Source organism: Billgrantia montanilacus (assembly GCF_003336675.1).
Classification (GTDB): domain Bacteria; phylum Pseudomonadota; class Gammaproteobacteria; order Pseudomonadales; family Halomonadaceae; genus Halomonas; species Halomonas montanilacus.
This window is the reverse complement of sequence record NZ_QPII01000003.1, coordinates 1-56,727: the sequence shown is the minus strand read 5'-3', so window position 1 is coordinate 56,727 and position 56,727 is coordinate 1. Positions and strand designations below refer to the sequence as shown.

The window sequence follows — 56,727 nt, the reverse complement described above, 5'->3', positions numbered from 1 at the left end:
AAGTCACTGCTGGATGCCGGAGAAGACGTGGGCCTGGCCACCGTCTATCGAGTGCTGACCCAGTTCGAGTCAGCCGGCCTGGTGATTCGCCACAATTTCGACGGCGGCCACGCCGTGTTCGAGATTTCCCAGGAAGAGCATCATGACCACATGGTGTGCCTGGACAGCGGCGAGATCATAGAATTCTTCGACGAGACCATCGAGCGGCGTCAGAAAGAGATCGCCGAAGAGCATGGCTTCGAGCTCGTTGACCATGCCCTGGTGCTCTACGTGCGCCCCCGCGGTTCCGCCTGATACGCCGGCAAGGCTAGCCGATTCCAGGCCCGCTGATTCCAGGTTCGCCGATTCCACAGACAACAGCGACCCCGCTCCGAAAGGTGCGGGGTCGCTGTCGTCTGTTGCGGAGGGTGGCGCATGAAGGGCACTCAGTGGTGCGCGCTCTGCTGGCTGGCGTCGAGCATCTCCCGGGCGTGAGCCAGGGTGCGGTCGGAGAGGTTCACCCCGCCCAGCATGCGAGCCAGCTCGCTGACGCGGCCGGCTTCGTCGAGTAGCGCCATGCGAGTCTGCGTGGTGTTGCGCCGTGCCTGCTTCTCGATATGCAGGTGGTGGTGGGCCTGGGCGGCCACCTGGGGCAGGTGGGTCACGGTCATGACCTGTCCGTCGGTGCCGAGCCGCCGCAGCAGCTGGCCGACGATCTCGGCGGTGGCGCCCGAGACGCCGACATCCACCTCGTCGAATATCAGGCTGGGAATGGTCGAGTGGCGTGCCGCCACCACCTGGATCGCCAGGCTGATGCGCGACAGCTCGCCGCCGGAGGCCACCTTGGAGAGCGGGCGAGGCGGCTGGCCGGGGTTGGCGCTGATCAGGAAGCGGATGCCCTCCAGGCCATCGGCGGCCGGCATCTCGCGGGCTTCCACTTCAACCTCGAAGCGCGCCTTGCCCATGGCCAGGAAGGCCAGCTGCTCCTGGACCGCCTTGCCGAACCGGGTGGCCGCTCGCTGTCTCGCCTCGCTGACGCTGCGGGCCTGCTGGCGCCAGGAATCGCGCAGGGCCTCCACCTCGGCGCGCAGCGCCTCCAGGTCGTGTTCCCCTCCCTCCAGGCCTTCCAGCTCTGCCTGCAGCCGCAGCTGCAGGCTGGGCAGCTCTTCCGGCATGACGTGATGCTTGCGGGCGATGCGGTGGACTTCGCTCAGCCGCGACTCGACCCAGGCCAGCTGCTCCGGGTCCAGCTCGGTGGTATCGACGAAGCGGTGCAGCTCCCGTGCCGCCTCCTCGATCTGGATACGTGCCTCGCCCAGCATGCTCAGCGCCTCGGCCAGCCCGCCCTGGGCGTGGCCCGGCAGCACGCCGAGGCGGCTGCTCGCCTGGTGCAACAGCGATAGCGCGCCGCCCTCGTCGCTGTCACAGCAGTCGGCGGCGAACTGGGCCTCGCGAATGGTTTCCTCGGCATGGGCGAGCAGCTCCTGCTCGCGCTCCAGGGTCGCCAGCTCGTCGTCCCCCAGGGCCAGGGCGTCCAGCTCCTCGACCTGATAGCGCAACAGCTGCCGCCGTGCCTGCACTTCGTCGCCGCTCTCGGCCAGCCGCTTGAGCCGGCGGCGGGCGGCCTGCCAGCTGCGGAAGGTCTCGGCCAGCTCGGTCACTGCCGTGCGCTGGCCGGCGAAATCGTCGAGCAGGCGCAGGTGGGTCTCCTCACGCAACAGCGCCTGATGGGCGTGCTGGCCGTGAATCTCCACCAGGTGCTCGCCCAGGGCCTTGAGGTCGGCGATGGTCGCCGGCTGGCCGTTGATCCACGCCTTGGAGCGGCCGGCCGCGGTCACCACGCGGCGCAGCAGGCAATCGTCGGCGGGCAGTTCGCGTTCTGTGAGCCAGGCGCGGGCGGCTGGCAGTGCGGCGATATCGAAGCGGGCGCTGAGGTCGGCACGCTCGCAGCCGTGGCGAATGCTGCCGGCATCGGCGCGTTCGCCCAGGCACAGCCCCAGGGCGCCGAGCAGGATCGACTTGCCGGCCCCGGTCTCGCCGGTAATGGCGGTCATGCCGCCGGCAAGCTCCAGGTCGAGGCGTTCGACGATGGCATAGTCTCGAATGGCAAGCTGAGTCAGCATCTTTCCTCCCGGCGCCTTGGCTCTCGACGGCTCGTTGTGACAGTTCGTTGAGACAATTCATTGCAGACGGCTCGTCACAACAGCTGGCCTGAGCAGCAGGCTGGATATCCATACACCTTTAATGAGTTTTTATACAGTAGACGACCGTCTCTCTCAATGCACATGTCAATTCCTTGGGTGTTTTTTCTTGAGATTTTCGTCGTGGCCCCCATATAGGCGGCAGATTGCGATGCTATCGCCAACCCGAATCCTGTTCGGCCCGCGGGGCCGATTCACCGTTTCAGGAGATGTTCATGGCTAAAGAACCCCAGACCCCGCTGGACGACGAGCTGGCAAGGCGCGAAGAAGAGGCCGAACCGCAGCCCGTGGAGGGTGAGCTCGAAGGCGAGGCCATCGAGGCGGCCGACGAGGCCGAGGCGCTGGCCGAGCAGGCCGAAGTGGGCGACAACCCCGAGGCCGAGATGCTGGCCGCCCAGGTCGCCGAGCTCGAGGAGAGCCTGGCCGAGGCCAAGGATCAGGTGCTGCGCACGGCAGCCGAGGCGCAGAATGTGCGCCGGCGCGCCGAGCAGGAGGCCGAGAAGGCGCGCAAGTTCGCCCTCGAGCGCTTCGTCAAGGAGCTGCTGCCGGTGGTCGACAGCTTGGAGAAGGCGCTGGAGGCCATGGGCGAGGACGCCAGCGAGGCTCACCGGGAGGGGGTCTCGATGACCCTCAAGATGCAGCACGATGTGCTGGGCAAGTTCGGCGTCGAGGCGGTTGACCCACAGGGCGAGCCCTTCGACCCCCAGTACCACGAGGCCATGGCCATGGTGCCCAATCCCGAGCTCGAGCCCAACAGCGTGATGGAAGTGATGCAGAAGGGCTACCTGCTCAACGGTCGCCTGGTGCGCCCGGCCATGGTGGTGGTCAGCAAGGCTGCCAGCTAGTCGGTCATCGCAACGGGTAGATCATCTGAAATAGGGGCAGGACTTGAAAAAGCAGACACTGCCCCCCAGATAGACGACAACCCCGCGGCAAGCGCCGCAGAGACGAATTCAAGCAACGACTTTTCGAGGATTTCCTATGGGACGCATCATCGGTATTGACCTGGGGACCACCAACTCCTGTGTAGCCGTGCTCGACGGCGACAGCGCCAAGGTGATCGAGAACGCCGAAGGTACTCGCACCACGCCTTCCATCATCGCCTACACCGATGATGGCGAGATCCTGGTGGGGCAGTCGGCCAAGCGCCAGGCGGTCACCAACCCCGAGAATACCCTGTACGCCATCAAGCGCCTGATCGGCCGTCGCTTCAAGGACGACGTCGTCCAGAAGGACATCAAGATGGTGCCCTACGGCATCGTCGAGGCCGACAACGGCGACGCCTGGGTGGAAGTGAAGGGCAAGAAGCTGGCACCGCCGCAGGTTAGCGCCGAAGTGCTGAAGAAGATGAAGAAGACCGCGGAAGACTACCTGGGTGAGGAAGTCACCGAGGCGGTCATCACCGTGCCGGCCTACTTCAACGACAGTCAGCGCCAGGCCACCAAGGATGCCGGTCGCATCGCCGGCCTCGAGGTCAAGCGCATCATCAACGAGCCCACGGCGGCGGCGCTGGCCTACGGCATGGACAAGTCGCGTGGCGACAAGACCATCGCGGTCTACGACCTGGGTGGCGGCACCTTCGATATCTCCATCATCGAAGTGGCCGACGTCGACGGCGAGACCCAGTTCGAGGTGCTGGCCACCAACGGCGACACCTTCCTGGGTGGCGAAGACTTCGACATGCACCTGATCAACTACCTGGTCGATCAGTTCAAGTCCGACAGCGGCATTGACCTGTCTGGCGACAACCTGGCCATGCAGCGCCTCAAGGAAGCCGCCGAGAAGGCCAAGATCGAGTTGTCCAGCGCCCAGCAGACAGACGTCAATCTGCCCTACATCACCGCCGACAACACCGGTCCCAAGCACCTCAACGTGAAGGTGACCCGGGCCAAGCTCGAGTCGCTGGTGGAAGACTTGGTGCAGCGCTCCATGGGGCCGTGCAAGACTGCCCTGGCCGATGCCGGCCTGTCCGCTTCCGAGATCGACGACGTGATCCTGGTCGGTGGCCAGACCCGCATGCCGATGGTGCAGAAGAAGGTCGCCGACTTCTTCGGCAAGGAAGCCCGCAAGGACGTCAACCCGGACGAGGCCGTGGCCGTGGGTGCGGCAATCCAGGGCGGCGTGCTCGGCGGCGACGTCAAGGACGTGCTGCTGCTCGACGTCACCCCGCTGACGCTCGGCATCGAGACGCTGGGCGGCGTGATGACTCCGCTGATCGAGAAGAACACCACCATCCCGACCAAGAAGACCCAGACCTTTTCGACCGCGGATGACAACCAGACCGCCGTGACCATCCACGTGCTGCAGGGTGAGCGCAAGCAGGCGGGCGGCAACAAGTCGCTGGGCCGCTTCGACCTGGCCGACATTCCGCCGGCGCCGCGTGGCGTGCCACAGATCGAGGTCGCCTTCGACCTGGACGCCAACGGCATCCTCAACGTGTCCGCCAAGGACAAGGCCACCGGCAAGGAGCAGTCGATCGTGATCAAGGCCTCCAGCGGCCTGAGCGATGACGAGATCGAGCAGATGGTCCGCGATGCCGAGGCCCACGCCGACGAGGACAAGAAGTTCGAGGAGCTGGTGGCGCTGCGCAACCAGGCCGACGGCATGGTCCACGCCTCGCGCAAGACCCTGGAAGAGGCCGGCGACAAGGCCAGCGACGAAGAGAAGCAGGCCATCGAGACCGCCATCGGCGACCTGGAAGAGGCGCTGAAGGGCGACGACAAGGACGACATCCAGGCCAAGCTGGACAAGCTGACCGAAGCCTCCGGCAACCTGGCCCAGAAGATGTACGCCGAGCAGGCCGAGGCAGCCCAGCAGGGCGGTGGTGACGGCGGCGAAGATGCCGGCAAGCCGGACGAGGACGTGGTCGACGCCGAGTACGAAGAAGTCAACGACGACCAGAAGAAGCCGTAATCGTCGAAGGTATGCCACGGCCGACGGCAGCGCGGGGGGATGACTCCCGCGTTGCCGTTTCCGCGGATCAGGCGATAACTGCCTAGACCAGGAGGCGCATGGACCCATGTCCAAACGCGATTATTACGAAGTGCTCGGCGTCGAGCGCGGGGCCGACACGAAAGACATAAAGAAGGCCTACCGACGCCTGGCACAGAAATACCATCCGGACCGCAATCCGGATGACGAAAGCTCGGCCGAGCGGTTTCGGGAAGTCTCCGAAGCCTACGAGATCCTGAGCGACGGCGAGAAGCGTGCTGCCTACGACCAGTTCGGCCATGCCGGCGTCGACGGCCAGGCCGGCGGCTTCGGTGCCGGTGGTTTCGGCGGCGGCGCGGGAGCCGGCGGCTTCAGCGATATCTTCGGCGACGTGTTCGGCGACATCTTCGGCGGTGGCGGCGGCCGGCGCAGCCCCCACGCGCCGCAGCGGGGCAGCGACCTGCGCTACAACCTGGAGCTGGACCTGGAGAGCGCAGTTTCCGGCACCACCGTCGACATCCGCGTGCCCCGCCACGTGGAGTGCGAGCGCTGCGACGGCCAGGGTGCTGAGCCGGGCTCCAGCAAGGAGACCTGTCCCACCTGTAACGGCCACGGCCAGGTGCGCATGCAGCAGGGCTTCTTCGCCGTGCAGCAGACCTGCCCCACCTGCCACGGCAGCGGCGTGCACATCAAGGTGCCCTGCCACAAGTGCCACGGCGAAGGCCGCGTGCGCGAGACCCGCACCCTGTCGGTGAAGATCCCGGCCGGCGTGGATACCGGCGATCGCATCCGGCTCAACGGCGAGGGCGAGTCCGGCGTGAACGGCGGGCCCCCCGGCGATCTCTACGTGCAGGTGGCGATCAAGCCGCACCACATCTTCCAGCGCGACGGCAAGCACCTGCACTGCGACGTGCCGATCAACTTCATCGACGCCGCCCTGGGCGGCGAGCTGGAAGTGCCGACGCTGGACGGCCGGGTCAAGCTCAAGATTCCGCCCGAGACCCAGACCGGCCGGCTGTTCCGCCTGCGCGGCAAGGGCGTCAAGCCGGTGCGCGGTGGCCCTCCCGGCGACCTGCTGTGCAAGGTGGTGGTCGAGACGCCGGTCAACCTCAACGACGAGCAGAAGGACCTGCTGCGCCAGCTCCAGGAAAGCCTGGGGGGCACCAACAGCGCCCACCACTCGCCCAAGAAGAGCGGCTTCTTCGACGGCGTGAAGAAGTTCTTCGAGGATATGAAGCCGTAGGGCTTCCGGCTACAGCTCGGCAGACAAGACCCCGGCCACCGCAAGGAGCCGGGGTCTTGTTTTTCCAGCAGGCTCATCGAGTGGGGCGTCGAGTCGATGAGCCATTTTGTCGAACACTGCGTTCGCCAGGCTCGGGACTGGTATTGCCTACCCGGATCGTCCTAGTCTATGCGTTCAATCGAAAACGAATGGAGGTCGTCATGCCGATGTCGCGAACGGAGATCGCTACCGAGTCAGCTGCGAAGCTGATGAACCGGCTGTGCAAGCACTGGGCGCACAAGCTGGAGGTGGAGCAGGGCGAGACCGAGAGCCGGGTGGTCTTCGAGGAGGGCTCCTGCCTGATGCAGGTCGAGCCGGGCAAGCTGGTGGTGGCCCTCGAGGCGCTGGAGGAGGAGAGCCTCGATCGCCTGGAGGGCGTGCTGGATGCCCACCTTCAGCGCATGGCGGGTGACGAGGATCTGGATATCGTCTGGGAAAATTGAACGTCCCGGTGTCGCCCCGCGCCGCCCACCTGGGCATGCTGCTGTGGGCGGCGCTGGTGGGGCTGTCGTTTCCCGCCGTCGAGCTGATGAGCCAGCTGCCGCCGCTGTCGCTGACCGCGCTGCGCTTCGCCATCGCCTGCGCGGGGCTCTGGTGGCTGGCGCGCCGCTCGGCTGATTTCCTGCCCTCCTGGCGGCTACTGCCCCTCTATAGCCTGATGGGCCTCTGCCTGGCCGGTTTCTTCGGCGCCATGTTCTGGGCGGCGCATCACGCCACGGCGCTTTCCATGTCGACGCTCTACGTCACCGTGCCGCTGCTGGCCTTCCTGCTGGGGCTGGGCTTTCGCGTCGAACGGCTGACCTGGCAGCTGCCGGCGATTCTTGCGCTGGGCGCCATGGGGGCGCTGGGGCTGGCCGTTGCCGAGTCGATGGGGCATGGCGAAGGACTCCAGTTCGGCATCGGCGAGGCGGTGTTCTTCCTCGGCTGTGTCTCCTCGGCACTCTACCCGGTGCTGAGCAAGTGGGGGCTCGGCCATGGCTGGCTGCCGGAAGCGGCCTCGGTGCGCACCTTCTGGAGCCTGGGAATGGGCGGGGTATGGATCGGCCTGCTGGGGTTGGCCATCGAGCCCGCCGCCGAGCTCATGTCGATGCCCTGGCAGGACCTGCTGCTGGTGACCTACCTGGGGCTGTTCTCCAGTGCCCTGACCTTCTGGCTGATGCAGCGGGCCACCTCGGCGTTGACCCCCGGGGCCGTCACCGCCTACGGCTATCTGGTGCCCTTCGTCTCCATGCTGCTGCTGTTCGTCACCGCACCCGAGCAGATCGGCTGGCACTGGCTGCCGGGCAGTGCCCTGGTGCTTGCCGCCATCGGCATGCTGTTGTGCCAGAATGGCCGGCGCGACACTGGCTAGTCGCCGACTTCCTCGCCTTCGTCCCACGGCCCAGGCTCGCTGCCGGGAGTGGCGGCCAGGCGCGGGAAGTGCCGGCGAATCTCTTTGTAGAGCTCGCCCACGTCGTCGACGTGACGGCGCGAAAAGTGAAACGGCACCAGCTGGCCAACCTCGGCTGCGGCGGCGATCTCGCCGCAGGCGCGGGCGGTCAGGTGGCCGGTGCGTTGGGCCTGTTCTAGCTGCTCCTCACGGAACGAGGCCTCGCAGAACAGTACCCCGGCGCCGCGGGCAAGGCGCAACAGGCGCTCGCGATTATCGGGCGTGTCGCCGAAGTCGGTGGCATAGACCAGGCGCCGGCCCGGCTGCGAGAACAATAGCTGTGCGGCAAGCTCGGCGGCCGGGCGGCGGCTACCATCGGGCAGGACGATTTCGCTCTCATCGTCGCTGGTCAGTACGCGCTGCTTGAGTTCGCCGAGCCACGGGCCGGGCGACCAGCCGTGCGCTTCCAGGCGCTCCTTGCGTACCTTGACCTGCACGTCCGGCTCGTAAGCGAAGGCCAGCACCGGCGTGCCGTGATCCAGCGTGACGGCGCGCACGCGAAACCCTGGCTCCGCGTGGAGTACGCCATCTTCGACGTCCCTGGGGGAGAGCGCCTTCATCGACTGGCCGGCTGCCAGGCGATAGTGGGCCAGGCGCTCGCCGTGCAGCTCGTAGACCTCGAAGCGGGGCGCCTTTGCCTCGACCCGATCCCATAGTATGCCTCGTATCAACCCGTCCAGATGTCCGGCGAGCCCGGGTGGCCCATACATCCGGCACGGTGGATAGTCGCCAATGCGCGAGCGCAGCAGCCACAGGAAGCCGCCGATGTGGTCGAAGTGGGCGTGGCTGATGAAGACATCGCTGACCTGGTGGGCCAGCCGTGCCGGCAGCCGGCCGGGGTCGCCCAAGTCGAACAGCAGACTGCGCTTGCGATGACGCAGGCGCAGATGCAGCAGCGGGTCGCCGAACACACCGTTGACCAGTGTCGCGCGTACCCCATCGAGGCGCAGAGTCGGCCGCGGGCCGTCGACGGCTTCCTGTAAAGCCAGCCTCAAGGATGGCTCGTCGGGTGTCGCTGGGTGAGGGGCACGATAGGGGCGCGCCGTGCCGAGATGGCCTTCGGGATGGCGCATGGCGTCACGTATCACCAGGGTGCGCGGGGTGTCGCCCAGTGGCGGAGTCAGCAACTTGAGCCGTTCACCTTCCAGCGCAAGCAATTCCCCCATGGCCAGGGTGCGGCCGTTAGCGTCGAGCAGGCCGACCTGGCGCCTGTGCCAGGCGGCGGCGACGTCGTGCGGTGGCGGTGTGCCGATGATGGCCAGGCCGACAAGATCGATTTCCTGAGCGGTGGCAGCGGCCAAATAGGTGTCCCACGCCTCGGTACGCCGCTGGGTGCGAAGCTGGCGCCCCGGATAGCGCGCGAGCGGGGCGGCAGACAACCCCAGCGTTTCCAGGCCCAGCGCCAAGCGTTCCTGCGCGTAAGGATCGGGCTCGTTTCCCGGCGCCAGCCGCACCAAGGCACTGGCGTGGCTGGCGCTGACGAGTGCAGCAAGCAACTCGGCGCCGCCGATGCCGCGTTCCACACCCGGCGTATCGACGATCAGCGGTCCGGTCTCGACGCGCCCGGCAAGCCGGCGTACCGCCTCGGCCAGCGGCAGGCGGAAGCGCACGCTGTCCAGGGAGGCCAGTGCCTCGATGGCCTCCAGGTGCCAGTCGCCGCCTACGCCAAGCTGCGGGTCCCAGCGCCCAAGGCACACGGCGCCGGGTGGGCCGAAACCGGGTAGTCCGGGGTCGGCGCTTAGGCAATGACACACCTCGCCGCGCTCGACCAGGCGGGCGGCCACTGACCGGGCAAGGGTCGTCTTGCCGCTGCCGGGCGGGCCGGTCAGCAGTATGCAGGGGTGGCGGCGCAGCAGGTCGAGCAGGGCGGTTTCATTGGCGGAGCCGGGCGGTATCGGGGTCGGCATGGTGTTCCTTGCATCGTATCGTCATGTCCAGTGTGGGCGATCCTGCCGCCGCTACCCAAGCATCGGTCCAGGCGGGGTATGCTCTGGTATACTCCCTGTCATCTTCAACTTACCGATTTCGCAGGAGTCCGCATGACCCGTATCGCCATCGTCGGCGTCGCCGGCCGCATGGGCCGCACCCTGGTCAACGCCGTGCAGCAGGATGCCGGAGCCACCCTGGCCGGCGGTATCGTCGAGCCGGGCAGTTCGCTGGCCGGTGCCGATATCGGCGAGCTGGCGGGCGTCGGCAAGCTGGGGGTGACGGCGGTGGACTCCCTCGAGGCCATCGTCGATGACTTCGACGTGCTGATCGACTTCACCAGCCCGCAGGTGACGCTGGCCAATCTGGCGTTCTGCGCCAAGCATGGCAAGCGGATCGTCATCGGCACCACCGGGCTCTCCGACGAGGAGCTGGCCGCGCTCGACGCCTACCGTGACAGGCTCCCGCTGGTCTTCGCGCCCAACATGAGCGTCGGAGTCAACCTGACGCTGAAGCTGATGGAAACCGCGGCCCGGGCGCTGGGCGACGAGGGCTACGACATCGAGGTGATCGAGGCGCACCATCGCCACAAGGTGGATTCCCCCTCGGGCACCGCGCTGAAGATGGGCGAGGTGGTGGCCGAGAGCCTCGGCCGCACGCTCAAGGAGCACGGCGTCTTCGCCCGCGAGGGCCAGTGCGGGCCGCGCACGGACAAGGAAATCGGCTTCGCCACGGTGCGTGCCGGGGATATCGTCGGCGAACACACGGTGATGTTCGCCACCGAGGGCGAGCGCATCGAGATCACCCACAAGGCATCGAGCCGCATGACCTTTGCCAAGGGTGCGGTACGCGCGGCGCGCTGGGTGGCCGACCGGCCCAATGGGCGATATGACATGCAGGATGTATTGGGTTTGTGAGCCATCGCGGTAGCCAAATGAGATCGAATCCTGTAATATCCCCAAAATTTTGGCCGGGCGCCTGAAAATAGCAGTCATCACTGCGCGCTTGTTGCGTTTGCCAGCCCCCGAAGAATATGACAACAAGCGGGATGAAACCGGTTCTTTTATCGGCTTCGTCCCGCTTTTTTACGAGCCGAATCTGTCGCAGCGACGATAGCCGCGGAGCCTGCGCCCCTCAGGCTCCCACAGCATGGGAGGACCTTGTCTTGAACAGCCCCGCATTGAACAAACCCGCGATACTGGCCCTGGAAGATGGCAGTCTCTTTCACGGCACGGCCATCGGTGCCGATGGACAGACCAGCGGTGAGGTGGTGTTCAATACGGCCATGACCGGCTATCAGGAAATCCTCACCGATCCCTCCTATACCCGGCAGATCGTCACCCTCACCTACCCCCACATCGGCAATACCGGCGTCAACGCCGAGGATGTGGAGTCCGGCGCCATCGCCGCCGCGGGCCTGGTGATCCGCGACCTGCCGCTGATCGCCAGCAATTTCCGCTCCGAACAATCGCTCTCCGACTACCTGAAGAGCCAGAACGTGCTCGGCATCGCCGATATCGATACCCGGCGGCTGACCCGCATCCTGCGCGACAAGGGCGCCCAGAACGGGGCGATCCTGGCCGGCGACCTGGCCTCCGGCGACGACGCTGTCGAGCGCGCCCTGGCGGCGGCCCGGGAGTTTCCGGGGCTCAAGGGCATGGACCTGGCCAAGGTGGTTTCCTGTCAGGCTCCCTACGAGTGGACCGAGGGCGAATGGACCCTGGGTGAGGGCTACGCCGACACCAGCCAGAGCGAGCGCCCCTTCCACGTGGTCGCCTACGACTACGGGGTGAAGCGCAACATCCTGCGCATGCTGGCCAGCCGCGGCTGCCGCCTGACGGTGGTGCCGGCCCAGACCCCGGCCGCCGAGGTGCTGGCCATGAACCCGGACGGTGTCTTCCTTGCCAACGGCCCCGGTGACCCCGAGCCCTGCGACTACGCCATCAAGGCCATCGGCGAGATCCTCGAGACCGATATCCCGGTATTCGGCATCTGCCTGGGCCATCAGCTGCTGGCGCTGGCCAGCGGAGCGAAGACGGTGAAGATGGGGCTCGGCCACCACGGCGCCAACCATCCGGTGCAGGACCTCGACACCGGCCACGTGATGATCACCAGCCAGAACCACGGCTTCGCCGCCGAGGAGTCGACCCTGCCGGCCAACCTGCGTGCCACCCACCGTTCGCTGTTCGACGGTTCGCTGCAGGGCATCGAGCGCACCGACCGCCCGGCCTTCAGCTTCCAGGGTCACCCCGAGGCGAGCCCCGGCCCAAAGGACGTGTCGCCGCTGTTCGACCGTTTCGTCGCCATGATGAAGGAGCGCCTCGCCACGCGCTGAATGAATCTGCCCGGTCAGCCCCCAGGGCCCCGCCGGGCATCGAACGCTTCAGCGGACTCTGCGAGAGCCGCCTCACTCGTTAGCCATCACTTTTCGCGGGAACCGTCATGCCCAAACGTACCGACATAAAGAGCATCCTCATCATCGGCGCCGGCCCCATCGTCATCGGCCAGGCGTGCGAGTTCGACTATTCCGGCGCCCAGGCCTGCAAGGCGCTGCGTGAGGAGGGCTACCGGGTCATCCTGGTCAACTCCAACCCGGCCACCATCATGACCGACCCGGCCATGGCCGATGCCACCTATATCGAGCCGATCACCTGGCAGACAGTGGAGAAGATCATCGCCGCCGAGCGCCCCGATGCCCTGCTGCCGACCATGGGTGGCCAGACCGCGCTCAACTGTGCGCTGCAGCTCGACGAGCACGGCGTGCTCGAGAAGTATGGCGTGGAGATGATCGGTGCCAACGCCGACGCCATCAACAAGGCCGAGGACCGCGACCTTTTCGACAAGGCGATGAAGAACATCGGCCTGGCGTGCCCTAAGGCCAAGGTGGCGCACTCCATGGAAGAGGCCTGGGAGATCCAGGCCGAGCTGGGCTTTCCCACCATCATCCGCCCCTCCTACACCATGGGCGGCTCCGGCGGCGGCGTGGCCTACAACAAGGAGGAGTTCGAGGAGATCTGCACCCGCGGCTTCGAGCTCTCCAACAACCATGAGCTGCTCATCGACGAGTCGCTGCTGGGGTGGAAGGAGTACGAGATGGAGGTCGTTCGGGACAAGAACGACAACTGCATCATCGTCTGCGCCATCGAGAACTTCGACCCCATGGGCGTGCACACCGGCGACTCCATCACCGTGGCCCCGGCCCAGACGCTGACCGACAAGGAATACCAGATCATGCGCGACGCATCGCTTGCGGTGCTGCGCGAGATCGGCGTCGAGACCGGCGGCTCCAACGTGCAGTTCGGCGTCGACCCCAGGACGGGGCGCATGGTGATCATCGAGATGAACCCGCGGGTCTCTCGCTCCTCGGCGCTGGCCTCCAAGGCCACCGGCTTCCCGATCGCCAAGATCGCCGCCAAGCTGGCCGTCGGCTATACCCTGGATGAGCTGCAGAACGACATCACCGGCGGGCGCACCCCGGCCTCCTTCGAGCCGGCCATCGACTATGTCGTCACCAAGATTCCGCGCTTCACCTTCGAAAAGTTCCCCCAGGCCAACGACCGGCTCACCACGCAGATGAAGTCGGTGGGCGAGGTCATGGCCATCGGCCGCACCTTCCAGGAGTCGCTGCAGAAGGCGCTGCGTGGCCTTGAGACCGGCAACGACGGGCTCGACCCCAAGTTTCCTGAGTTCAAGGACGGCGAGTTCAGTGACGATGCCATGGCGCACATCAAGGGCGAGCTGCAGGCCGCCGGTGCCGAGCGCATCTTCTTCATCGCCGACGCCATGCGCGCCGGCATGAGCGTCGACGAGATATTCACCCTGACCAATATCGATCCCTGGTTCCTGGTGCAGATCGAGGAGCTGGTCCGCATCGAGCAGGAAGTGAGCAAGCGTTCACTGTCCGACTTCACCCCCCGGGAGCTGTTCGGCCTCAAGCGCAAGGGCTTCAGTGATGCCCGCCTGGCGAGCCTGCTGGGCGTCGCCGAGAAGGAGTTCCGCAAGACCCGCCAGAAGGCCGGCATCCGCCCGGTCTACAAGCGGGTGGACACCTGTTCGGCGGAGTTCGTCTCTGACACCGCCTACATGTACTCCACCTACGAGGAGGAGTGCGAGGCCGAGGTCTCGGATCGCCAGAAGATCATGGTGCTGGGCGGCGGGCCCAACCGTATCGGCCAGGGCATCGAGTTCGACTACTGTTGCGTCCATGCCGCCTTCGCCATGCACGACGACGGCTATGAGACCATCATGGTCAACTGCAACCCGGAGACCGTCTCCACCGACTACGACACCTCCGACCGCCTCTACTTCGAGCCGGTGACCCTGGAGGACGTGCTGGAGATCGCAGACAAGGAGAAGCCGGTCGGGGTGATCGTGCAGTTCGGCGGCCAGACACCGCTTAAGCTGGCCCGTGAGCTCGAGGCCGCCGGCGTGCCGATCATCGGCACCACGCCGGACGCCATCGACCGTGCCGAGGACCGCGAGCGCTTCCAGCAGATGATCGAGAAGCTGGGCCTCAAGCAGCCGCCCAACGCCACCGCGCGCAGCTTCGACGAGGCCTTCGCCAAGGCCGAGGCGATCGGCTACCCGCTGGTGGTGCGCCCCAGCTACGTGCTCGGCGGCCGGGCCATGGAGATCGTCTACGACGCCTCCGAGCTCGAGAACTACATGACCCACGCGGTGAAGGTCTCCAACGACTCGCCGGTGCTGCTCGACCACTTCCTCAATGCCGCCATCGAGATCGATATCGACGCCGTCTCCGACGGCCATCAGGTGGTGATCGGCGGCATCATGCAGCACATCGAGCAGGCCGGTGTGCACTCCGGCGACTCCGCCTGTGCGCTGCCCCCCTACTCGCTGCCCGCCGAGGTGCAGGACGAGATGCGCGAGCAGGTCAAGAAGATGGCCGTGGAGCTCGGCGTGGTGGGCCTGATGAACGTGCAGCTGGCCTGGCAGGATGGCGAGATCTATGTCATTGAGGTCAACCCCCGCGCCTCGCGTACCGTGCCCTTCGTCTCCAAGTGCATCGGCATCTCCCTGGCGCAGATCGCCGCCCGCTGCATGGCCGGCAAGACCCTGGCCGAACAGGGCTTCGAGCGTGAGATCGTGCCGCACTTCTATAGCGTCAAGGAAGCGGTCTTCCCGTTCAACAAGTTCCCCGGGGTCGATCCCATCCTGTCGCCGGAGATGAAGTCCACCGGCGAGGTGATGGGCAGTGGCGACACCTTCGCCGAGGCCTTCTACAAGGCGCAGCTGGGCGCCGGCGAGGCGATCCCGGCGCTCACGGGGGAGCGCAAGGCGTTCCTCTCGGTGCGTGATCCGGACAAGCCGGGAGTTATCGAGGTGGCCCGTTCTCTGCTAGCATTAGGGTTCGGCCTGGTCGCCACGCGTGGCACCGCTGCCGCACTCGAAGCGGCAGGCCTTCCGTTCGACATCGTCAACAAGGTCTATGAAGGCCGGCCGCATATCGTCGATCTGCTCAAGAACGACGACATCGCCTATATCGTCAATACCACCGAGGGTCGTCAGGCAATCAATGACTCCTCGGTGATCCGTCGTACCGCGCTCGCTCGCAAGGTGCCCTATGCCACGACCCTGGCAGGGGCCAGTGCCGTTTGCATGGCGCTCGAATATGGCGATGGCATTACGGTACGTCGGTTACAGGAACTGCATGCAGGAGCTACGCAATGAACAAGGTCCCCATGACCGTTGCCGGCGAGGCACGCCTGCGCAAGGAGCTGGAGTACCTGAAGGGCGAGGCGCGCCCCAAGGTGATCGCCGATATCGCCGATGCCCGCGAGCATGGCGATCTCAAGGAGAATGCCGAATACCACGCCGCCCGCGAGCAGCAGGGCTTCATCGAGGGGCGCATCAAGGAGATCGAGAGCAAGCTCTCGGCGGCCCAGGTGATCGATGTCATGAAGCTGCCGCAGACCGGCAAGGTGATCTTCGGCGTCACCGTCGAGCTGATCAACCTCAACAATGACGAGACGGTGACCTACCAGATCGTTGGCGAGGACGAGGCCGAGATCAAGGCCGGCAAGATCTCGGTGACGTCACCCATTGCCCGTGCCCTGATCGGCAAGGAGGAGGGCGACGTGGTGGTGGTCAACACACCCGGTGGCGAAGTGGAGTATGAGATCGCCGGCGTCGAGCATCGCTGAGCCGGCGAAAAGCGAACAACCCCCGGCGACGCGGGTCGCGGGGGTTGTCGAGGGCTGCTGGTTGCAGCCCTGTATGCGGCTAGGCTTCAGTGACGGCCGTGGTGGTCCTCGAAGCGCTTGACGTTGGAGAGCTTGGGGTTGCCCTTGGGGTTGGCTCGATAGAGCAGTGCCATCTTTCCGATGGTCTGTACCCGCTCGGCACGGCTGGCTGCGAGCAGCGCCTCCAGCGCGGCGGCGCGATCGTCGCGTTCGGCCAGGGCCAGCTTGACCTTGATCAGCTCGTGGTCGCTGAGCGCGCGATCGAGCTCGGCCAGCAGCCCCTCGGATACGCCGTTCTCGGATACCGTTACCACCGGGGTGAGGTGGTGGCCGATACTGCGAAATGCTTTCTTTTGTGCCTGTGACAAGCTCATGGTATGTTGCGTCTTCCCGGTTGCGCTCAGCGCACCATGGTACGGTGAAATGCGCCTCGACGAAAGCAATCAAGTGCTTCTCGGCGGCAACCGTCTCGCTACGTTCCTTGCCGTTTCAGGCATCGGCCTGCTGGCTTTATCGACCCTTATTTCAAACGATGCTTCAAGGTGATGCCGTGGCTCGCTCCACTTCCTCCTCGCGTAGCAATGCGTCCAGCGCCAATGCCGGCGACAAGCGTGCGGCTGGCGGTGCCAGCAAGACCAGCAAAGGCTGGCTGAAGGAGCACTTCGACGACCGTTTCGTGCAGCAGAGCTGGCAGGACGGCTACCGCAGCCGGGCCAGCTACAAGCTGCTGGCGCTGGACGAGAAGGACCGGCTGTTCAAGCCGGGGATGGCTGTGATCGACCTGGGGGCGGCGCCGGGTGGCTGGAGTCAGGTGGCCGCCGATAAGGTGGGGCCCGAAGGCGTGGTGATCGCCTCGGACATCCTGGAGATGGACGCCCTTGCCGGCGTCGACTTCATTCAGGGTGATTTCACCGAGGAATCGGTGCTCGAGGCGATACTCGCGACCCTGGGGAATCGGCCGGTGGACCTTGTGATGTCCGACATGGCCCCCAATATGAGTGGTATGGCGGCCATCGACCAGCCACAGGCCATGTACCTGGTCGAGCTGGCGCTCGATCTGGCTCGCCAGACGCTGAAACCGCAAGGACGTTTCCTGGCCAAGGTGTTCCAGGGCGAAGGCTTCGACGCCTATCTCAAGGAGCTGCGCAGCAGCTTTGGCCGGGTGGTGACCCGCAAGCCGGAAGCCTCGCGCGCTCGTTCGCGTGAAGTGTACCTGCTGGCGGAAGGATTTCGCGGCTGAGCCCCGGCTCGGCCACAATGATAGTCAAAGACTAACGGCGCAATGGCCGGACAGGGCTGCTCAACTATGTCACAGTATGGGCAGACATAGCCCCCGCGGCTGGGCGGAACACGCCCCGCCGCGCGTGGTCTTACAAACAGGCGTTTCGGCCGACAGATGCTTGCAACGAGGGTAGGCCCTTGAACGATATGGCAAAGAACCTGATTCTGTGGTTGGTTATCGCCGCAGTATTGCTGACGGTATTCAACAACTTTACCGTCGATACCGCACCACAGAAGATGAACTACTCTCAGTTCGTCCAGCAGGTGCAGAACCAGCAGATCCGCAGCGTGACCATTGATGGTTACACGATCACCGGTGAGCGACAGGATGGTTCGGAATTCCAGACCATTCGGCCTTCGGCGGAAGATCCGCGTCTGATGGACGACCTGTTGAGCAACAATGTCACCGTGGTCGGCACGGAGCCGCAGCAGCAGAGCCTGTGGACGCGGCTGCTGATCGCTAGCTTCCCGATTCTGCTGATCCTGGCCATCTTCATGTTCTTCATGCGCCAGATGCAGGGTGGTGGCGGTGGCAAGGGCGGGCCGATGAGCTTCGGCAAGTCCAAGGCCAAGCTGCTCTCCCAGGATCAGATCAAGACCACCTTCGCCGACGTGGCCGGCTGCGACGAGGCCAAGGAGGAGGTCGAGGAACTGGTCGACTTCCTGCGCGACCCCACCAAGTTCCAGCGTCTGGGCGGTACCATTCCCCGTGGCGTGCTGATGGTGGGCCCGCCGGGTACCGGCAAGACGCTGCTCGCCAAGTCCATTGCCGGTGAGGCCAAGGTACCGTTCTTCTCCATCTCCGGCTCCGATTTCGTCGAGATGTTTGTCGGTGTGGGTGCGTCCCGCGTGCGCGACATGTTCGAGCAGGCCAAGAAGCAGGCACCCTGCATCATCTTCATTGACGAGATCGATGCCGTGGGCCGTTCGCGCGGTGCCGGCATGGGCGGTGGCAACGACGAACGCGAGCAGACCTTGAACCAGCTGCTGGTGGAAATGGACGGCTTCGAGGCCAATGAGGGCGTCATCGTCATCGCCGCCACCAACCGTCCCGACGTGCTCGACCCGGCGCTGCTGCGTCCGGGGCGCTTCGACCGCCAGGTGGTGGTGCCTCTGCCCGACATTCGTGGCCGCGAGCATATCCTCAATGTGCACCTGCGCAAGGTGCCGCTGGGTGACGACGTCAAGCCATCCTTGATCGCTCGTGGCACGCCCGGCTTCTCCGGCGCCGACCTGGCCAACCTGGTCAACGAGGCGGCGCTGTTCGCCGCGCGGCGCAACAAGCGCTTGGTGGGCATGGAAGAGCTCGAGCTGGCCAAGGACAAGATCATGATGGGCGCCGAGCGCAAGTCCATGGTCATGACCGACAAGGAGAAGCTCAACACTGCCTATCACGAGTCGGGCCACGCCATCATCGGCCTGGTGATGCCGGAGCACGATCCTGTCTACAAGGTCACGATCATTCCGCGCGGTCGCGCTTTGGGCGTGACCATGTTCCTGCCGGAGGAGGATCGCTACAGCCTGTCGCGCCAGCAGATCATCAGCCAGATATGCTCGCTGTTCGGCGGCCGTATCGCCGAGCAGATGACGCTGGGGCCAAACGGAGTGACCACGGGGGCGTCGAACGACATCAAGCGTGCCACCGAACTGGCCCACAACATGGTAGCCAAGTGGGGCCTCTCAGAGGAGATGGGGCCGATCATGTACGACGAGGACGAGTCCCACCAGTTCCTCGGCGGCCCCGGCCAGGGCGGCAAGCTCAAGTCCGGCGAGACCAACACGCGCATCGACAAGGAGGTGCGCAAGATCATCGACGAGTGCTATGCCAAGGCGCAGCAGATCCTCGAGGAGAACCGCGACAAGCTCGACGCCATGGCCGATGCGCTGATGCTCTACGAGACCATCGATGCCGACCAGCTCCGCGATATCATGGAAGGGCGTTCGCCGCGGCCACCCAAGGACTGGGAAGACGGCGACTCCAGCAGCGGTGCGCCGGTGACTGGTGAGGAGCCGCCCCGCAGCGAAGAGCCCGAGGTGGCCGAGCCCACCGATAGCGGTGGTGGCGAGGGTGGTGACAGCGGCGATGAGGACGAAGACGACGAACCACGCCGCCGTCCCTCCGACCCGCTGGGTGGCCCCGCCGGGTCCTGATTTCGCCCCATCGCAGGCAGGCGCCCCATTGGGGCGCCTTTGCCGTGCGGGTAACCGTTTCGTCAGCATGCCGCCACAGGACCGACTGCATGATGGATACCGCTTCACCGACCTGGCTGCCGTGTGGGCGTCATCGTCTCGACCTCTCCTACCCCCGCATTATGGGGATCCTCAACGTCACTCCCGACTCCTTCTCCGATGGAGGCAGACATGTCGTCATCGACGATGCCGTGCGGCATGCCGAACGTATGCTCGCCGAAGGGGCGGCAATCGTCGATGTGGGCGGTGAGTCCACCCGCCCGGGCTCCCAGGCAGTTTCCACACAGCAGGAGCTGGACCGGGTGATGCCGGTGGTCGAACGGCTGGTCCGCGAGCTCGACGCTCTGGTGTCGGTGGATACCAGCAACCCCCGGGTGATGCGCGAGACCGCCGCCCTGGGTGCTGGCATGATCAACGATGTGCGCGCCCTGCAGCGTGAAGGGGCGATTGAGGCGGCCCTGGGCACCGGCCTGCCGGTCTGTCTCATGCACATGCAGGGCGAGCCGCGGGACATGCAGCAATCGCCTCGCTATGATGTGGCGGTGGAGGCGTCTGTCAGCGATTTCCTTGCGTCGCGTATCGCCGCCTGCGAGGCGATAGGGCTGCGCAGCGAGCGCCTGCTACTCGACCCGGGCTTCGGCTTCGGCAAGAGCGTCGAGCACAACCTGCGCCTGCTCAACCGTATGGAGTCGCTGGCGAAGCTGGGTCACCCGCTGATGGTCGGGCTATCGCGCAAGAGCATGATCGGCAAGGTGCTTGGCCGGCCGGTGGAGGAGCGCCTGCCGGGCGGCCTGGCGTTGGCATCGCTGGCCGTCGAGCGCGGTGCAAGAATTCTGCGTGTCCACGATGTCGGCCCAGTCCTGGATGCGGTGAACATGACATGGGCCGTGCTTAGGGAAGGCTGCGAGAATGACTAAACGCTATTTCGGAACCGATGGAATTCGAGGCACGGTGGGTGAGCCTCCGATAACCGCCGACTTCATGCTGAAGTTGGGCTGGGCCATGGGGCGGGTGCTGGCCCGGGACAACGGGCGCGCTCGTGTGCTGATCGGCAAGGATACCCGGATCTCGGGCTACATGTTCGAATCGGCGCTGGAGGCCGGGCTTTCGGCGGCGGGTGTCGATGTGGCTCTGCTCGGTCCGATGCCCACGCCGGGGATCGCCTATCTGACTCGGACCTTCCGGGCCGATGCCGGTATCGTCATTTCGGCGTCGCACAACCCCTTTGCCGACAACGGCATCAAGTTCTTCTCCACCGAAGGCACCAAGCTGGCCGACGAGATCGAGGGGCGCATCGAGGCGATGCTCGACGAGCCGCTGACCACCGTGGCGGCCGATCGCCTGGGGAAGGCCGTGCGCATCGACGATGCCGCCGGCCGCTACATCGAGTTCTGCAAGTCCACGATTCCCCACCGGGTCAACCTGCAGGGGTTGAAGATCGTCCTGGACTGCGCCCACGGGGCGACCTATCACATCGCTCCCAGCGTCTTCCGCGAGCTGGGTGCCGAGATCAGCCTGGTGGGGGCTAGCCCCGACGGGTTGAACATCAACCGCGAGGTGGGGTCCACGTTTCCGGCCACGCTGCGCGCCGCGGTGATTCAGCAGGGTGCCGACCTGGGCGTCGCCTTCGATGGTGATGGTGACCGGGTATTGATGGTCGATGCCGACGGTCGCGAGATCGACGGCGACGATATCCTTTACCTGATCGCCAAGGACCGTCACCAGCGGGGGCAGCTCAACGGCGGCGTGGTGGGCACCCTGATGACCAACTTCGGGCTGGCCATGGCGCTGGAGGCCATGGGCGTTCCCTTCGAGCGCGCCAAGGTCGGTGACCGCTACGTGGTGGAGCGCCTGGTTGCCAACGGCTGGCAGCTGGGTGGCGAGTCGTCCGGCCACATCGTCTGTGCCGATGTGCAGAGTACCGGCGATGGCATCGTCTCGGCGCTGCAGGTGCTGGCGATAATGGTTTGCGAGGGCAAGTCGCTGCAGGCACTTCTCGCCGGGCTGGAGAGGGTGCCCCAGGTGCTGGTCAATGTACGCTTGCCGCCGGGTAGCGATGCCAAGGCGCTGATGGCGAGCTCGGCGGTCAAGGATGCGGTGGCCGCCATGGAGTCGGAGCTGGGCGACGAGGGTCGCGTATTGCTGCGCCCATCGGGCACCGAGCCGCTGATTCGCGTGATGGTCGAGGGGCGGGCGCATCTCGATGTGGAGGGCATGGCCCGGCGCCTGGCAGCCGAAGTGGAGCAGCAGTTGGGTTGACGACCGCGCCGGATGGTTGTCTTGGCCCGACGCCTCCTATACCATTTCGCACCACTTTGAAAGAGGACGCAGCATGCGAACGCCGCTGATCGCCGGGAACTGGAAGATGAACGGTTCGGCCGCTCTGGTCGAGGATTTCGGTCGTGCCTTTCCTCGTACCGTGCTTCCGGCGTCGCTGGATGTGGTCGTACTGCCGCCCTTTCCCTATCTGGACATGGCGCAGCGGGCCTTTGCCGATAGCCCTCTCGAACTGGGCGCCCAGACGCTGAACCCGCTGCATTCCGGCGCCCGCACGGGCGAGGTCAGCGGTCAGATGCTCCGGGAGTTCGGGGTCAAGTATGCGCTGGTGGGACACTCCGAGCGTCGCCAGCTCTATCGCGAGAACGACGAAGCCGTGCACGATCGACTGCTGGCGGCGCTGAGCGTCGACATCACGCCGATTCTCTGCGTGGGCGAGAGCCTCGAAGAGCGGGATGCGGGCCGTACCATGGAGGTGGTGCTGGGTCAGGTGGGCTACGTGATGGCGCGCCTCGAGCCGGTACAGCGCCCACGGGTGGTCATCGCCTATGAGCCCGTCTGGGCGATCGGCACCGGCCGCACGGCGACGCCCGGTCAGGCCCAGGAGGTCATGGCCGGGATCCGCAAGTATCAAGCCAGTTTCGATCGCGAGCTGGCGGCAGGGATGCGATTGCTTTACGGCGGCAGCATGAACGCGAACAACGCGGCTGAGCTGCTGGCCCAGCCGGACATCGACGGCGGCCTTGTGGGCGGTGCTTCGCTCAAGGTCGACGATTTTCTAGCCATTTGTCAGTCAGCAGGTTGAATCCATGCAAGTTGCCATTCTCATGATCCATGTGGTGATCGCTATCGCCCTGGTCGTCCTCATCCTGCTGCAGCAGGGCAAGGGCGCCGAAGCCGGTGCCGCCTTCGGTGGCGGCGCCTCCCAGACCGTATTCGGCTCGCGGGGCAGCGGCGGCTTCCTGGCCCGCGCCACGGCAGTGCTGGCGTTCACCTTCTTCGCCACATCGCTGGCCCTGGCCTGGTATGCCACTCAGGCCCAGTCGCCGGAAGTCGGTATTCCCGATTCTCGCCTGATCGAACAGCAGAACGGCGTGCCGACCCTTGACGACGACGCCCGTGACATGGATAATGCCGCGCCAGTGCTGGAAGAAAGCAACGACTAAGGTTGTCGCTCCAGTCATCAAGAAAGCCGAAGTGGTGGAATTGGTAGACACGCTATCTTGAGGGGGTAGTGACCGTAAGGTCGTGCGGGTTCAAGTCCCGCCTTCGGCACCATCTGAAACGCCGTGATCCGAGTACATGACAGGGGATCGCGAGACGACAGAAGCAGGATTGGCACCAGGAAGGTTGTAACAGCAAGGTTGTAAGCGCCATCGCCGCTTGACTCAAGCGCATCAGGCACCTACAATCGCCGACCTGGAATGTTGCGGGGTGGAGCAGTCTGGTAGCTCGTCGGGCTCATAACCCGAAGGTCATCGGTTCAAATCCGGTCCCCGCTACCATCTTCCGGTCAGCTGTCTTGCGAGACAGTCATGAGTGAGGAAGTGGTACTACAGGTTTCTTGTGAAAGGCCCCTTCCTGTGAAGGGGCTTTTTGTTAGCAGCTTACTGTCGGCTCGGGCCGGCAGCGCTTATCTGGGCAACGCCAATCAGCCACCTAGCTTTCCTGTTTACTCCCGGCCAGGTGCCTGATGCAACGGCTGTAGGAGCTTTCTCTGTGGCACTCAAGGACGCTGCGCTGTATGCGCTGATCGAGCCGGTGGTCACCGCCATGGGATTCGAACTCTGGGGTATCGACTATCGTCCCCAGGGCAAGCATTCCCGTCTTGTGATCTACATTGATCATGCCGAGGGTGTGAGCGTGGATCACTGCGCTGATATCAGTCGCCAGGTCAGTGCCGTACTCGACGTGGAAGACCCCATACCGGGTGAATATCGCCTGGAGGTCTCGTCGCCGGGTATGGACCGCCCGCTCTTCACCCTGGACCACTTCGCCCGCTATGCGGGTCATGAGGTGGCGCTGAAGCTGCGGGTACCCTTCGATGGGCGACGCAAGTTTCAGGGGCTGCTGGCCGGCATCGAGGAGGATGAGGTGCTGTTGCAGCAGGACGGCGAAGAGTATTGCTTTCCCATCGAAAGCATCGATCAGGCACGTGTGGTGCCCCGGTTCGAAGACTGAGGTCGAGGGCTGAGGTCGGTGCATATGGACAGGTTTTCTGGCGAGGCAAAGGCATGAGTAAAGAAATTCTGACGGTCGTCGATGCGATCTCCAATGAAAAAGGCGTGCCCCGCGACGTGATCTTCGAGGCCGTCGAGGCGGCGCTGGCCAGCGCGTCACGCAAGCGCTTCGAGGGTCGGGAAGTCAGCGTGCGCGTTCATATCGATCGCTATACGGGCGAGTACGAGACGTTCCGTCGCTGGGAAGTGGTGGAGGACGACGAGTTCGAGAATCCCGACGCCGAGATCAAGGAGTCCTTCGCCGAGCGTCGCGATCCGCCGCTGAAGTTGGGCGACGTGGTTGAGGAGCAGATCGAGAATGCCGCCTTCGGCCGCATTGCTGCCCAGACCGCCAAGCAGGTCATCGTGCAGAAAGTGCGCGAGGCAGAACGGGCCGAGGTCGTTCGCCAGTATGCCGAGCGCGAGGGCGAGCTGGTTGCCGGTATCGTCAAGAAGACTACCCGCGACGGCCTGATCATCGACCTGGGCGACAACGCCGAGGCATTCCTGCCCCGCAGCGAGATGATCCCGGGCGAGCGCTATCGCATGAACGATCGGGTGCGGGCACTGCTGACCAAGGTCGATGCCGACGCGCGTGGCGCCCAGCTGATCCTGTCGCGAACCTGCCCCGAACTGATCATCGAACTGTTCAAGATCGAGGTGCCGGAGATTGCCGAGCAGCTCATCGAGATCAAGGGTGCTGCCCGCGATCCCGGCTCCCGGGCCAAGATCGCGGTCAAGACCAACGATCGGCGCATCGACCCGGTGGGTGCCTGTGTCGGCATGCGCGGTTCCCGCGTGCAGGCGGTATCCAGTGAGCTGCAGAATGAGCGCGTCGATATCATTCTATGGGACGACAACCCCGCCCAATTGGTGATCAACGCCATGGCGCCGGCGGATGTCGGCTCGATCCTCGTCGATGAGGATGCCCACGCCATGGACGTGGCGGTCGCCGAGGACAACCTGGCCCAGGCCATTGGCCGCAGCGGCCAGAACGTGCGGCTGGCCTCGGAGCTCACCGGCTGGCGAATCAACGTCATGACCGAGGGCGAGGCCGAAGACAAGCGCGAGCAGGAGATCGATAGCCTGGTCGAGCATTTCATTCAGCATCTGGAGATCGAGGATGATCTTGCCCGGCTGCTGGTGGAGGAGGGTTTCACCACCCTGGAAGAGATCGCCTACGTGCCCCTCGAGGAAATTCTCGAAATCGAGGAGCTCGATGAGGAACTGGTGGAAGAGCTGCGTGCGCGTGCCAAGGATGAACTGCTGAACCTGGCCATCGCCTCCGAGGAGGAGCTGGACGGTGCTCAGCCGGCCGACGACCTGCTGGAGATGGAGGGCATGGAGCGTCATCTGGCCTTCATTCTGGCTAGCCGCGGCATTGTCACCATGGAGGACCTCGCCGAGCAGTCCGTCGACGATCTGATGGACATCGAGGGCATGGACGAGGAGCGCGCTGCATCACTGATCATGACTGCCCGTGCGCCCTGGTTCGCGGACGAACAGTAAACGGGTCACGGGCTGAGGAGGGTCAACATGTCAGAAATGACCGTTAAAGATTTTGCAGCGAAGGTGGGGCGCGACGTCCCTCGCCTGCTGGAACAGATGAAAGAAGCTGGGCTTGAGCACAAGGTCGAGACTGATGCGGTGTCAGAAGAGGACAAGCGTCAGCTGCTCGACTATCTCACCAAGAGCCATGGTGGTAGCGGCGGTGCAGGGGCCAAGAATCGCATTACCCTGACCCGCAAGACCAGGAGCCGCATCAAGACCGGTGAGCGGGGCAAGACCATCGAGGTGCAGGTGCGCAAGAAGCGTACCTATGTCAAGCGTGCCGAGGATGAGGCGCCGGCTCCCGAGCCGGTGGAGGATGCCGGTCCTCGCCAGCTGGTAGGTGACATGGCGGATTCACGGGCCAAGCGCGAAGCGCAGGACGCCGAGGATGCCAAGGAGCGTGCCGCCGAGCGGCAGGCCCGGGAGGAGGCAGCCAAGGCCGAGGCCGAAGCACCCGTCCCCGCCGAGCAGCCAGCCCCAGCCAAGGTGGCCGAGGTGCCGCAGATTCCCGTCCCCGAGCTGGATCAGTCGGAGCCTTCGGCAGAGCCGCCGGCCCCGCCCAAGGAGGGTCGCAGCGATCGCCGCACGGCACCGCCGAAGAAGGCGGCTGCCAAGAAGGGGCGTGGTCGTGACGATGAGGATCGTGGCGATCGCGAAGAGCGTCGTCGCGGCGGTGCCGCCAAGAAGGCCAAGCGCTCCGAGCGTCGTGGCAGCCGCCGCGGTGGCTCCCAGGGCGGCGGCCAGCACGGCTTCCAGAAGCCGACGCAGCCGATCGTGCGCGAAGTCTCCATCCCTGAGTCGATCAGCGTCGCTGAGCTAGCCGACAAGATGTCGATCAAGGCCAACGAGGTCATCAAGGCGATGTTCACCATGGGTGCGGCGGTGACCATCAACCAGACCATCGACCAGGACACCGCGGCCATCGTGGTCGAGGAGATGGGCCACAAGCCCAAGCTGGTCAAGGATGATGCGCTGGAAACCGAAGTGCTGTCCGGCATCTCCTACGAGGGCGACGAGATCACCCGTTCGCCGGTGGTCACGGTCATGGGTCACGTCGACCACGGCAAGACCTCGCTGCTCGACTATATTCGCAAGGCCAAGGTGGCCACCGGTGAGGCTGGCGGTATCACCCAGCACATCGGCGCCTACCACGTGGAAGACAAGCACGGCGGCGTTACCTTCCTCGATACCCCGGGCCACGCGGCGTTCACCGCCATGCGTGCTCGTGGTGCCAAGGCCACCGACGTGGTCATCCTGGTGGTGGCCGCCGACGACGGCGTCATGCCCCAGACGATCGAGGCGATCGAGCACTCCAAGGCAGCGGAAGTGCCGATGGTGGTGGCGGTCAACAAGATCGACAAGGAAGGCGCGGACTTCGACCGTATCCGCAACGAACTTTCCCAGCACGGCGTCATTTCCGAGGAGTGGGGCGGCGATACGCAGTTCGTCCACGTCTCGGCCAAGACCGGTGAAGGCATCGATGCGCTGCTCGAGGCGATACTGCTCGTCTCCGAAGTGCTCGAGCTCAAGGCGGTACCCGAGGCACCCGGCAAGGGTGTGGTGGTCGAGTCGCGCCTCGACAAGGGACGCGGCCCGGTGGCCACCGTTCTGGTCCAGAACGGCACCCTGCGCAAGGGCGACATCGTCCTGGCCGGCCTGCACTACGGCCGCGTACGTGCGCTGACCAACGAGCTCGGCCAGCAGGTCGACGCCGTGGGCCCGGCGATGCCGGTGGAGATCCAGGGCCTCGACGGTACCCCGGATGCCGGTGACGACTTCATGGTGGTGGCCGACGAGAAGAAGGCACGCGAAGTCGCCAACTTCCGCCAGGGCAAGTACCGCGAGGTGCGTCTGGCGCGTCAGCAGAAGGCCAAGCTGGAGAACATGTTCAGCCAGATGGGCCAGGACGAAGTGGCCAAGGTCAACATCGTGCTGAAGGCCGATGTGCAGGGCTCGCTGGAAGCGATCAAGGGCGCCCTGGAAGAGCTCTCCACCGGCGAAGTCGAAGTGGCTGTGGTCTCCTCCGGCGTGGGCGGCATCACCGGTACCGATGCCAACCTGGCGCTGGCCTCCGAGGCCATCGTGGTCGGCTTCAACGTCCGTGCCGATGCGGCCGCCCGTGAGATCATCGAGCGCGAAGGCCTGGATCTGCGCTACTACAGCGTGATCTATCAACTGATCGACGAGGTCAAGCAGGCCATGAGCGGCATGCTGGCACCGGAGTGGAAGGAAGAGATCGTCGGCGTGGCCGAGGTTCGTGACGTCTTCCGCGCACCGAAGATCGGCGCCGTGGCGGGCTGCATGGTGGTCGAGGGCAACGTGCATCGCAACAAGAAGATCCGCGTGCTGCGCGACAACGTGGTCATCTACGAAGGCGAGCTCGAGTCCCTGCGTCGCTTCAAGGACGATGTCAACGAAGTGCGTAATGGCATGGAGTGCGGCATCGGCGTGAAGAACTACAACGACGTCCAGGTTGGCGACAAGATCGAAGTCTTCGATCAGGTCAAGGTCGAGCGGACGCTCTAACCGGCCGAGGAGTCGAGCATGCGCGAATTCAAGCGTACCGACCGTGTCGGCGATCAGCTGCAGAAGGAGCTGGCGGTACTGATCCAGCGCGAGGTCAAGGACCCGCGCCTGGGGATGGTCACCGTCAGCGGCGTCGAGGTCAGTCGTGACCTCGGCTATGCCGACGTCCACGTGACCCTGCTGGGCGAGGAGGACCCCGAACGTATCCGGGAGAATCTCAAGGTGCTCAAGCAGGCCGCGGGTTTCCTGCGCAGCCAGGTCGCCCGGCGCATCAAGCTGCGCCACGTGCCGGAGCTGCGCTTTCATTACGATGAGAGCGTGGTGCGTGGTCAGCGGCTGTCGTCGCTGATCGACGAGGCCGTCTCACGCGATCGTGCCCGTAACGAGGCGGAGGACGGCGAGGCTTCTGGCAATCGAGACGGCGACGTCGCTGACGGCCAGGCGCCCAGCGGCAACGAGGACGAGAGGGACTGATGGCGCGTCGACGTCGCGGTCTGCCAGTGAACGGGGTGCTGCTGCTCGACAAGCCCCAGGGTGCGTCGAGCAACCATGCCCTGCAGCGTGCCCGGCGCCTGTTCCAGGCGCAGAAGGCGGGCCACACCGGCACGCTCGACCCCATGGCGACCGGGCTGTTGCCGGTCTGCTTCGGCGAGGCGACCAAGTTCTCCTCGTTCCTGCTGGAGGCCGACAAGGTCTATCGTACCCGCATTCAACTGGGTGTGGTGACCGATACCGGTGACGCCGAGGGCGAGGTGATCGAGCGCCATGCGGTACCGGAACTGGGCGAGACGGACCTGGAGAGGGTGCTTGCGCGGTTTCGCGGCGAGATCGAACAGGTGCCACCGATGTACTCGGCGCTCAAGCATCAGGGGCGCAAACTCTACGAGCTGGCCCGCGAGGGCAAGACGGTGGAGCGTGCAGCCCGTCGCGTGACGGTGTATGATGCGCGCCTTCTGGCCCATGATGGCGATGCCTTCACGCTGGAAGTGCGCTGCAGCAAGGGCACCTACATCCGCACCCTGGCCGAGGACATCGGCCGGGCGCTGGGATGCGGCGCCCATATCACGGCGCTGAGGCGGCTCAAGACCGGCCCCTTCGACGCCAGCGACATGGTCGCCTTCGAGGGGCTGGAGGCCCAGCCAGGCCAGGCCGACCTCGAGGCAAGGCTGCTGCCGGTCGATGTGCTGGTTGCGCACCTGCCCTCGCTCGACCTCGATGCCGAGGCTGCGGCGCGGTTGCAGCATGGGCAGTCGGCGGTCGTCGCGCCCAAGGCCCTGGCGCCGGAAGCGACGACAAGACTCTATCACGACGGGATCTTTATCGGTCTCGGCGTGGTCAGGGTGGCAGGGGAAATCGTTCCCCGCCGCCTGCTGAGTACCGCCACGGCGGACTCGGCGTAAGACCAGCGCCTTCGGGCGCAGGCGTGGAGACTGCAAATATGCGTGGTCTCCGACATTCATTACTCAGGCATATTGCTTACTGGAGAGAAAGATGGCACTTACCGCCGAAAAGAAGGCTGAAATCGTTAGTGAATTCAGTCGTGGTGACAACGACACCGGTTCCCCCGAAGTGCAGGTAGCCCTGCTCAGCGCCAACATCGACGGCCTGCAGGATCACTTCAAGACCAACAAGCAGGATCACCACTCACGTCGTGGCCTGATCCGCATGGTCAACCAGCGCCGCAAGCTGCTTGACTACCTGAAGCGCAAGGATTTCGAGCGTTATCAGGCACTGATCCAGCGTCTGGGCCTGCGTCGTTAATCGACGTTTTCCAGCGCCATAATGAACGGGCAGCCCATCGGGCTGCCCGTTTCGTGTTTGTGGGGCGGAAATGTCGCTAACCGGTGGCCCTGACGCGCGTCAACCCCTAAAATAGTCGCCGAGTCAAAACGACCCAAACACAGAAAAGTAACGTTGAAGGAAGTCGCCGTGAATCCGGTCAAGAAAACATTTCAGTACGGTCGCAGCACCGTCACCCTGGAAACCGGGCGCATCGCCCGCCAGGCCAGCGGTGCCGTGTTGGTCACCATGGACGACACCGTGGTGCTGTGCACCGTCGTTGCCAAGAAAGAGCTCAAGCCAGGGCAGGACTTCTTCCCCCTGGCGGTGTTCTATCAAGAGAAAACCTACGCGGTCGGCAAGATCCCCGGCGGCTTCTTCAAGCGCGAGGGGCGTCCCACCGAGAAGGAGACCCTCACTTCTCGCCTGATCGATCGCCCGATCCGCCCGCTGTTCCCCAAGGGCTTCATGAACGAGGTACAGGTGATCTGTACCGTGCTCTCCACCGACCGCAACCATGATCCGGACATTGCCGCCATGCTCGGCACCTCCGCGGCGCTGTGCATCGCCGGCGTACCGTTCAACGGCCCCCTGGGTGCCGCGCGGGTGGGCTTCGACGAGGAGAAAGGGTATTTTCTCAATCCCACCGTGGAAGAGCTTGCCAACTCCGAGCTGAACATGGTCGTCGCCGGTACCGAGAAAGCGGTGCTGATGGTCGAGTCCGAGGCCAAGGAGCTGCTCGAGGACGAAATGCTGGGCGCCGTGCTGTATGGCCACCAGGAGATGCAGGTCGCCATCGAGGCCATCAAGGAGCTGACCGTCGAGGCCGGCAAGCCGAAGTGGGACTGGCAGCCCCCCGCCGAGAACACGCCCCTCAAGGAGGCCATTGCACAGGGCTTCGAAGCCAAGGTGGGCGAGGCCTATCGTGTCACCGACAAGATGGCCCGGCAGGACGCCTTGTCGGCACTCAAGGCCGCGGCCGTCGAGCAGCTGGCCGGTGAAGAGGAAGGCAAGTTCGACGCAGACGAAGTCAAGGGTGCCTTCGCCGCGCTGGAGAAGCGTGTGGTGCGCTCTCGTGTGGTCAAGGGCGAGCCACGCATCGACGGCCGCGACCAGAAGACCGTGCGTCCGTTGAATATCGAAGTGGGTAGCCTGCCCAAGACCCACGGTTCGTCGATCTTCACCCGCGGTGAGACCCAGGCGATCGTCATCGCCACCCTGGGCACCCTGCGCGATGCCCAGCTGATCGAGTCGCTGGAAGGGGAGCGCAAGGATCGCTTCATGCTGCACTACAACTTCCCTCCCTATTGCGTCGGTGAGGCCGGCTTCATGGGCGGGCCCAAGCGTCGCGAAATCGGCCACGGACGCCTGGCGCGTCGCAGTATCGAGGCGATGCTGCCCACGTCCGAGGACTTCCCCTATACCATCCGGGTGGTCTCCGAGATCACCGAGTCCAACGGCTCCAGCTCAATGGCGTCCGTGTGCGGCTCCTCGCTGGCGCTGATGGACGCCGGCGTACCGATGAAGGCACCGGTGGCGGGTATCGCCATGGGCCTGGTCAAGGATGCCGACGGTTTCGCCGTGCTGACCGATATCCTGGGTGATGAGGATCACCTCGGCGACATGGACTTCAAGGTGGCCGGTAGCGCCGAGGGTGTGACCGCCCTGCAGATGGACATCAAGATCGAGGGCATCAATGAGGAGATCATGGAGGTGGCCCTGCAGCAGGCCAACCAGGCTCGCCTGCATATCCTCCAGCAGATGAATGATGTGATCGCTCAGAGCCGTGCCGAGGTGTCCGAAAACGCCCCCTCCATGGCGACCATCAAGATCGATCCGGACAAGATCCGTGACGTCATCGGCAAGGGCGGTGCCACCATTCGCAAGATCTGCGAAGACACCGGCGCCTCCATCGATCTCGACGACGACGGTACCGTGCGTATCTACGCCGAGGACAAGGCCGCGGCCAAGAAGGCCATCGATACCGTGCTGGCGATTACCGCCGAGGCGGAAATCGGCAAACTCTACCGCGGCAAGGTGGTGCGTATCGCCGACTTCGGTGCCTTCATCAACATCATGCCGGGAACCGACGGCCTGGTGCACATCTCGCAGATCGTGCCCGAGCGTGTCAACGACGTGCGAGACTTCCTCAACGAGGGCGACGAAGTCATCGTCAAGGTGCTCGACATCGACAACCGCAACCGGGTGAAGCTCTCCATCAAGGAGATCACCCCGGAAGAGAAGGCCGCCTTCGAAGCGGCGGAAGCCGAACCTGTCGCCTGAGACAGCCAGGGCTTCAACGAAAACCGCCCCCATGGCCTGGCCATGGGGGCGGTTTCGTTTAGTTGCTGCGGCTTGCCAGGTGACAGACTATCGCGGAGGCGCTGTGAACCTTTCCCTGGGCGCTACCGATGCCCTGCTTTGCTTGCAGTCCGGTGCTGGCCATCCATGGCCAGCCCGTTCGGAGCAGTGCTCCTCACCCATGGCATCAGACCTCCGCCAAGGCCTGCCCCCGGGCCGTGCCCTTATCGTTCAATCGCAAGTGCCACGCCTTGCCCGCCGCCGATACACAGGGTCGCCAGGCCCTTCTTGGCGTCGCGGGCGATCATCTCGTGCAGCAGGGTCACAAACACGCGGCAGCCGGACGCACCAATCGGGTGACCAAGGGCAATGGCCCCGCCGTTGACGTTGACCTTTGAGACATCCCAGCCCAGCTCCTTGTTGACCGAGAGGGCCTGGGCGGCGAAGGCTTCGTTGGCCTCGACCAGGTCGAGGTCATCCAGCGACCAGCCTGCCTTCTCCAGGCAGCGGCGAGTGGCCGGCGCCGGACCGATGCCCATGATGGCCGGATCGACGCCGGCGTTGGCGTAGGCGGCGATACGGGCGAGCGGCTCCAGGCCCAGCTGCTTGGCTTTCTCGGCGGAGCAGATCATCACCACGGCGGCGCCGTCGTTGAGCGAGGAGGCGTTACCGGCGGTGATGGTGCCGTCCTTCTTGAAGGCCGGACGCATGCCGCCGAGCTTGTCGGCGCTCACTTCACGCGGATTCTCATCGGTGTCGAAGACCACCGGGTCGCCCTTGCGCTGGGGAATCTCCACCGGCACGATCTGGCTCTTGAACTTGCCCTCACGAATGGCGGCCGCGGCCTTCTGCTGGGAAGCCGCAGCGAATTCGTCCATCTGCTCGCGGGTGATCTCGTACTTCTCCGCCAGGTTCTCGGCGGTAATACCCATGTGATAGTTATTGAAGGCGTCCCACAGACCGTCGTGGACCATGGTGTCGATGGCCTTCCAGTCGCCCATGCGCTGGCCGTTGCGCGAATTCGGCAGCACGTGCGGGGATGCCGACATGTTTTCCTGGCCGCCGGCGAGAATCAGCTCCGCGTCGCCACAGCGGATGGCCTGGGTGGCCAGATGCAGGGCCTTGAGGCCCGAGCCGCAGACCTTGTTGATGGTCATGGCGGGTACGGTGTCGGGCAGGCCGGCCTTGATGGCGGCCTGGCGAGCGGGGTTCTGGCCCACGCCGGCGGTCAGGACTTGACCCAGGAGCACTTCATCGACCTGGTCGCCGGAAACGCCGGTGCTGGCGAGAATGTCCTTGATCACCAGGGCGCCCAGATCACTGGCGGGAATGCCGGCCAGAGAGCCACCGAAGGCCCCCACGGCGGTACGGCGGGCGGCAACGATCACCACATCTTGCATAGGAAACTCTCCTGAAGTCAGTCGCGGACGATAGCTCTGTCAGCATAGGCGACGCTTGTGCGCTGCGGCAATGCTTCAATGGGGTGAAATTCGTCAGCGATCCCCCCTGTCCCGTGCCGATCCCCATGGACGCGTAGCCGAGGAACAGGCCGCGGAGGGTACGGGGGTTCCTCAGGCGAGCTGAACGGGTATGGCGTTGCTGGTGTGGCTGACGTCGTTGCCTTCCTTCAGATAGACCAGCGCAGGCTGGTGATTGTCCAGCTCGGCATCGCTGTAGTGGGCGTAGCTGCAGATGATCACCCGGTCGCCGGGGCCGGCCAGGTGGGCGGCGGCGCCGTTGATGGAGATCACCTGGGAGCCTTCCTCGGCGCGGATGGCGTAGGTGGTGAAGCGCTGACCGTTCTCCACGTTGTAGATCTGGATCTGCTCGTTCTCGCGGATGCCGGACAGGTCCAGCAGCTCGCCGTCGATGGCACAGGAGCCCTCATAGTTGAGCACGGCATGGGTGACGCGGGCCATGTGGAGCTTGGCCTTGAGCATGATGGTGTACATGGAAGCAGCTTCCTCCGGGATACGGTGCACGGGGTGCAGGTCGAGCGCCGCGTCAGCGCGGCAGGGTCAGGGTCAGGTTGTCGATCAGACGCGTCGGGCCCAGCCGGGCGGCGGCCAGCAGCACGGCGTCGCGGGTGGTGGCGGTCACCGCTGCCAGGTCGGCGTCGCGCAGCTCCAGGTAGTCAGGCTCGAAGCCGCTCTCCCGCAGCCGGGCCAGGCCCGTTTCCAGGCTGGTGGCAATTGGCTCACCGGCCTCCAGCGCGTTGCGCAGCTCGCAGAGCGTCCGGTAGAGCGACGGCGCGGTGGCGCGCTGGTCGGGGTCGAGGTAGCCGTTGCGTGAGGAGAGCGCCAGGCCATCGTCGGCGCGGACGATGGGTACGCCGACGATCTCGATGGGGAAATGCAGGTCTTCCACCAGCTTGCGAATCACCGCCAGCTGCTGGTAGTCCTTTTCACCGAAGCAGGCCGTGTCGGGCTGCACCAGGTTGAACAGGATGCTCACCACGGTGGAGACGCCGTCGAAGTGACCGGGCCTTGCGCCGCCACAGAGCCCTTCGCTGACGGCTGGCACGCAGACCCGGGTCTGGCCGTCCAGGCCGCGTGGGTAGAGCATTGCCGTATCGGGGGTAAACAGCAGGTCGCAGCCGGCCTGCGCGAGCTTGTCCTGATCGTCGGCCAGCGTGCGAGGGTAGGCATCGAGGTCCTCGCTGGGGCCGAACTGGAGCGGGTTGACGAAGATCGTCGCCACCACCACGTCACCGTGGCGGCGTGCGGCTTCCACCAGGGCAAGATGCCCGGCGTGCAGGTTGCCCATGGTCGGTACCAGGGCGATACGCTGGCCGCGTTGGCGGTACTCGCCGAGGGTCTCGCGCAGCGCAGGAATGTCTCTCAGGGTACGCATCAGGGGCTCCAGGAGGTCACGAGCGTCACTAGAAGCAGTGTTCCTCGGCCGGGAACCGCCGCGCCTTGACGTCCTCGTGATAACGACGGAAGGCGCCCGGGATATCATCGGCCTCCGTCATGAAGTTCTTGACGAAGCGCGGCACGCGGCCGTGGGTCACGCCCAGCACGTCATGCATCACCAGTATCTGGCCGTCGGTGTCGGGGCCGGCACCGATGCCGATGACCGGCACGTCCAGCGCCTCGGTGATGGCGCGGCCGAGGCTGGCCGGTACGCATTCCAGCAAGATCACCGAGGCGCCGGCTGCCACGAGGGTGCGGGCATCCTCGAGGATCTGCGTGGCGCGTTCGGCGTCGCGGCCCTGCACCTTGTAGCCACCGAGCTGATAGACGGTCTGGGGCGTCAGTCCCAGGTGGGCGCAGATGGGCACCCCTCGCCGCGTCAGCTCACGAATGCCGTCGGCCATCCAGGCTTCACCTTCCACCTTGACCAGCTCGGCACCGGCTCGCATCAGCGCACCGGCGTCTTCCAGCAGCCGCTCCTGACTGGAGTTGCTCATGAAAGGCAGGTCGACCATCAGCAGGCTCTGACCCTTACCGCGTGCCACGCAGCGGGTGTGGTAGCAGATATCGTCCAGGGTGACTGGAAGTGTGCTGGCATGTCCCTGCAGGACCATGCCCAGGGAATCACCGACCAGCAGCACCTCGATGCCGGCCTCGGAGGCGCTCCTGGCGAAGGAGGCATCATAGGCCGTCAGGCAGCTGAAGGTTTCGCCTGCGCGCTTGTGAGCCTGCAGCGAGCTCAGGGTGACGGTTTTCATGGCGTGCTCTCGTGTTGTCTTCGGGCCGGCAGGCGTTCACCGCGCCGCCTTACACTGCGCGTGATTGTTACCAGAATGCGGCCGTGGTGTCGATAGGTAACACCTACCCCGAGGATTCTGGTAACACTCGGATCAGGTCGGGTGACGCCAGCGACGCGGCCAGTGCGGTGACGCCTCGGCCATCCGGCAGGCTCAGAGCCGGCGCCAGCTCGGCGAGGGGGACCATGACGAAGGCGCGCGCACTCATCTCGGGGTGGGGCACGCGTAGCCGCGGTGTCACGATGACCTGTCTTCCGAACAATAGCAGGTCCAGGTCGAGGGTGCGGGGCCCCCAGTGACGTCGGCGGACGCGGCGATGGCGCTGCTCCAGCGCCTGTAGCTGATCGAGCAGCGCCAGCGGCGAGAGCCGGGTTGCCAAGTGGGCCACGGCATTGACGAAATCGGGCTGGTCCTGAGGGCCGAGGGGGCGGCTGACATACAGGCTCGATGCAGCGAGTCGATGGGTCAACGGCAGTTCGTCGAGCGCCTCAAGGGCCTGGGCGATTTGCGCTTCGGGCTCGTCAAGGTTGCTGCCGAGTCCCACGTAGACGTCGACCAGCGGTGTCACGGTGTATCGGGAGGTGAGCTGCGCCGGCGGCGCTTGCGTGGACGGCGGCGCTTGGGACGATCGCCCGGCGTGGCGTTGCCGCCGGCCTTTTCCAGCAGGCGCTGTTGCTCGTGCTCGTCGGCTTCCTGGTAGGCGGTCCACCAGGCGCCGAGTCCGGGTTCGAGTTCTCCGGCTTCTTCCCGCAACAGCAGGAAGTCGTAGGCGGCGCGAAAGCGCGGGTGTTCGCGGGTCTGCAGTGCGCGCTTGCCGCGACGCTGGGGTAGGCGTTGCTGCAGGTCCCAGATGTCTCGCATTGGCATGCTGAAGCGCTTGGGGATCGAGATGTGCTGCAGCTGGCGCGACAGCACCTGCTGAGAGCCCAACTGCAGGGCGGGGATGGGTGGCATGCCCTCTTCCTCCAGCGCCGCCTGACGCAGCTGTACAGGCCCCCACAGCAATGCCGCAAACAGGAAGGCCGGCGTTACCGGACGCTCTTCGCGGATACGCTTGTCGGTGCTGGCCAGGGCCGCCTCGATCAGACCTTCTGTCCAGGGGAGCTGGGCCATGGCTTCGTCTGTCTCGGGAAACAGCATGGGGAACAGGCCGTAGTGGCGCAGCATGCGGAAGGTTTCGACCCCATGGCCGGCCATGAACAGCTTGAGTATCTCGTCGAATAGCCGGGCGGGGGGGATCTGCAGCAGCAGGTGGGCCTGCTCGTGGATCGGTGCTTCGGAGCCAGGGGCGATATGGAAGTCGAGCTTGGCGGCAAAGCGGATGGCGCGCAGCATGCGCACCGGATCCTCGCGGTAGCGTGTCGTCGGGTCGCCGATCAAGCGCAGGGTGCGGGACTCGATGTCGCGCGCCCCGTTGGCGAAGTCGTGAATCGAGAAGTCGGCGATGCTGTAGTAGAGCGCATTGACGGTGAAGTCGCGGCGCAGGGCATCCTCCTGGATATTGCCCCAGACATTGTCCCGCAGCAGCAGGCCGTGTTCCGACTGCTGGGCGAGGTGGTCGCCATGGTCGTCGTTGGGTCTGCCCCGGAAGGTGGTGACCTCGATCACTTCGCGGCCGAAGCGCACGTGCACGATGCGAAAACGGCGGCCGATGATCCGCGAGTTGCGGAACAGCTCGCGGACCTGCTCCGGCGTGGCATCGGTGGCGACATCGAAGTCCTTGGGCATCCTGCCCAGGAGCGAATCACGAATGCAGCCACCGACCAGATAGGCCTCATAGCCGGCATTGTGCAGGCGGTAGAGTACCTTGAGCGCCGACTCGTTGAAGTGCTGGCGCGACACGGGGTGCTCGCTACGGGGAATGATCCGCGGGCCGGCCTGTTCGCCGGCGGCGGCATCGTCGGGGCCGAAGAGTGACCTGAGATGCTCGCCAGGGCTCTGCAGAAAGCGGGTAAATCCTTTGAACATGCGGCGATTTCGACTCGCAGTTTGCGAAAGTTGTTGAGTGTAGTCGACCAGCGACACCTTGCAAAGCGGTGAGCCGAATCGCTTTGCCGTCCAAACAGCAAAAGAGGAGGCCGATTGGCCTCCTCTGACAAGCTGAAAATGCTGCGTCCGTGCGGCTGTTTCTTCTTCGTGATGGCACATCGCCTTGAATACGCACCACAGTCACCAAGAGTTCACAGGCAAGCAATGTTGTTGTGATTGTTGATGTTCCTGGTTGCGACCGCCTCGTATTCAAAACAATAATCCAACCACGACGGCATCATGAAGATGCCTACCTTCGGCTTGTTGATGTTGTTGCCGAAGGTGCGCTTCTCAGGCCGTTGTTCTTGTTGGCAGCCGTGTGAGCGCGTCGCGTCCTGGGATCCGGTGCTTCGAGCACATATTGTTGCTGTTGTTGAAGGCATCGAAGGGCGGAGCATGTCGGGATGAGGTTATTCTTGTTGCTCCCGCTTCCGCATCGTTTCACAACCCGCATTATTGTTGTTGGTGCGGGCTCTGTCTCGCCTGGCCGCCTTGGTTTTGTTGTTGGCGCGGGTGACAGCCGGATGTTGTTTTTCTTACCCGAGGATATTGCACGCGACATGCCATGCTGTTTATTACCATTGAAAAACAGTCATCTACGTTGATCCGTGGAGTGAGGGGCTCGGAGTCGCCTCGCAGGTGTTACCCATCCTGGGCCATATCGGGGCAGGTTTTGGGTGGGAAGGTAACACATGGTGCAAAACGCCCCGGAAATCATGAAAAAAGCGCCAATGGCGTGTGCCATCGGCGCTTGGACAATAGTCGTAGACGACCCGCGGGGGTCTACCATCGGTGATGGACAGCATGATCCTGGAGCGCCGGCCCAGGCGGATCAGGCACTGCTGCGCCTGGCCTGCTTCTTGCGCGGAATTCCCAGGCGCTGGCGGCGCTCCCACAGGCACTTGCGACTGATCCCCAGCTTCTGGGCGAGCTCTGTCTCGCTCATCTGATCCTGATGCTCGAGCACGAAGTGCTGGAAGTAATCCTCAAGGGAAAGGTCATCGCCATTCTCGTCCTGTTCACTCTCGACCGGCTCGATGGCTCGCGGCATCGGTTCGGGGGGGTGGCGGGGTGAGGCTGGCAGCCCAGGCTTGAGTCCCAGGTCGTCGGGATGGATCAGATGGCCCTCGGCAAGGATCACGCCGCGCTCCAGGGCGTTCTCCAGCTCGCGAACGTTCCCTGGCCATGGGTAGTCGCTGATTTCCCGCCGTGCCGCACGGGAAAGGCGCAGGCCGCCACGCTCATGCCGGCGACACGCCTTCTCCAGCAGCACATCGGCGATGGTCAGAACATCGTCGTCCCTATCGCGCAGCGGTGGCAGGTCGATCTGCATCACGTTGAGGCGATAGTAGAGGTCGAGGCGAAACTCGCCGGTCTTCGACAGGGCCCGCAGGTCTCGATGGGTGGCGGCGATCAGGCGCACATCGACATGGCGGGTCTCCACCGAGCCGATACGGCGGATCTCACCTTCCTGCAGCACCCGCAGCAGGCGCGCCTGGGCATCCAGGGGCAGCTCGCCGATCTCGTCGAGAAACAGGGTGCCGCCGTCCGCGGCCTCCACCAATCCGGTGCGGGCGGCGCTGGCGCCGGTGAAGGCGCCTTTTTCATGCCCGAAAAGCTCCGATTCGATCAGCGTTTCGGGAATGGCGGCACAGTTGACGCAGATCAGCGCCGCCGAGACGCGTTTGCTCTGCTGGTGGATGGCCCGCGCCACCAGCTCCTTGCCGGTTCCCGACTCGCCCTGGATCAGCACCGTGACATCCGCGGGAGCGGTCTTGCGAATCCGGGTGTAGACGGCCTGCATGGCCTGACACTCGCCGATCATCTGCTGGCGAGAGCCGCCCGCATCGGTGATGTCGGGTGGCGGGGAGCGGTGCGAGGACTGCTGGTGCAGCACCCGGGAAACGGTCTCGAGCAGTTCGTCATGGTCGAAGGGCTTGGCCACGTAGTCGACGGCGCCTTCCTTGAGGGCCTCGACCGCCGAGCGCATGCTGGCATAGCTGGTCATGATCAGCACGGGCACCGGTGCGGCGCTGGCGATGAGGGTGGTTCCCGGCTCGCCGGGCAGCCGGAGGTCGCTGATCACCAGGTCGAAGTGCCGAGGCTCCAGGGCGAGCGCCTCATCGACCGAGCCGGCCTCACTGACGCGATAGTCATGGCGCTCAAGCAGCCGGCGCAGTGCGGTGCGAATGATGGCCTCGTCTTCAACGATCAGAATCCTGCTCATCCGTCTCTTCACCCTCCTGTCGTTGGGTGGGCAGCCACAGGCAGATGCGGGTGCCGCGTTCATGCCCGGGGGGCGGTGACTCGATTTCGATTCTGCCATGATGCTCGGCAATGATGCTGTAGACCAGTGGCAGGCCCAGGCCGGTACCTTCACCGGGCGGTTTGGTGGTCGTGAATGGCTCGAACAGGTGATCTCGGACTCTGGCATCGAGCCCTTCGCCCTCGTCGGTGACGGTCACCTTCAACTGACTGCCCTCCGGCTCCGCGGCAATGACGATATTGCCGCCTGGCTCGCTGGCGTCGCGGGCATTGCTCAGCAGGTTGATCATCACCTGCTGTAGCCGCTGGGCATCGCCGAACGTCTCCAGTTCGGCGGGACAGAGGTTATGGTACCTGACATCCTCGCCCGAGCGTGCCAGCTGTAGCAAGTGCAATGCCTCGTCGGTGACGGCAGCGATGGAGACTGGCGTGAACCCGGTGCCGCCGATATGGCGGCCGCCGTGGGCAAAGCCCACCAGCGAGCCGACGATACGCGAGACGCGATCGGTCAGCTGCTGTATCTGGGCGGCAGTTTCCAGTACGTCGGGGTCGCTGGTGTCATAGCGCAGGTTCTGGGCCAGCGACGAGATGCCGGTGATGGGGTTGCCGATTTCATGGGCCACCCCGGCGGCAAGCTGGCCGATGGAGGCGAGGCGTGCCGCATGGACCAGCTCGTCCTCCAGCCACTTCATCTCGCTGTGGTCCTCGATCAGGATCACGGTGCCGCCGCGGACGTCGTCGTCTGCCTTGAGTTCGGCACGGTGCAGGGTCAGGTAGCGGGTGCCGCCCTCCAGTTCAACCGTCTGCTTGTAGAGATGATCCTCCTGCTCGGCCCGGCTCAACAGGGCTCCCCAGGGCGCGGGGAGACCATCACGGCGGGCGCCTATCACGCTATTGCCGTCGATGCCGGAGAGCTCGGTCAGGGCGTCGTTCCACATCAGGAGTTCGTCGTCGACGCCGAAGGCGCACAGCCCCACCGGTAGCCGGGTCAGGATGCGGCGATGGTAGCGACGAAGTCCATCCAGCTCCCGGGCCAGCCCGGTAAGCCGCGAGCGATAGGCCTCCAGGCGACTCTCGACAAAGTGGATGTCGTCGGTGGGCTCCTGGCCGCCGTGTCGGTAGGGCAGGTAGCGGTCGACGATGTCCTGGGCCACCGAGGGTCCCATGAGGCCGGAGAGGTTGGCCTGGATCCGGTCACGCAGTCGGCGCAGCGCGTAGGGCCGGCCATCCAGGGGGGAGAGCCCCAGGTCTGTCAGGGCGCGCTCCACCTCCCGTTCGGCGACGTCGTCGCCGAGCGCCCGGGCGAGGGGCTGCTTGAACTCCTCGCCGCTGGAGGCCAGCAGAGGAAGGCGCTTGGGGCGGATCACGGCATCCACCGAGCAGGCCTCGGCGGCGGCACGCTCGCCCGGAGAGGTGGGGGTGGCCAGTGAGACGATGATCAGGATCAGGATATTGGCGGCCAGCGAGACCAGGGTCACGACGTACCATTCAGGCTCGCCGGCGAGCATTTCCAGCCCTGGCGGTATCAGGACCAGGGCGGGCAGGTCGGTGAGCAGCGGCAGCCACAGCCCGACCAGCCAGATCAGCGTGCCGATGCTCAGCCCCGACACCATGCCCTTGCGGTTGGCTCCCGGCCAGTAGAGCAGGGCGAGCAGCCCCGGCAGGCACTGTGCCATGCCGACAAAGGCGGCGAGCCCCAGGGTGGTCAAGTCGTGATTCACCCCGACGGTACGGTAGAAGAGCCACCCGCTGAGGATCACCGCGGCAATCAGTCCGCGGCGCAGCCAGCGTAGCCAGCGATAGAGGTTGGGTTGGGCTTCGGGGGGATGGGCGACCAGCAGGACATGGTTGAGGATCATCCCCGACAGCGCCAGGGCGATGATCACCATGGTTGCGCTGGTGGCAGCGAGGCCGGCAATGAAGGCCAGCGCCTGCACCCAGAACGCGTCCGATAACCCGAAGGCCAGGTAGGCGGAGCCGATCAGCTGGTCGCTTCCCAGTCGCTGGCCGGCCCACAGGATCAGCGGCACCGGTATCGCCATCAGCAGCAGAAACAGCGGCAGGGACCAGCTGGCCTGGAGCAGGGTATGGCGCGAGAGCGTCTCGGCAAAGGTGATATGAAAGATATGCGGCATCAACAGTGCCGCGGCGAAGAACAGCAGCAGCAGCGTGCGCCAATGGGCCGGGTCGGGCTGCGCGACGCCTGCCTGATACGCCTGCCCGGGGCCGTCCAGCCAGAGCTGAAGGTCGGCGGGGCCATCGAAGACGACGAACAGCGCAAAGCCACCCAGGGCCAACATGGCGCCGAGCTTGATGATCGAGGTAAAGGCGATGACGGCCAGTAGCGTGTCGTGACGTGCATGCTGGTGCCGATGGCGTGTACCGAAGAGCATCGCGAACAGGGCGATCAGTGAACTGAAGGCCAGCGCCAGCAAGGCGGGCGAGGCGGCGCCTGTCATCAGGTAGATGGCATCGCCCAGGGTCTGTACCTGCAGTGCCAGTAGGGGCAGCACCGCCAGCAGGCTGATGATCGTTATCAGGGTGCCCACCCAGCGCGAGCGAAAGCGGAAGGCAAAGAGGTCAGCCAGGGAGGAGAGCTGGTAAGTGTGGGTCATGCGCTGGATGGGGACCAGCAGGACCGGCGCCAACAGGAAGGCCCCGGCCACGCCCAGGTAGTAGGCGAGATAGCCGTAGCCTTCGCTGGCGGCGAGCTCCAGGCTGCCATAGATCGCCCAGGCGCTGGCATACACTCCCAGTGCCAGGGTATAGACGGCGGGGTGGCGGGTAATGTGTCGCCCGATCCAGCCGCGTTCCACGGCCAGGGCACACAGGAACATCAGCAGTAGATAGCCGGTGCCAAGGGCGAAGACGCTGGCCAGGCTATTGTTCATCCAGCTTCCTCTTCTGCTCCAGCCATAGCGTCAGCGCGATCAGTATTCCCCAGATGACGAAGGGGCGGTACCAGGCCACCCCCGGGCTGGACCAGCCACTCATCAGCAGCGGCGACAGCAGGTAGCCCCCGAATACCAGCAGCAGCATGATGCGATAGACGTACACGGCATGCTCCTCGATCAGGGTGGGTAGGTGGCTGCCATGTCGGCAGCAGCGGCCGGCCGGGCGGCCTCGGGTCGGATGCGATCCACGTCCCAGTGGGCAATGGCCCAGTCGAGCTGTTCGGCGGCTGGCGCCAGGGCCAGTGTCTCGGGCGGTGCCTGGTCCAGCATTGCCAGGGCACGATGCAGCAGCGGGCGTACCGCCCTCTCCTCCTCGGGGAGCGCCGGGGCCAGGTTCTGCTTGGAGAGCTTCTGGCCATCGCGGTTCATGACCAGCGGCAGATGCAGGTAGCGTGGTTCGGTCAGGCCCAGGGCATGCTGCAGCTGGCGTTGCCAGGGCGTATTGTCGAGCAGGTCGAAGCCACGGACCACGTCGGTGATGCCCTGGTCGGCGTCATCGATCACCACGGCGAGCTGGTAGGCCCAAAGCTCATCCTTGCGCTTGAGTACCACGTCACCCAGCTCGACCGGATCGAAGCGCTGGGTACCGAACAGCCTATCCTGCCACGTGACCGGACGCAGCCCCTTGTCACTACGCAGCCGCCATGCCAGCGGCTTGCCGGGTTCCCGCACGCCATGGCGACACCAGCCGGGGTAGATCGGTAAGTCGCGCCACTGCTTGCGGGAACAGCTGCAGGGGTAGGCGAGGCCCTGCGACCTCAGGCGTTCGAGGGCGGCCTCGTAGGCCTCGTCTCGGCCGTGTTGCCAGCGGACCGGGCCATCCCAGTGCAGGCCGAAGGCCTCGAGCTGGCGCAGGATGGTGTCGGCGGCCCCGGGGGGGCAGCGTGGCGGGTCGATGTCCTCGATGCGAAGCAGCCAATGACCGCCCGCCCGGCGAGCATCGAGAAAACTGGCCAGAGCGGCTATCAGCGAGCCGAAGTGCAGCGCGCCGGATGGTGTAGGGGCGAAGCGGCCGCGGTAGCCGGTCATGGCTGGCTCCAGGCAGCGGTGGCCGACATGCAAACGGGCACCCAGCGGTGCCCGTCGCGAAGCGAAATGACGCTCACTGAAGGGGCATCAGCCGCCGAGCTGTTTTTCCTTGAGCTCGGCCAGGGTCTTGCAGTCCACGCACAGTGTCGCGGTCGGCCGAGCTTCAAGGCGGCGGATACCGATCTCGACGCCGCAGGCCTCACAGAAGCCATAGTCGTCCTCGTCGATCTTGTCGAGGGTCTCATTGATCTTCTTGAGCAGCTTGCGCTCCCGGTCCCGCGTGCGCAGTTCGAGACTGAAGCCCTCTTCCTGAGTGGCGCGATCGGCCGGATCGGCGTAATTGTTCGCCTCTTCCTGTAGATGGCGCACGGTGCGGTCCACCTCTTCCATGAGCTCCTGTTTCCAGCCCAGCAGGATCTGTCGGAAGTGCTCCAGCTGTTGCTCGTTCATGTACTCTTCACCCGATGCCGGCTCGTACGGGGTGAATTTCTTGGGCGCTTCCGTTCTCTTGTCTGCTACTGGCATGGGATTGCCTCTTTAACTTTAGTGACTGCTGATCAATACCCGCTCCGATGCATTGCAAGGTATCTCACGCCAAAGGCATGCTTGTTTAGCGGAAAATCGCCGCCTTTGCAATAGCGACCTTCGCAACGTTGGCGAGGAAGCGGCCTGCGCGACGGTCATGAAAAAAGATAGAATCTACCTTGGAAAGCCTGGCGGCGAAAGGTTCCTCGCACAGGCCCGTAAATGTCATTGGGAGTCTGCCATGCCGTGGAATGCGCGGGTCGATCGTGTTGCCCCTTTTCGTGTGATGAGCCTACTGGAAATCGCTCAGGCCCGAGAGGCAGCCGGGCACGATGTCATTCACCTGGAGGTGGGGGAGCCCGACTTTGCCACGCCGGAACCGGTGCTCGCCGCCGGACAGCAGGCGCTGGTGGCGGGGCATACCCGCTATACCCCGGCAGCGGGGCTGCCGGCGCTGCGCGAAGCGATCGCCGGGCACTACGCCCAGCACTTCGGGGCCTCGGTCGACCCGTCGCGGATTCTGGTCACACCGGGCGCGTCGGGAGCACTTCTGCTGGCCAGTCAGCTGCTGGCAGGTCCGGGCGACCGGGTGCTGATGGCCGACCCCAATTATCCCTGCAATCGCCACTTCATGGCCCTGGCAGGCGCCGAGGTGGACGCCGTGCCGGTGGGCCCCGAAAGCGTCTGGCAGCTGGATGCGGCGCTGGTCGAGCGGCACTGGCGCGACGACACCCGCCTGGCGATGCTGGCCACCCCCTCCAACCCGACCGGGCATATGCTCGATGGGGCACAGCTTTCTTCGGTTGCCGATAGCGTGGCGGCCCGCGGTGGCGAGCTGCTGGTGGACGAGATCTACCAGGGGCTCTGCTACGACATCGCGCCGCTGTCGGTGGCCGCGATCACCCCCGATGCCTTCGTGGTCAACAGCTTCTCCAAGTACTTCGGCATGACCGGCTGGCGCCTGGGCTGGCTGCTGGCACCCGAAGCAGCAGTGGAGCCGCTCACCCGGCTGGCCCAGAACGTGTTCCTGGCGGCTTCCACCCCGGCCCAGCACGCGGCGCTGGCCGCCTTCACCCCCGAGTGCCGCGATATCCTCGAGACGCGCCGTGCCGAGCTGGGACAGCGCCGCGATGCGCTGCTGGCAGGCCTTGCCCGGCTGGGGCTGGCACCCTCGCTGCCGCCCCAGGGTGCCTTCTATCTGTGGCTGGATATTTCCCGCTATAGTCGCGACAGTCAGGCCTTTTGCCGACAGCTGCTCGAGGAGGAGAACGTGGCGATCACGCCGGGCATCGATTTCGCGTTGACGGGGGGCGAGTATCACGTGCGCATCGCCTTCACCACCGGCATCGCACGCCTCGAGGAGGCCGTGGCCCGGCTCGAGCGCTTCCTGGCGCGCCAAGCGTAGCGGGCGCAGCAATGAATCGGAGGTTGTTCCATGGAGTATCCTCGGCTGGTGCCCGGCACCCTGCTGCGCCGCTATAAACGTTTCCTGGCCGATGTGCGCCTCGCCGACGGGCGCGACGTGGTCGCGCACTGTCCCAATACCGGCTCCATGCGGGCGGTGAACGTGCCGGGCTGCCGCGTCTGGCTGGCACCCAGCGACAACCCGGCGCGCAAGCTGGACTGGACCTGGGAACTGATCGAGTTGCCCCAGCCTGACGGCAGCCTGGCGTTAGCGTCGGTGCATACCGGGCGGGCCAACCGTATCGTCGAAGAGGCGTTGCTCGGAGGGCAGGTGGCTGCCCTGGCGGGCTATGCCTCGCTGAAGCGCGAGGCGAAGATATTGGCCGAGCCAGGGCAAGGGGCGAGCCGGCTCGATTTTCGCCTTGACGATCCGAAGCGGGAAACCGCCTTCGTCGAGGTCAAGCAGGTCACCCTCAGGGAGAGCGATGGCCATGGCTATTTTCCCGATGCGGTGAGCGAGCGGGGGCGACGCCATCTGGAAGTGCTGGGCGACCTCGCGGCGCAGGGGCATCGGGCGGTGCTGCTGTTCTGTGTGGCCCATAGCGGCATCGTTGACGTGGCCGCGGCCGCACACCTCGATCCTGCCTATGCGCTGGCACTGGGGGAGGCGGCACAACGCGGCGTCGAGATAATGGCCCACGGCTGCCGAATCGACAGCCTCGACGGGGTGCCACGCACGATCCGGCTGGCCGAAGCGTTACCCGTGTCACTCACCCGCCAGTTGGATATTGCCCTCGGCGTCGACTGATACCCCCACCGGCTCCAGGTGGCGCCCCTGGCAGGGGCCGAAGACGCACTCGCCGGTTTCAGGCAGGAACAGGGCGCCGTGCATGGCGCACTGGATCAGCTCCCCACCCGCTTCGAGAAAGACGTTCGGCTCCGCGTGCAGGGTGACTCCCTGATGGGGGCAGCGGTTGACGAAGGCACTGATGCGCCCGTGGACCTTTACCAGCAGCGCCTCGCGGCCATCAGGCAGGCGTATACCCAGCGCCGAGGTGGTGTCGAGCTCGGACTGGTGGGCCAGCCGGAGACGGCTCATCGGTCTATGGTGAAGCGCTGGATGAAGCCGATGTCGGCTGGCGCCTCGTTGCGGTCGTGGCGGACCTCGAGGTCGAAGCGCATGGGCTCGTCCTCGATGATTCGAAAGACCGCAATCTGCGATACGCTGTCACCGGTGCGTAGCGAACGAAAGGAGAGCGACGCGGGTGAGCTGTCGCCAACCGAGCCGACCGTTCCGCTGACGGGGGCGTTCACCGTTCGGGTGGTGCCATCCTCGCGCTCCTCCAGCACGCTGACATTGACCAGCGCCATGGCCGGGCTGCGCTGGATGCCATGCTCGGCGGCCACGTCCGCGCTGAGGAAGCTGGTGCTGACGGCGCTGTAGTGGATCTGGTAGTTGCCGACCCGCTCGAACTGTTGCGCCTGAAGTGGCAGGGCCAGACAGAACAGGAGCAGGGTGGCGAACAGGCGGCACAGCTTGGCACGATGCATCATCGATAGCTCCCTCGTCTTGCATTGCGTCTCTCGACTTTTGACTCGACTGTCATCTCTCGTTGCTACGTCTTGACCGTCGTCCTGGTGGTGGCCTCGGCCTGCTGTCGGCTGATTCGGAAGATGGCGATCTCACCGAACAGATTGGGCCAGAGACGCGAGGTCCAGTGCCCTTCATGGTCGCCTATTCCCACCGCCCTGTCGGTGATCGCGAGCCCCTTTTCGCGACACAGGTGCTCGAAGTCGTTAAAGGTCGACAGGTGGATGTTGGGGGTGTCGTACCAGGCATGGGGCAGCGACTTGGAGACCGGCATGTAGCCACGTATGCCGAGATGCACCCGATGGCGCCAGTAGGCGAAATTAGGGAAAGTGATGATGCACTCGTCGGCGACCCGCAGCATCTCGTCGAGCATACGGTCCGGGCGACGCAATGCCTGTAGCGCCTGGGTCATGACCACCAGGTCGTAGGTGTCGTCCTCGAAATTCATCAAGCCCTCGTCGAGGTTCTGCTCGATGACGCTGACGCCCTTGTCGATGCAGGCGGTGATGCCCGCCGGGTCGATCTCCAGGCCATAGCCGGTGACCGCCTTGTCGCGCGCCAGGGCCTCGAGCAGAGTGCCGTCGCCGCAGGCCAGGTCGAGGATGTGCGCCCCCTGGGGGATCCAGCGGTGAATCAGTTCCAGGTCGGCTCGCATCATGAGCGCTCCTCCAGGCCCAGCTCCCGGGCCGCGCGTGACATGAAGGCGGCGAAAACGGCCTGATAGCGGGGCTCCGGCAGGAGAAAAGCATCATGGCCGTGGGGGGAGGCGATGTTCACGTAGCTCACCGACTTGCCGGCCCGGATCAGGGCGTTGGCCAGCTCACGGGAGCGGGAGGGGGGGAAGCGCCAGTCGCTGGTAAAGCTGACGACCAGGAAGGGGCACCGCGCCGGCTTCACCGCCTTGGCCAGGACACCGCCGTGTACCGCGGCCGGGTCGAAATAGTCCAGGGCCTTGGTCATCAGCAGATAGGTGTTGGCATCGAAGGAGCTCGAGAAGGTATCGCCCTGATGTCGCAGATAGGACTCTACCTGGAACTCCACGCCATAGCCGAAGTTGAGATCCTCGCTGCGCAGGTCGCGGCCGAACTTGCTACCCATGGCATCTTCCGACAGGTAGGTGATGTGTCCCACCATGCGCGCCAGCTTGAGGCCGCGACGGGGGACCTTGCCGTGCTCGTTGTACCAGCCGTCGTGGAAGTCGGGGTCGGAGCGAATGGCTTGTCGGGCCACTTCATTGAAGGCGATGTTCTGGGCCGACAGCTTGGGGGTGGCGGCAATGACCGCGGCATTGGCGATACGCTCGGGGTAGGACAGGGCCCATTGCAGTACCTGCATGCCGCCCAGGCTGCCGCCGATCACGGCGGCGAAGCGTTCGATGCCCAGGCGGTCGGCCAGGCGTGCCTGGCTGTGGACCCAATCACCCACCGTCATCATCGGAAAGTCGGGACCCCACTGGCGCCCGGTGGCCGGATTTTCGCTGACTGGCCCGGTACTGCCGTGGCAGCCTCCCAGGTTGTTCAGCGACACTACGAAGAAATGGTTGGTGTCGATGGACTTGCCCGGGCCGATATGGGCATCCCACCAGCCCGGCTTGCGATCATCGGCTTCGTGGAACCCCGCGGCATGGTGGTGGCCCGAAAGCGCATGGCAGATCAGCACCGCATTGGTTCGCTCGGCGTTGAGCGTGCCGTAGGTTTCGTAGACGAGGTCGTAGGCCGGCAGCGTCTTGCCGCAGGCCAGGTCCAGGGGGTCGTCGAAGTGCGCCGTCTGTGGCGTCACCAGTCCGACCGAGTCGGCGGGAAACTCGGGCATCTGTTGTTCTGTGTCCAGTCGTTGAGTTCCTGTACGAGTCGGCATGGGCTTACAGGCCGACCAGGGCTCCGGCGATGCCGGCGGCACGGGTCAGGGCGCCAACCACGATACCATCGATGAGGCTGATGGCGATGAAGACCACAATTGGCGACAGGTCGATCATGCCCAGCGGCGGGATAACCTTGCGCACCGGCGCCATGATCGGCTCTACCAGCTGCATGACCAGCAGCGCGCCGGGATGACTGGCGTTGGGGGCTACCCAGCTGAGGATGATCATCACGATCAGGGCGAAGAAGTAGATCTTGAGGATCGCATTGGCAATGGCGGCAACCGCACCGATGGCGACGTTGGCTATCGGTGGCATGCCGAAGCCGGCGATCTGCAGGATCACCACGATGCTGATTGCCTTGAGTACGAAGGCAGCGGCCAGGGTCGCCAGGTCGAAGCGTCCCATTACCGGGCCCAGAAAACTCTGGAAGGGGCGCACCACCGGCTGGGTGATCTTCACGACCGACTGGCTGATGGGGTTGTAGTAGTCGGCCTGTGATGCCTGCAGCAGAAAGCGCAGCATCATCAGAAACAAGTAGATATTGATCAGGGTGTTGACCAGCAACAGGCCAGCATTTCCCATGTTCGGCTCCTTTCTCTCGTGTCGGGGGAGGCCGCCGCGTGTTGAGGCGGCCTCTAAGCGCTAGCGCTGTGCGAATTCGTCGCCCATCTCGCGGGCGCGGCTGGCGCAGGCGTCCATGGCGGCGACCATCATGCCGCGCAGGCCCGCTTGCTCGAGGTGTTCTACCGCACGCTCGGTGGTGCCGCCAGGTGACATCACGTTGCGCTTGAGCCGCGCCGGGGTGAGTTCGCTCTCCTGGGCCATGCGGGCCGCACCCAGTGCGGTCTGAATCGCCAGGCGGCGAGCGGTCTCGGCGGGTAACCCCAGTTTCACCCCGGCCTCTTCCATGGCCTCGAACATCAGGAAGAAATAGGCGGGCCCACTGCCGGATACGGCCGTGACCGCATCCAGCAGGGCCTCTTCCTCGACCCATTCTACCAGCCCCACGGCTTCGAGCAGCTCGCCGGCCTGCGTGCGCTGCTCGGCACTGACTTCTGGGGTGGCAAACAGCCCGGCGGCGCCGGCGCCGACCAAAGAAGGCGTATTGGGCATGCAGCGGATCACCGGCAGCCCCTCTCCTAGCCAGGTTTGCAGGGTGGCGGCGTCAATGCCGGCGGCCACAGAGACGATCAGCGGGCGCTGCCGCTGCAGGGTGTCGCGCAACCCCTCGCAGACTTCCCTCATGACCTGGGGTTTGACGGCCAGCACCACCACGTCAGCGTCGCGTACCGCAGCGGCATTATCGGTATTGGTACGGATGCCGTAGCGCTCATGGATTGGCGCCAGGAAGGCATCGCTGGGTGAGGTGGCGGTAATGCCGGTGGCCGGGTGCCCACTATCGATCATCCCGCCAATGATAGCGCTGGCCATGTTGCCGGCGCCGATGAAGGTGACTCTGCTGGCCATTGCGATCTGTCCTTTTTCGTCATGAAGCGACCGGCTCAAGGCCGGTACGCACTAGTCTCGTGTTCAGGATGTGCGGTCCCGCTCGCCAAAGATGGCGGTACCCAATCGTACCAGGGTGGCGCCTTCCGCTACGGCGGCTTCCAGGTCGGCGCTCATGCCCATCGACAGGGTATCCAGCGGTGCATCGGGGAAGCGTTCCCGGAGCCTGTCCAGTGCCTGACGCAGCCGGGCGAAGGGCTCACGCTGGGCCGACGGCTCCTCTTCCGGGGCGGGAATGGCCATCAGCCCACGCAGGCGCAGGCGTGGTAATGAGAGCACCGCTTCCGCCAATCCTTCCAGTTCGTCGAAGGCGACACCCGACTTGCTGCCTTCGTCACTGACGTTGACCTGCAAGCAGACCTCGAGCGGAGCCAATCCCTCGGGCCGTTGATCGTTCAGGCGCCGGGCAATCTTCTCACGGTCGACGCTGTGTACCCAGGCAAAGTGCTCGGCCACTTCCCGGGTCTTGTTGGATTGCAGGGGGCCGATGAAATGCCAAACGATACCTTCCAGGTCGCCGAGCTCGATCTGCTTGGCGAGCGCTTCCTGAACGTAGTTTTCACCGAAGTCCCGCTGCCCCTGCTCCCAGGCTTCGCGGATCATGGCGGCCGGTTTGGTCTTGCTGACCGCCAGCAGGCGCGCGTCATCGGCCTGGCGTCCGGCTGCCGCCAGGGCATCGGCCAGCCGCGCTCGGGCTGCAGCCAGGGAGTCACCGAGAATGAAATTCGTGGTATTACTCACCTGAAGTCCTTCATGTCAAAAGGTCTGGCATACTGAAGCGAACCTTACCTGGGAGCAGGGGAACCGCATGGATATTACCGAACTGCTGGCGTTCTCGGCAAAGCAGAACGCTTCCGACCTGCATCTGTCGGCCGGTCTGCCGCCCATGATCCGTGTCGATGGCGACATTCGCCGGCTCAATGTGCCGGCGATGGAGGACCGGGAAGTCCGCAAGCTGATCTACGACATCATGGGCGACCGCCAGCGCCGCGACTACGAGGAATTCTTCGAGACCGACTTCTCCTTCGAAGTGCCGGGCGTGGCTCGCTTTCGTGTCAACGCCTTCAACCAGGCGCGGGGCGCCGGTGCGGTCTTTCGCACCATTCCCAGTGAAGTGCTGACCATGGACGACCTGGGGCTGGGGGACGTCTTCCGCCGCCTGGCGCTGCTTCCCCGTGGCCTGGTACTGGTGACCGGCCCCACCGGCTCGGGCAAGAGCACGACGCTTGCTGCGATGATCGACTATATCAACGATCACCGTTACGACCACATTCTCACGATCGAAGACCCGGTGGAATTCGTGCACCGGAGCAAGCGCTGCCTGATCAATCAGCGTGAGGTGCACCGTGATACCCACGGTTTCACCCAGGCCTTGCGCAGCGCCCTGCGCGAGGATCCCGACGTGATCCTGGTAGGCGAGCTGCGCGACCTGGAAACCATCCGGCTGGCGCTGACCGCCGCCGAGACCGGTCACCTGGTATTCGGCACCCTGCACACCACCTCCGCCGCCAAGACCATCGACCGTATCATCGACGTCTTTCCCGGCGAGGAAAAATCGATGGTGCGCTCGATGCTCTCGGAGTCGCTGCAGGCGGTGATATCCCAGACCCTGCTCAAGCGGCAGAGCGGCGGGCGCGTGGCTGCCCACGAGATCCTCATCGCCAACGCGGCGGTACGCAACCTGATTCGCGAGGACAAGGTGGCGCAGATCTACTCGGCGATCCAGACCAGTGGCAACCTGGGCATGCAGACCCTGGATGCGGCCCTGGCCAAGCTCATCACCGACAATGTCGTGACCCGCGAAGAGGCCCAGACCCGGGCCAAGGGCATGCTGACGTAGTACTCGCTGGCGCAGGGGCATGGCTCATGGCTACCGAATGCTCGGGCGCTATCGAATGAACGCCGAAACAGACCAGGTAAGAAGGGGGCAGGGACATGACAGCACAAGAATGGTTGGAGCAGCTGCTGGGCATCATGGCCCAGAAGGAAGCATCGGACTTGTTGATCTCGGTGCAGGCTCCCCCCACGATCAAGATCGCCGGCAAGTTGACCGCGCTGGGCGACCAGCGCCTCTCATTGGCCCAGGTGCGTGAGCTGGTCAATACGGCGGTGCCGGAAGGTTTGCGGGAGCGTTTTCAAACCGACCGTGAAGCCAACTTCGCCCTGAGCCTGTCCGGGCTCGGCCGCTTCCGGGTCAGTGCCTTCCAGCAGCGCAGTCAGCTGGCCATGGTGATCCGGCGGATCGCCTTCGACATCCCCCATCTCGAGGAGCTTTCCCTGCCGCCACAGCTGGGTGAGCTGGCCAATCTCAAGCGTGGCCTGGTGTTCGTGGTCGGGGGGACCGGTACCGGCAAGTCGACCACCCTGGCGTCGATGATCCAGCAGCGCAACGAGACGGTGGGGGGCCATATCATCAGCGTCGAGGATCCCATCGAGTACGTGCATCCTCACAAGAAGGCGATCATCAACCAGCGTGAGGTCGGGATCGATACCGAGTCCTTCGAGGTGGCACTGAAGAATACGCTGCGCCAGGCGCCGGATGTGGTCCTGATCGGCGAGGTGCGCACCCGCGAGACCATGGAGCATGCGCTGACCTTCGCCGAGACCGGGCATCTGTGCCTGGCGACCCTGCACGCCAATAACGCCAACCAGGCCCTGGATCGCATCATTCACTTCTTTCCCCATGAACGGCACGAACAGATCTGGCTCGACCTGTCGCTCAACTTGCACGCCATCGTCGCCCAGCAGCTGCTGCCCACCCGTGATGGCGGGCGCTGCCCGGCCATTGAGATACTGCTGCGTTCGCCACTGATTGCCGACCTGATCCGCAAGGGCGACGTCGGCGAGATCAAGAACGTCATGGCTCGCTCCCGAGATCTCGGCATGCAGACCTTCGACCAGGCGCTCTACGAGCTCTACACGGCTGGGCAGATCACCGAAGAGGTAGCACTGGTGCACGCCGACTCGGCCAACAACTTGCGCATGATGATCAAGTACGAGGATGAAGGCAGCGACGTGCTGGCCAAGGCGCAGGACTCGGCCCAGCGGTTGTCCTTGCGCGACGAGGATGACTTTTAAGGAAGCACTGAATCATTGCCAGAATCGCTGCATTGCTTCAGCGCTTCGTTTCTATCGTGTGTACTTGGCTATGGTGCATAGACACCGCCAAGTATGCGCGGGCCGGCGGCGCCGGTGACGCTGGGCAGGTTGCCGGGCAGGCCCTTCAGGCGTCGCCAGGCGAGCCAGGCGAAGGCGCCCGCCTCCAGCCAGTCGGCCGGCCAGCCCCAATCGCTGCTGGGTACCAGGGGAGTCTCCGGCAGATGCCGGGCCAGACGGGTCAGCAGGTCCGGGTTGTGGGCACCGCCGCCGCAGGGAATCAGGGCTGCTGCCGACGGTGCCTGGAGCCGCTCGCGCGCCATTTCGATGCCGAGGGCGACGCTGGTGGCGGTGAGCTCCGATAGCGTGGCCTGCACATCCGCGGGCGCTTCACTTCCCGTCAAATGACGCGCCAGCCAGTCGAGATGAAAGACTTCGCGGCCGGTGCTGCGCGGCGGCGGGCGATGGAAGAAGGGCTCGGCCAGCAAGCGTTCCAGCAGGGCTTCGTCGACGCGTCCCGAGGCGGCCCAGGCGCCATCCGGGTCGAAGCGGCCGCCGCGATGTCGCGCATGCCAGCCATCCATCAGGGCGTTGGCGGGGCCGGTATCGAAGCCGATGACCTCGGCATCGCTCTCGGCCGGTGGCAGCAGCGTCAGATTGGCGAAACCGCCCAGGTTGAGCACCAACAGCCACTCTCCCGGCCGACGAAACAGGGCGTCATGAAAGGCGGGGGCCAGCGGCGCCGCCTGCCCGCCGGCGGCCAGGTCGCGGCGGCGGAAGTCCGCCACCACCGTGCAACCGCTCAGTTCGGCCAGCAGGCTGGGGTTGTCCAGCTGCAGGGTATAGGCAGGCGCCTCCTCATGCCCCCTGCCGTGCCCCCAGGGGGCATGCTCGATGGTCTGGCCGTGGCTGCCGATGGCGGCGATAGCCTCGGGCGGCGTGTCGTTGGCAGCCAGCAGCCGTTTGACGGCTGTCGCTTGCAGGTGGCAGAACGCGTGCTCGGCCGAAGCCAGCTCTGCAAACTCCACGCGCTCGGCCTGGCAGAGTGCCAGTAACGAATCATGTAGGCTGTTTGGCATGGGCTCGGCCCGGGTGGCGAGCAGGTGCGCCGTGCCGTGGTCGTCGATTTCGACCAGGGCGGCATCGACGCCGTCGAGACTGGTGCCGGACATCAGGCCGATGAACAGTGTCATTCCTCTACTCCAGTAGCTGAGCCCCCTCCGCGAGGCGCCAAGTCATGCTAACATTCTGCCCCATTCAATGGACCCTGCGGGCAGGGCCTGGCAACCGTATTGTGTGGAGTCGGAGACGATGACCGATGTCGCGAGCGCGCTGGCGCTTCTGAAGCGTGGCACCCACGAGATCCTGATCGAAGACGAGCTGGTCAAGAAGCTCGAGTCCGGGCGCAAGCTGCGTATCAAGGCGGGGTTCGATCCCACCGCCCCTGACCTGCACCTTGGTCATAGCGTGCTGTTGACCAAGATGCGTCTGTTTCAGGAGCTCGGGCACGAAGTCATCTTCCTCATCGGCGACTTTACCGGACGCATCGGCGACCCTACCGGCAAGAATGTCACGCGCAAGCCGCTGACCGAGGAGGAGGTCCGCGCCAACGCCCAGACCTACAAGGAACAGGTGTTCAAGATCCTCGATCCCGAGAAGACCGAGGTGCGCTTCAACTCGGAGTGGTTCTCCGCCATGACCGCGGCCGACATGATCGAGCTAGCCGGCCAGAGCACCGTGGCACGCATGCTGGAGCGAGACGACTTCGACAAGCGGTACTCGTCGAGTCAGCCGATCTCCATCCATGAGTTCCTCTATCCGCTGGTGCAAGGCTATGACTCCGTGGCGCTGAAGGCCGACGTGGAAATGGGTGGCACCGACCAGACGTTCAACCTGCTGATGGGACGAGAGATCCAGAAGCACTTCGGGATGGAGCCCCAGGTCGTTATCACCATGCCGTTGCTCGAGGGCCTCGACGGCGTGCAGAAGATGTCCAAGTCCCTGGGCAACTATGTGGGCGTGGATGAGGCGCCCGGGTCCATGTTCAACAAGCTGGTTTCCATGCCCGACAGCCTGATGTGGCGTTACTTCGAGCTGCTCTCGCTGAAGAGCAACGAAGAGATCGAGAGCCTCAAGCGCGATGCCGAGCAGGGCGCCAACCCGCGTGATATCAAAATGATCCTGGCCCGGGAGCTGATCGCTCGCTATCACGGCGAAGAGGCCGCGGCCAATGCACATCGATCGGCTGGCAATCAATTGGCGGAGGGTGAGTTGCCCGAGGACCTGCCCGAAGTCGAGGTCGATTTCGAAGGGAGTCCTCAGGCGCCCATTGCCGCCGTACTCAATCGTTCGGGCCTGGCCAACAACAGCGCCCAGGCCAAGGACATGCTGGGCAATGGGCGAGTCAAGGTCGATGGCGAGGTGGTTGCCAAGGACCATATGCTCGATACCGGCAAGAGCTACGTCATCCAGGCAGGAAAGAAGCGCTATGCGCGGGTGACCCTACGCTGAGTCCAATGCGTCTGTTTCCAGTACCACTGATTACAAGTCAGTTGCTCTGCCAACGCCCGCCCTGTGCGGGCGTTGTCGTCTCTGGGCTGAGCATTCCATCCACAGGCGCTTGGCCCAACGGCCTGTGGAAAGCCCCTGTAGAAAGCCCCTGTGGATAGTCTGGCTGCTCATCA

50 protein-coding genes and 2 tRNA genes (1 of these 52 only partly in view) are annotated in these 56,727 nt (G+C 64.9%); 30 read left to right on the top strand and 22 right to left on the bottom strand.

Annotated features, from left to right (window positions below):
• Positions 1-294: the 3' portion of a ferric iron uptake transcriptional regulator gene (fur, locus tag DU505_RS05620; protein ID WP_114478020.1), read on the top strand. Its footprint begins 123 nt before the window's first position; 294 of the gene's 417 nt are visible here — the last part of the coding sequence; the start codon falls outside the window, past its left edge; its stop codon occupies positions 292-294.
• Positions 295-425: 131 nt separating this feature from the next.
• On the opposite strand, the gene recN is transcribed toward fur, so the two are convergent.
• Positions 426-2,102 (bottom strand): DNA repair protein RecN, encoded by a 1,677-nt coding sequence (gene recN, locus DU505_RS05615; protein WP_114478019.1) that lies wholly within the window; start codon positions 2,100-2,102, stop codon positions 426-428.
• A 293-nt stretch (positions 2,103-2,395) separates the two neighbouring features.
• On the opposite strand from recN, the gene grpE reads away from it, so the two are divergent.
• From grpE to DU505_RS05590, 5 genes are all read left to right on the top strand, one after another.
• Entirely contained in the window at positions 2,396-3,025 is a 630-nt protein-coding gene (gene grpE / locus DU505_RS05610; protein ID WP_114478018.1) for a nucleotide exchange factor GrpE, read from the top strand.
• Positions 3,026-3,161: 136 nt separating this feature from the next.
• Positions 3,162-5,093, top strand: coding sequence for a molecular chaperone DnaK (gene dnaK / locus DU505_RS05605; protein WP_114478017.1), 1,932 nt, complete (start codon positions 3,162-3,164; stop codon positions 5,091-5,093).
• A 106-nt stretch (positions 5,094-5,199) separates the two neighbouring features.
• Complete coding sequence (gene dnaJ, locus DU505_RS05600; protein WP_114478016.1) at positions 5,200-6,354, top strand: molecular chaperone DnaJ; 1,155 nt, start codon at positions 5,200-5,202, stop codon at positions 6,352-6,354.
• Between the two features lie 200 nt (positions 6,355-6,554).
• On the top strand, positions 6,555-6,836 hold the full coding sequence (locus DU505_RS05595; protein ID WP_114478262.1) for a DUF2218 domain-containing protein: 282 nt from the start codon (positions 6,555-6,557) through the stop codon (positions 6,834-6,836).
• An 8-nt stretch (positions 6,837-6,844) separates the two neighbouring features.
• A complete protein-coding gene (locus DU505_RS05590) occupies positions 6,845-7,744 on the top strand; it encodes a DMT family transporter (protein WP_245947782.1) in 900 nt (299 codons plus the stop codon).
• On the opposite strand, the gene DU505_RS05585 is transcribed toward DU505_RS05590, so the two are convergent.
• The gene (locus DU505_RS05585) at positions 7,741-9,729 is read right to left on the bottom strand and encodes an MBL fold metallo-hydrolase (RefSeq protein ID WP_114478015.1); all 1,989 of its coding nucleotides are present in this window, start codon (positions 9,727-9,729) and stop codon (positions 7,741-7,743) included. The genes DU505_RS05590 and DU505_RS05585 overlap by 4 nt on opposite strands.
• Before the next feature lie 132 nt (positions 9,730-9,861).
• On the opposite strand from DU505_RS05585, the gene dapB reads away from it, so the two are divergent.
• The 4 genes from dapB (at position 9,862) to greA (ending at position 15,909) form a co-directional block, all read left to right on the top strand.
• Positions 9,862-10,665 (top strand): 4-hydroxy-tetrahydrodipicolinate reductase, encoded by an 804-nt coding sequence (gene dapB, locus DU505_RS05580; protein WP_114478014.1) that lies wholly within the window; start codon positions 9,862-9,864, stop codon positions 10,663-10,665.
• 263 nt (positions 10,666-10,928) lie between these two features.
• Positions 10,929-12,083: a glutamine-hydrolyzing carbamoyl-phosphate synthase small subunit gene (gene carA / locus DU505_RS05575; RefSeq protein WP_181872752.1), complete on the top strand. Its 1,155-nt coding sequence runs from the start codon at positions 10,929-10,931 to the stop codon at positions 12,081-12,083.
• A gap of 107 nt (positions 12,084-12,190) precedes the next feature.
• Positions 12,191-15,436, top strand: coding sequence for a carbamoyl-phosphate synthase large subunit (gene carB / locus DU505_RS05570; protein ID WP_114478012.1), 3,246 nt, complete (start codon positions 12,191-12,193; stop codon positions 15,434-15,436).
• Complete coding sequence (gene greA / locus DU505_RS05565) at positions 15,433-15,909, top strand: transcription elongation factor GreA (RefSeq protein ID WP_043514605.1); 477 nt, start codon at positions 15,433-15,435, stop codon at positions 15,907-15,909. The genes carB and greA overlap by 4 nt, the downstream gene beginning before the upstream one ends.
• Before the next feature lie 86 nt (positions 15,910-15,995).
• On the opposite strand, the gene yhbY is transcribed toward greA, so the two are convergent.
• Positions 15,996-16,322 carry a ribosome assembly RNA-binding protein YhbY gene (gene yhbY, locus DU505_RS05560; protein WP_114478011.1) on the bottom strand — a complete coding sequence of 109 codons (327 nt, stop codon included), beginning with the start codon at positions 16,320-16,322 and terminating at the stop codon, positions 15,996-15,998.
• 176 nt (positions 16,323-16,498) lie between these two features.
• Here yhbY and rlmE point away from each other — a divergent pair, with 176 nt between their 5' ends.
• The 15 genes from rlmE (at position 16,499) to pnp (ending at position 32,054) form a co-directional block, all read left to right on the top strand.
• Positions 16,499-17,188, top strand: a complete 690-nt coding sequence (rlmE, locus tag DU505_RS05555; RefSeq protein ID WP_281271452.1) for a 23S rRNA (uridine(2552)-2'-O)-methyltransferase RlmE — start codon at positions 16,499-16,501, stop codon at positions 17,186-17,188.
• 179 nt (positions 17,189-17,367) lie between these two features.
• Entirely contained in the window at positions 17,368-19,380 is a 2,013-nt protein-coding gene (ftsH, locus tag DU505_RS05550; RefSeq protein WP_114478010.1) for an ATP-dependent zinc metalloprotease FtsH, read from the top strand.
• 89 nt (positions 19,381-19,469) lie between these two features.
• Positions 19,470-20,336 (top strand): dihydropteroate synthase, encoded by an 867-nt coding sequence (gene folP / locus DU505_RS05545; protein WP_479688573.1) that lies wholly within the window; start codon positions 19,470-19,472, stop codon positions 20,334-20,336.
• Entirely contained in the window at positions 20,329-21,678 is a 1,350-nt protein-coding gene (gene glmM / locus DU505_RS05540) for a phosphoglucosamine mutase (RefSeq protein WP_114478009.1), read from the top strand. The genes folP and glmM overlap by 8 nt, the downstream gene beginning before the upstream one ends.
• A gap of 73 nt (positions 21,679-21,751) precedes the next feature.
• Positions 21,752-22,501, top strand: a complete 750-nt coding sequence (tpiA, locus tag DU505_RS05535) for a triose-phosphate isomerase (protein ID WP_114478008.1) — start codon at positions 21,752-21,754, stop codon at positions 22,499-22,501.
• A 4-nt stretch (positions 22,502-22,505) separates the two neighbouring features.
• Positions 22,506-22,862 (top strand): preprotein translocase subunit SecG, encoded by a 357-nt coding sequence (secG, locus tag DU505_RS05530; RefSeq protein ID WP_114478007.1) that lies wholly within the window; start codon positions 22,506-22,508, stop codon positions 22,860-22,862.
• A 25-nt stretch (positions 22,863-22,887) separates the two neighbouring features.
• Positions 22,888-22,974, top strand: a tRNA-Leu gene (locus tag DU505_RS05525).
• Positions 22,975-23,124: 150 nt separating this feature from the next.
• Positions 23,125-23,201 (top strand) — tRNA-Met (locus DU505_RS05520).
• A gap of 214 nt (positions 23,202-23,415) precedes the next feature.
• Positions 23,416-23,877, top strand: a complete 462-nt coding sequence (gene rimP / locus DU505_RS05515; RefSeq protein ID WP_114478006.1) for a ribosome maturation factor RimP — start codon at positions 23,416-23,418, stop codon at positions 23,875-23,877.
• 53 nt (positions 23,878-23,930) lie between these two features.
• The gene (gene nusA / locus DU505_RS05510) at positions 23,931-25,424 is read left to right on the top strand and encodes a transcription termination factor NusA (RefSeq protein WP_114478005.1); all 1,494 of its coding nucleotides are present in this window, start codon (positions 23,931-23,933) and stop codon (positions 25,422-25,424) included.
• A gap of 27 nt (positions 25,425-25,451) precedes the next feature.
• Positions 25,452-27,992: a translation initiation factor IF-2 gene (gene infB, locus DU505_RS05505; RefSeq protein ID WP_114478004.1), complete on the top strand. Its 2,541-nt coding sequence runs from the start codon at positions 25,452-25,454 to the stop codon at positions 27,990-27,992.
• A gap of 18 nt (positions 27,993-28,010) precedes the next feature.
• Positions 28,011-28,466, top strand: coding sequence for a 30S ribosome-binding factor RbfA (rbfA, locus tag DU505_RS05500; protein ID WP_114478003.1), 456 nt, complete (start codon positions 28,011-28,013; stop codon positions 28,464-28,466).
• Positions 28,466-29,392, top strand: a complete 927-nt coding sequence (truB, locus tag DU505_RS05495; protein WP_114478002.1) for a tRNA pseudouridine(55) synthase TruB — start codon at positions 28,466-28,468, stop codon at positions 29,390-29,392. Before rbfA ends, truB begins: the two co-directional genes overlap by 1 nt.
• Positions 29,393-29,483: 91 nt before the next feature.
• On the top strand, positions 29,484-29,753 hold the full coding sequence (rpsO, locus tag DU505_RS05490) for a 30S ribosomal protein S15 (RefSeq protein ID WP_114478001.1): 270 nt from the start codon (positions 29,484-29,486) through the stop codon (positions 29,751-29,753).
• A 168-nt stretch (positions 29,754-29,921) separates the two neighbouring features.
• Positions 29,922-32,054, top strand: coding sequence for a polyribonucleotide nucleotidyltransferase (gene pnp / locus DU505_RS05485; protein WP_181872737.1), 2,133 nt, complete (start codon positions 29,922-29,924; stop codon positions 32,052-32,054).
• Positions 32,055-32,296: 242 nt separating this feature from the next.
• Here the strand turns inward: pnp and DU505_RS05480 are convergent, their stop codons facing one another.
• From DU505_RS05480 to dksA, 11 genes are all read right to left on the bottom strand, one after another.
• Positions 32,297-33,472 carry an acetyl-CoA C-acetyltransferase gene (locus tag DU505_RS05480; protein ID WP_114477999.1) on the bottom strand — a complete coding sequence of 392 codons (1,176 nt, stop codon included), beginning with the start codon at positions 33,470-33,472 and terminating at the stop codon, positions 32,297-32,299.
• A 171-nt stretch (positions 33,473-33,643) separates the two neighbouring features.
• Positions 33,644-34,024 (bottom strand): aspartate 1-decarboxylase, encoded by a 381-nt coding sequence (gene panD, locus DU505_RS05475; protein ID WP_114477998.1) that lies wholly within the window; start codon positions 34,022-34,024, stop codon positions 33,644-33,646.
• 52 nt (positions 34,025-34,076) lie between these two features.
• Positions 34,077-34,925, bottom strand: coding sequence for a pantoate--beta-alanine ligase (gene panC, locus DU505_RS05470; RefSeq protein WP_114477997.1), 849 nt, complete (start codon positions 34,923-34,925; stop codon positions 34,077-34,079).
• Between the two features lie 28 nt (positions 34,926-34,953).
• Entirely contained in the window at positions 34,954-35,745 is a 792-nt protein-coding gene (gene panB / locus DU505_RS05465; RefSeq protein ID WP_114477996.1) for a 3-methyl-2-oxobutanoate hydroxymethyltransferase, read from the bottom strand.
• A gap of 103 nt (positions 35,746-35,848) precedes the next feature.
• The gene (gene folK / locus DU505_RS05460; protein ID WP_114477995.1) at positions 35,849-36,352 is read right to left on the bottom strand and encodes a 2-amino-4-hydroxy-6-hydroxymethyldihydropteridine diphosphokinase; all 504 of its coding nucleotides are present in this window, start codon (positions 36,350-36,352) and stop codon (positions 35,849-35,851) included.
• A complete protein-coding gene (pcnB, locus tag DU505_RS05455) occupies positions 36,349-37,752 on the bottom strand; it encodes a polynucleotide adenylyltransferase PcnB (protein ID WP_114477994.1) in 1,404 nt (467 codons plus the stop codon). Before pcnB ends, folK begins: the two co-directional genes overlap by 4 nt.
• An 892-nt stretch (positions 37,753-38,644) precedes the next feature.
• The gene (locus DU505_RS05450; protein ID WP_114477993.1) at positions 38,645-40,039 is read right to left on the bottom strand and encodes a sigma-54-dependent transcriptional regulator; all 1,395 of its coding nucleotides are present in this window, start codon (positions 40,037-40,039) and stop codon (positions 38,645-38,647) included.
• Complete coding sequence (locus DU505_RS05445; protein WP_114477992.1) at positions 40,017-42,968, bottom strand: ATP-binding protein; 2,952 nt, start codon at positions 42,966-42,968, stop codon at positions 40,017-40,019. The genes DU505_RS05450 and DU505_RS05445 overlap by 23 nt, the downstream gene beginning before the upstream one ends.
• Positions 42,958-43,134, bottom strand: coding sequence for a hypothetical protein (locus DU505_RS22490; RefSeq protein ID WP_043517015.1), 177 nt, complete (start codon positions 43,132-43,134; stop codon positions 42,958-42,960). Before DU505_RS22490 ends, DU505_RS05445 begins: the two co-directional genes overlap by 11 nt.
• A 14-nt stretch (positions 43,135-43,148) precedes the next feature.
• Positions 43,149-44,060: a tRNA glutamyl-Q(34) synthetase GluQRS gene (gluQRS, locus tag DU505_RS05440; RefSeq protein WP_114477991.1), complete on the bottom strand. Its 912-nt coding sequence runs from the start codon at positions 44,058-44,060 to the stop codon at positions 43,149-43,151.
• Positions 44,061-44,147: 87 nt separating this feature from the next.
• Positions 44,148-44,585: an RNA polymerase-binding protein DksA gene (gene dksA / locus DU505_RS05435; protein WP_114477990.1), complete on the bottom strand. Its 438-nt coding sequence runs from the start codon at positions 44,583-44,585 to the stop codon at positions 44,148-44,150.
• A 241-nt stretch (positions 44,586-44,826) separates the two neighbouring features.
• Here dksA and DU505_RS05430 point away from each other — a divergent pair, with 241 nt between their 5' ends.
• Positions 44,827-45,990 (top strand): pyridoxal phosphate-dependent aminotransferase, encoded by a 1,164-nt coding sequence (locus DU505_RS05430; RefSeq protein ID WP_114477989.1) that lies wholly within the window; start codon positions 44,827-44,829, stop codon positions 45,988-45,990.
• Positions 45,991-46,020: 30 nt separating this feature from the next.
• Positions 46,021-46,797, top strand: coding sequence for a DNA/RNA nuclease SfsA (sfsA, locus tag DU505_RS05425; protein ID WP_114477988.1), 777 nt, complete (start codon positions 46,021-46,023; stop codon positions 46,795-46,797).
• Here the strand turns inward: sfsA and DU505_RS05420 are convergent.
• From DU505_RS05420 to DU505_RS05390, 7 genes are all read right to left on the bottom strand, one after another.
• Positions 46,756-47,088, bottom strand: a complete 333-nt coding sequence (locus tag DU505_RS05420; RefSeq protein ID WP_114477987.1) for a Rieske (2Fe-2S) protein — start codon at positions 47,086-47,088, stop codon at positions 46,756-46,758. The two genes, sfsA and DU505_RS05420, sit on opposite strands and share 42 nt — an antisense overlap.
• Positions 47,085-47,543: a DUF4426 domain-containing protein gene (locus DU505_RS05415; RefSeq protein WP_245947781.1), complete on the bottom strand. Its 459-nt coding sequence runs from the start codon at positions 47,541-47,543 to the stop codon at positions 47,085-47,087. Before DU505_RS05415 ends, DU505_RS05420 begins: the two co-directional genes overlap by 4 nt.
• A gap of 62 nt (positions 47,544-47,605) precedes the next feature.
• Positions 47,606-48,235, bottom strand: a complete 630-nt coding sequence (gene metW / locus DU505_RS05410; RefSeq protein ID WP_114478257.1) for a methionine biosynthesis protein MetW — start codon at positions 48,233-48,235, stop codon at positions 47,606-47,608.
• Positions 48,235-49,392 (bottom strand): homoserine O-succinyltransferase MetX, encoded by a 1,158-nt coding sequence (gene metX, locus DU505_RS05405; RefSeq protein ID WP_114477986.1) that lies wholly within the window; start codon positions 49,390-49,392, stop codon positions 48,235-48,237. The genes metW and metX overlap by 1 nt, the downstream gene beginning before the upstream one ends.
• A gap of 49 nt (positions 49,393-49,441) precedes the next feature.
• A complete protein-coding gene (locus tag DU505_RS05400) occupies positions 49,442-50,023 on the bottom strand; it encodes a YggT family protein (RefSeq protein ID WP_114477985.1) in 582 nt (193 codons plus the stop codon).
• Positions 50,024-50,083: 60 nt separating this feature from the next.
• A complete protein-coding gene (proC, locus tag DU505_RS05395; protein WP_114477984.1) occupies positions 50,084-50,908 on the bottom strand; it encodes a pyrroline-5-carboxylate reductase in 825 nt (274 codons plus the stop codon).
• Positions 50,909-50,971: 63 nt separating this feature from the next.
• The gene (locus DU505_RS05390; protein ID WP_114477983.1) at positions 50,972-51,688 is read right to left on the bottom strand and encodes a YggS family pyridoxal phosphate-dependent enzyme; all 717 of its coding nucleotides are present in this window, start codon (positions 51,686-51,688) and stop codon (positions 50,972-50,974) included.
• Between the two features lie 67 nt (positions 51,689-51,755).
• Between DU505_RS05390 and DU505_RS05385 the strand changes: the two genes are divergently transcribed.
• Both DU505_RS05385 and DU505_RS05380 read left to right on the top strand, forming a co-directional pair.
• Positions 51,756-52,787 carry a type IV pilus twitching motility protein PilT gene (locus DU505_RS05385; RefSeq protein WP_114477982.1) on the top strand — a complete coding sequence of 344 codons (1,032 nt, stop codon included), beginning with the start codon at positions 51,756-51,758 and terminating at the stop codon, positions 52,785-52,787.
• Between the two features lie 95 nt (positions 52,788-52,882).
• Entirely contained in the window at positions 52,883-54,025 is a 1,143-nt protein-coding gene (locus DU505_RS05380) for a PilT/PilU family type 4a pilus ATPase (RefSeq protein ID WP_114477981.1), read from the top strand.
• A 68-nt stretch (positions 54,026-54,093) separates the two neighbouring features.
• Here DU505_RS05380 and DU505_RS05375 read toward each other — a convergent pair whose 3' ends face one another.
• On the bottom strand, positions 54,094-55,236 hold the full coding sequence (locus DU505_RS05375; RefSeq protein ID WP_114477980.1) for an anhydro-N-acetylmuramic acid kinase: 1,143 nt from the start codon (positions 55,234-55,236) through the stop codon (positions 54,094-54,096).
• Between the two features lie 118 nt (positions 55,237-55,354).
• Between DU505_RS05375 and tyrS the strand changes: the two genes are divergently transcribed.
• On the top strand, positions 55,355-56,554 hold the full coding sequence (tyrS, locus tag DU505_RS05370) for a tyrosine--tRNA ligase (protein WP_114477979.1): 1,200 nt from the start codon (positions 55,355-55,357) through the stop codon (positions 56,552-56,554).
• Positions 56,555-56,727 lie beyond the last annotated feature (173 nt).

Bases quoted from the DNA above. Each gene is read 5' to 3' on its own strand.
- recN (WP_114478019.1), bottom strand. From the start codon at position 2,102: ATGCTGACTCAGCTTGCCATTCGAGACTATGCCATCGTCGAACGCCTC.
- grpE (WP_114478018.1), top strand. From the start codon at position 2,396: ATGGCTAAAGAACCCCAGACCCCGCTGGACGACGAGCTGGCAAGGCGC.
- dnaK (WP_114478017.1), top strand. From the start codon at position 3,162: ATGGGACGCATCATCGGTATTGACCTGGGGACCACCAACTCCTGTGTA.
- dnaJ (WP_114478016.1), top strand. From the start codon at position 5,200: ATGTCCAAACGCGATTATTACGAAGTGCTCGGCGTCGAGCGCGGGGCC.
- DU505_RS05595 (WP_114478262.1), top strand. From the start codon at position 6,555: ATGCCGATGTCGCGAACGGAGATCGCTACCGAGTCAGCTGCGAAGCTG.
- DU505_RS05585 (WP_114478015.1), bottom strand. From the start codon at position 9,729: ATGCCGACCCCGATACCGCCCGGCTCCGCCAATGAAACCGCCCTGCTC.
- dapB (WP_114478014.1), top strand. From the start codon at position 9,862: ATGACCCGTATCGCCATCGTCGGCGTCGCCGGCCGCATGGGCCGCACC.
- carB (WP_114478012.1), top strand. From the start codon at position 12,191: ATGCCCAAACGTACCGACATAAAGAGCATCCTCATCATCGGCGCCGGC.
- greA (WP_043514605.1), top strand. From the start codon at position 15,433: ATGAACAAGGTCCCCATGACCGTTGCCGGCGAGGCACGCCTGCGCAAG.
- yhbY (WP_114478011.1), bottom strand. From the start codon at position 16,322: ATGAGCTTGTCACAGGCACAAAAGAAAGCATTTCGCAGTATCGGCCAC.
- folP (WP_479688573.1), top strand. From the start codon at position 19,470: ATGATGGATACCGCTTCACCGACCTGGCTGCCGTGTGGGCGTCATCGT.
- glmM (WP_114478009.1), top strand. From the start codon at position 20,329: ATGACTAAACGCTATTTCGGAACCGATGGAATTCGAGGCACGGTGGGT.
- tpiA (WP_114478008.1), top strand. From the start codon at position 21,752: ATGCGAACGCCGCTGATCGCCGGGAACTGGAAGATGAACGGTTCGGCC.
- secG (WP_114478007.1), top strand. From the start codon at position 22,506: ATGCAAGTTGCCATTCTCATGATCCATGTGGTGATCGCTATCGCCCTG.
- nusA (WP_114478005.1), top strand. From the start codon at position 23,931: ATGAGTAAAGAAATTCTGACGGTCGTCGATGCGATCTCCAATGAAAAA.
- infB (WP_114478004.1), top strand. From the start codon at position 25,452: ATGTCAGAAATGACCGTTAAAGATTTTGCAGCGAAGGTGGGGCGCGAC.
- rbfA (WP_114478003.1), top strand. From the start codon at position 28,011: ATGCGCGAATTCAAGCGTACCGACCGTGTCGGCGATCAGCTGCAGAAG.
- truB (WP_114478002.1), top strand. From the start codon at position 28,466: ATGGCGCGTCGACGTCGCGGTCTGCCAGTGAACGGGGTGCTGCTGCTC.
- rpsO (WP_114478001.1), top strand. From the start codon at position 29,484: ATGGCACTTACCGCCGAAAAGAAGGCTGAAATCGTTAGTGAATTCAGT.
- DU505_RS05480 (WP_114477999.1), bottom strand. From the start codon at position 33,472: ATGCAAGATGTGGTGATCGTTGCCGCCCGCCGTACCGCCGTGGGGGCC.
- panD (WP_114477998.1), bottom strand. From the start codon at position 34,024: ATGTACACCATCATGCTCAAGGCCAAGCTCCACATGGCCCGCGTCACC.
- panC (WP_114477997.1), bottom strand. From the start codon at position 34,925: ATGCGTACCCTGAGAGACATTCCTGCGCTGCGCGAGACCCTCGGCGAG.
- panB (WP_114477996.1), bottom strand. From the start codon at position 35,745: ATGAAAACCGTCACCCTGAGCTCGCTGCAGGCTCACAAGCGCGCAGGC.
- pcnB (WP_114477994.1), bottom strand. From the start codon at position 37,752: ATGTTCAAAGGATTTACCCGCTTTCTGCAGAGCCCTGGCGAGCATCTC.
- DU505_RS05450 (WP_114477993.1), bottom strand. From the start codon at position 40,039: ATGAGCAGGATTCTGATCGTTGAAGACGAGGCCATCATTCGCACCGCA.
- DU505_RS05445 (WP_114477992.1), bottom strand. From the start codon at position 42,968: ATGAACAATAGCCTGGCCAGCGTCTTCGCCCTTGGCACCGGCTATCTA.
- gluQRS (WP_114477991.1), bottom strand. From the start codon at position 44,060: ATGACCGGCTACCGCGGCCGCTTCGCCCCTACACCATCCGGCGCGCTG.
- dksA (WP_114477990.1), bottom strand. From the start codon at position 44,585: ATGCCAGTAGCAGACAAGAGAACGGAAGCGCCCAAGAAATTCACCCCG.
- DU505_RS05430 (WP_114477989.1), top strand. From the start codon at position 44,827: ATGCCGTGGAATGCGCGGGTCGATCGTGTTGCCCCTTTTCGTGTGATG.
- sfsA (WP_114477988.1), top strand. From the start codon at position 46,021: ATGGAGTATCCTCGGCTGGTGCCCGGCACCCTGCTGCGCCGCTATAAA.
- DU505_RS05420 (WP_114477987.1), bottom strand. From the start codon at position 47,088: ATGAGCCGTCTCCGGCTGGCCCACCAGTCCGAGCTCGACACCACCTCG.
- DU505_RS05415 (WP_245947781.1), bottom strand. From the start codon at position 47,543: ATGATGCATCGTGCCAAGCTGTGCCGCCTGTTCGCCACCCTGCTCCTG.
- metW (WP_114478257.1), bottom strand. From the start codon at position 48,235: ATGCGAGCCGACCTGGAACTGATTCACCGCTGGATCCCCCAGGGGGCG.
- metX (WP_114477986.1), bottom strand. From the start codon at position 49,392: ATGCCCGAGTTTCCCGCCGACTCGGTCGGACTGGTGACGCCACAGACG.
- DU505_RS05400 (WP_114477985.1), bottom strand. From the start codon at position 50,023: ATGGGAAATGCTGGCCTGTTGCTGGTCAACACCCTGATCAATATCTAC.
- proC (WP_114477984.1), bottom strand. From the start codon at position 50,908: ATGGCCAGCAGAGTCACCTTCATCGGCGCCGGCAACATGGCCAGCGCT.
- DU505_RS05385 (WP_114477982.1), top strand. From the start codon at position 51,756: ATGGATATTACCGAACTGCTGGCGTTCTCGGCAAAGCAGAACGCTTCC.
- DU505_RS05380 (WP_114477981.1), top strand. From the start codon at position 52,883: ATGACAGCACAAGAATGGTTGGAGCAGCTGCTGGGCATCATGGCCCAG.
- DU505_RS05375 (WP_114477980.1), bottom strand. From the start codon at position 55,236: ATGACACTGTTCATCGGCCTGATGTCCGGCACCAGTCTCGACGGCGTC.
- tyrS (WP_114477979.1), top strand. From the start codon at position 55,355: ATGACCGATGTCGCGAGCGCGCTGGCGCTTCTGAAGCGTGGCACCCAC.